This is a genomic window from Clostridium intestinale, from assembly GCF_035905475.1.
Classification (GTDB): domain Bacteria; phylum Bacillota; class Clostridia; order Clostridiales; family Clostridiaceae; genus Clostridium_T; species Clostridium_T intestinale.
Genome location: NZ_CP121166.1, coordinates 2,938,297 through 2,995,967 on the forward strand (window position 1 = coordinate 2,938,297; position 57,671 = coordinate 2,995,967).

Annotated in this window: 52 protein-coding genes, 6 tRNA genes and 1 other annotated feature (2 of these 59 only partly in view); of the genes, 9 read left to right on the top strand and 49 right to left on the bottom strand. The window is 30.0% G+C overall.

What is annotated here, in order from left to right; all coding sequences use genetic code 11:
• From P8F83_RS15105 to P8F83_RS15180, 16 genes are all read right to left on the bottom strand, one after another.
• Positions 1–624: the 5' portion of a neutral/alkaline non-lysosomal ceramidase N-terminal domain-containing protein gene (locus P8F83_RS15105; protein WP_326511774.1), read on the bottom strand. The gene continues 657 nt to the left of window position 1, outside the view; 624 of the gene's 1,281 nt are visible here — the first part of the coding sequence; the start codon lies at positions 622–624; the stop codon falls past the left edge of the window.
• A gap of 79 nt (positions 625–703) precedes the next feature.
• Positions 704–1,993, bottom strand: a complete 1,290-nt coding sequence (locus tag P8F83_RS15110) for a PTS sugar transporter subunit IIC (RefSeq protein ID WP_326511775.1) — start codon at positions 1,991–1,993, stop codon at positions 704–706.
• 41 nt (positions 1,994–2,034) lie between these two features.
• Positions 2,035–2,358, bottom strand: a complete 324-nt coding sequence (locus P8F83_RS15115) for a PTS lactose/cellobiose transporter subunit IIA (protein ID WP_326514851.1) — start codon at positions 2,356–2,358, stop codon at positions 2,035–2,037.
• A gap of 47 nt (positions 2,359–2,405) precedes the next feature.
• Positions 2,406–2,711, bottom strand: a complete 306-nt coding sequence (locus P8F83_RS15120) for a PTS sugar transporter subunit IIB (protein ID WP_021800331.1) — start codon at positions 2,709–2,711, stop codon at positions 2,406–2,408.
• A gap of 16 nt (positions 2,712–2,727) precedes the next feature.
• Positions 2,728–3,480 carry a carbohydrate deacetylase gene (locus tag P8F83_RS15125; protein WP_326511776.1) on the bottom strand — a complete coding sequence of 251 codons (753 nt, stop codon included), beginning with the start codon at positions 3,478–3,480 and terminating at the stop codon, positions 2,728–2,730.
• A 33-nt stretch (positions 3,481–3,513) separates the two neighbouring features.
• Positions 3,514–4,170: a 3-oxoacid CoA-transferase subunit B gene (locus P8F83_RS15130; protein ID WP_326511777.1), complete on the bottom strand. Its 657-nt coding sequence runs from the start codon at positions 4,168–4,170 to the stop codon at positions 3,514–3,516.
• Between the two features lies 1 nt (position 4,171).
• Positions 4,172–4,822 (bottom strand): 3-oxoacid CoA-transferase subunit A, encoded by a 651-nt coding sequence (locus tag P8F83_RS15135; protein ID WP_326511778.1) that lies wholly within the window; start codon positions 4,820–4,822, stop codon positions 4,172–4,174.
• Positions 4,823–4,844: 22 nt separating this feature from the next.
• Positions 4,845–5,144 carry an AtuA-related protein gene (locus tag P8F83_RS15140; protein ID WP_326511779.1) on the bottom strand — a complete coding sequence of 100 codons (300 nt, stop codon included), beginning with the start codon at positions 5,142–5,144 and terminating at the stop codon, positions 4,845–4,847.
• A 2-nt stretch (positions 5,145–5,146) separates the two neighbouring features.
• Complete coding sequence (locus P8F83_RS15145; RefSeq protein WP_326511780.1) at positions 5,147–6,502, bottom strand: acyclic terpene utilization AtuA family protein; 1,356 nt, start codon at positions 6,500–6,502, stop codon at positions 5,147–5,149.
• 260 nt (positions 6,503–6,762) lie between these two features.
• Positions 6,763–8,106: a sigma-54 interaction domain-containing protein gene (locus P8F83_RS15150; protein ID WP_326511781.1), complete on the bottom strand. Its 1,344-nt coding sequence runs from the start codon at positions 8,104–8,106 to the stop codon at positions 6,763–6,765.
• Positions 8,107–8,237: 131 nt separating this feature from the next.
• Entirely contained in the window at positions 8,238–9,086 is an 849-nt protein-coding gene (locus P8F83_RS15155; RefSeq protein WP_021800324.1) for a 3-hydroxybutyryl-CoA dehydrogenase, read from the bottom strand.
• 88 nt (positions 9,087–9,174) lie between these two features.
• Complete coding sequence (locus tag P8F83_RS15160; RefSeq protein WP_315113483.1) at positions 9,175–10,185, bottom strand: electron transfer flavoprotein subunit alpha/FixB family protein; 1,011 nt, start codon at positions 10,183–10,185, stop codon at positions 9,175–9,177.
• Between the two features lie 18 nt (positions 10,186–10,203).
• Entirely contained in the window at positions 10,204–10,983 is a 780-nt protein-coding gene (locus P8F83_RS15165) for an electron transfer flavoprotein subunit beta/FixA family protein (RefSeq protein WP_315113487.1), read from the bottom strand.
• A 19-nt stretch (positions 10,984–11,002) separates the two neighbouring features.
• Positions 11,003–12,142 (bottom strand): acyl-CoA dehydrogenase, encoded by a 1,140-nt coding sequence (locus tag P8F83_RS15170; RefSeq protein WP_326511782.1) that lies wholly within the window; start codon positions 12,140–12,142, stop codon positions 11,003–11,005.
• A gap of 28 nt (positions 12,143–12,170) precedes the next feature.
• Complete coding sequence (locus P8F83_RS15175; RefSeq protein ID WP_326511783.1) at positions 12,171–12,953, bottom strand: short-chain-enoyl-CoA hydratase; 783 nt, start codon at positions 12,951–12,953, stop codon at positions 12,171–12,173.
• 363 nt (positions 12,954–13,316) lie between these two features.
• The gene (locus P8F83_RS15180) at positions 13,317–13,949 is read right to left on the bottom strand and encodes a redox-sensing transcriptional repressor Rex (RefSeq protein ID WP_021800319.1); all 633 of its coding nucleotides are present in this window, start codon (positions 13,947–13,949) and stop codon (positions 13,317–13,319) included.
• Between the two features lie 349 nt (positions 13,950–14,298).
• Here P8F83_RS15180 and P8F83_RS15185 point away from each other — a divergent pair, with 349 nt between their 5' ends.
• Positions 14,299–14,811: a ferritin gene (locus tag P8F83_RS15185; RefSeq protein ID WP_286909712.1), complete on the top strand. Its 513-nt coding sequence runs from the start codon at positions 14,299–14,301 to the stop codon at positions 14,809–14,811.
• Positions 14,812–15,256: 445 nt separating this feature from the next.
• Here the strand turns inward: P8F83_RS15185 and P8F83_RS15190 are convergent, their stop codons facing one another.
• The 5 genes from P8F83_RS15190 to P8F83_RS15210 all read right to left on the bottom strand — a co-directional run bounded on the left by P8F83_RS15190 (position 15,257) and on the right by P8F83_RS15210 (position 20,068).
• Positions 15,257–16,969, bottom strand: coding sequence for an ABC transporter ATP-binding protein (locus tag P8F83_RS15190; protein WP_326511784.1), 1,713 nt, complete (start codon positions 16,967–16,969; stop codon positions 15,257–15,259).
• Positions 16,970–17,069: 100 nt separating this feature from the next.
• Positions 17,070–17,621: a DUF3867 domain-containing protein gene (locus tag P8F83_RS15195; RefSeq protein ID WP_238903331.1), complete on the bottom strand. Its 552-nt coding sequence runs from the start codon at positions 17,619–17,621 to the stop codon at positions 17,070–17,072.
• An 81-nt stretch (positions 17,622–17,702) separates the two neighbouring features.
• On the bottom strand, positions 17,703–18,245 hold the full coding sequence (locus P8F83_RS15200) for a restriction endonuclease (RefSeq protein WP_326511785.1): 543 nt from the start codon (positions 18,243–18,245) through the stop codon (positions 17,703–17,705).
• A 10-nt stretch (positions 18,246–18,255) separates the two neighbouring features.
• A complete protein-coding gene (locus tag P8F83_RS15205; RefSeq protein ID WP_326511786.1) occupies positions 18,256–18,759 on the bottom strand; it encodes a restriction endonuclease in 504 nt (167 codons plus the stop codon).
• Positions 18,752–20,068, bottom strand: a complete 1,317-nt coding sequence (locus P8F83_RS15210; protein ID WP_326511787.1) for a hemolysin family protein — start codon at positions 20,066–20,068, stop codon at positions 18,752–18,754. Before P8F83_RS15210 ends, P8F83_RS15205 begins: the two co-directional genes overlap by 8 nt.
• Before the next feature lie 120 nt (positions 20,069–20,188).
• Between P8F83_RS15210 and P8F83_RS15215 the strand changes: the two genes are divergently transcribed.
• The gene (locus P8F83_RS15215; RefSeq protein WP_326511788.1) at positions 20,189–20,869 is read left to right on the top strand and encodes a DUF554 domain-containing protein; all 681 of its coding nucleotides are present in this window, start codon (positions 20,189–20,191) and stop codon (positions 20,867–20,869) included.
• Between the two features lie 32 nt (positions 20,870–20,901).
• Here P8F83_RS15215 and P8F83_RS15220 read toward each other — a convergent pair whose 3' ends face one another.
• From P8F83_RS15220 to P8F83_RS15235, 4 genes are all read right to left on the bottom strand, one after another.
• Positions 20,902–21,198, bottom strand: coding sequence for a hypothetical protein (locus tag P8F83_RS15220; protein WP_073021549.1), 297 nt, complete (start codon positions 21,196–21,198; stop codon positions 20,902–20,904).
• Positions 21,199–21,299: 101 nt separating this feature from the next.
• Positions 21,300–21,725 carry a MarR family winged helix-turn-helix transcriptional regulator gene (locus P8F83_RS15225; protein WP_326511789.1) on the bottom strand — a complete coding sequence of 142 codons (426 nt, stop codon included), beginning with the start codon at positions 21,723–21,725 and terminating at the stop codon, positions 21,300–21,302.
• Positions 21,726–21,894: 169 nt separating this feature from the next.
• On the bottom strand, positions 21,895–29,355 hold the full coding sequence (locus P8F83_RS15230) for a glycoside hydrolase family 3 N-terminal domain-containing protein (protein ID WP_326511790.1): 7,461 nt from the start codon (positions 29,353–29,355) through the stop codon (positions 21,895–21,897).
• A gap of 33 nt (positions 29,356–29,388) precedes the next feature.
• On the bottom strand, positions 29,389–30,711 hold the full coding sequence (locus P8F83_RS15235; RefSeq protein WP_326511791.1) for an ABC transporter substrate-binding protein: 1,323 nt from the start codon (positions 30,709–30,711) through the stop codon (positions 29,389–29,391).
• Between the two features lie 207 nt (positions 30,712–30,918).
• Here P8F83_RS15235 and P8F83_RS15240 point away from each other — a divergent pair, with 207 nt between their 5' ends.
• Positions 30,919–32,754, top strand: coding sequence for a sensor histidine kinase (locus P8F83_RS15240; RefSeq protein ID WP_326511792.1), 1,836 nt, complete (start codon positions 30,919–30,921; stop codon positions 32,752–32,754).
• A 24-nt stretch (positions 32,755–32,778) separates the two neighbouring features.
• Positions 32,779–34,386 carry a response regulator gene (locus tag P8F83_RS15245; protein WP_326511793.1) on the top strand — a complete coding sequence of 536 codons (1,608 nt, stop codon included), beginning with the start codon at positions 32,779–32,781 and terminating at the stop codon, positions 34,384–34,386.
• A gap of 59 nt (positions 34,387–34,445) precedes the next feature.
• Here the strand turns inward: P8F83_RS15245 and P8F83_RS15250 are convergent, their stop codons facing one another.
• Complete coding sequence (locus tag P8F83_RS15250) at positions 34,446–34,733, bottom strand: putative quinol monooxygenase (protein ID WP_326511794.1); 288 nt, start codon at positions 34,731–34,733, stop codon at positions 34,446–34,448.
• Between the two features lie 231 nt (positions 34,734–34,964).
• Positions 34,965–36,035, bottom strand: a complete 1,071-nt coding sequence (locus P8F83_RS15255) for a mannose-1-phosphate guanylyltransferase (RefSeq protein ID WP_326511795.1) — start codon at positions 36,033–36,035, stop codon at positions 34,965–34,967.
• Positions 36,036–36,243: 208 nt separating this feature from the next.
• Here P8F83_RS15255 and P8F83_RS15260 point away from each other — a divergent pair, with 208 nt between their 5' ends.
• Both P8F83_RS15260 and hydE read left to right on the top strand, forming a co-directional pair.
• Entirely contained in the window at positions 36,244–36,864 is a 621-nt protein-coding gene (locus P8F83_RS15260; RefSeq protein ID WP_326511796.1) for a hypothetical protein, read from the top strand.
• Positions 36,865–36,954: 90 nt separating this feature from the next.
• Positions 36,955–38,037, top strand: coding sequence for a [FeFe] hydrogenase H-cluster radical SAM maturase HydE (gene hydE / locus P8F83_RS15265; RefSeq protein WP_326511797.1), 1,083 nt, complete (start codon positions 36,955–36,957; stop codon positions 38,035–38,037).
• A gap of 427 nt (positions 38,038–38,464) precedes the next feature.
• Here the strand turns inward: hydE and P8F83_RS15270 are convergent, their stop codons facing one another.
• The 6 genes from P8F83_RS15270 to P8F83_RS15295 all read right to left on the bottom strand — a co-directional run bounded on the left by P8F83_RS15270 (position 38,465) and on the right by P8F83_RS15295 (position 44,363).
• The gene (locus P8F83_RS15270; protein ID WP_326511798.1) at positions 38,465–39,613 is read right to left on the bottom strand and encodes an ABC transporter permease; all 1,149 of its coding nucleotides are present in this window, start codon (positions 39,611–39,613) and stop codon (positions 38,465–38,467) included.
• Positions 39,610–40,737 (bottom strand): ABC transporter permease, encoded by a 1,128-nt coding sequence (locus P8F83_RS15275; protein ID WP_326511799.1) that lies wholly within the window; start codon positions 40,735–40,737, stop codon positions 39,610–39,612. Before P8F83_RS15275 ends, P8F83_RS15270 begins: the two co-directional genes overlap by 4 nt.
• A gap of 13 nt (positions 40,738–40,750) precedes the next feature.
• On the bottom strand, positions 40,751–41,686 hold the full coding sequence (locus P8F83_RS15280) for an ABC transporter ATP-binding protein (protein WP_326511800.1): 936 nt from the start codon (positions 41,684–41,686) through the stop codon (positions 40,751–40,753).
• A gap of 98 nt (positions 41,687–41,784) precedes the next feature.
• A complete protein-coding gene (locus P8F83_RS15285; protein WP_326511801.1) occupies positions 41,785–42,405 on the bottom strand; it encodes a response regulator transcription factor in 621 nt (206 codons plus the stop codon).
• Positions 42,406–42,415: 10 nt separating this feature from the next.
• Positions 42,416–43,294, bottom strand: a complete 879-nt coding sequence (locus P8F83_RS15290; RefSeq protein WP_326511802.1) for a sensor histidine kinase — start codon at positions 43,292–43,294, stop codon at positions 42,416–42,418.
• A gap of 349 nt (positions 43,295–43,643) precedes the next feature.
• Positions 43,644–44,363, bottom strand: coding sequence for a DUF3298 and DUF4163 domain-containing protein (locus P8F83_RS15295; RefSeq protein WP_326511803.1), 720 nt, complete (start codon positions 44,361–44,363; stop codon positions 43,644–43,646).
• Between the two features lie 190 nt (positions 44,364–44,553).
• Here P8F83_RS15295 and P8F83_RS15300 point away from each other — a divergent pair, with 190 nt between their 5' ends.
• Positions 44,554–45,441: a polysaccharide deacetylase family protein gene (locus P8F83_RS15300; protein WP_326511804.1), complete on the top strand. Its 888-nt coding sequence runs from the start codon at positions 44,554–44,556 to the stop codon at positions 45,439–45,441.
• A 26-nt stretch (positions 45,442–45,467) separates the two neighbouring features.
• Here the strand turns inward: P8F83_RS15300 and P8F83_RS15305 are convergent, their stop codons facing one another.
• The 12 genes from P8F83_RS15305 to P8F83_RS15360 form a co-directional block, all read right to left on the bottom strand.
• Positions 45,468–45,839 (bottom strand): response regulator, encoded by a 372-nt coding sequence (locus P8F83_RS15305; protein WP_326511805.1) that lies wholly within the window; start codon positions 45,837–45,839, stop codon positions 45,468–45,470.
• Positions 45,836–46,774, bottom strand: coding sequence for a sensor histidine kinase (locus P8F83_RS15310; protein ID WP_326511806.1), 939 nt, complete (start codon positions 46,772–46,774; stop codon positions 45,836–45,838). Before P8F83_RS15310 ends, P8F83_RS15305 begins: the two co-directional genes overlap by 4 nt.
• A gap of 148 nt (positions 46,775–46,922) precedes the next feature.
• A complete protein-coding gene (locus tag P8F83_RS15315; RefSeq protein WP_021800293.1) occupies positions 46,923–47,240 on the bottom strand; it encodes a PTS sugar transporter subunit IIA in 318 nt (105 codons plus the stop codon).
• Between the two features lie 130 nt (positions 47,241–47,370).
• The gene (locus P8F83_RS15320; RefSeq protein ID WP_326511807.1) at positions 47,371–48,693 is read right to left on the bottom strand and encodes a PTS sugar transporter subunit IIC; all 1,323 of its coding nucleotides are present in this window, start codon (positions 48,691–48,693) and stop codon (positions 47,371–47,373) included.
• Positions 48,694–48,757: 64 nt separating this feature from the next.
• A complete protein-coding gene (locus tag P8F83_RS15325; protein ID WP_021800291.1) occupies positions 48,758–49,057 on the bottom strand; it encodes a PTS sugar transporter subunit IIB in 300 nt (99 codons plus the stop codon).
• 26 nt (positions 49,058–49,083) lie between these two features.
• Positions 49,084–50,526, bottom strand: coding sequence for a glycoside hydrolase family 1 protein (locus P8F83_RS15330; RefSeq protein WP_326511808.1), 1,443 nt, complete (start codon positions 50,524–50,526; stop codon positions 49,084–49,086).
• Between the two features lie 124 nt (positions 50,527–50,650).
• On the bottom strand, positions 50,651–51,397 hold the full coding sequence (locus P8F83_RS15335) for a MurR/RpiR family transcriptional regulator (protein WP_073021498.1): 747 nt from the start codon (positions 51,395–51,397) through the stop codon (positions 50,651–50,653).
• Positions 51,398–51,535: 138 nt separating this feature from the next.
• Positions 51,536–51,611, bottom strand: a tRNA-Lys gene (locus P8F83_RS15340).
• A 6-nt stretch (positions 51,612–51,617) separates the two neighbouring features.
• Positions 51,618–51,691, bottom strand: a tRNA-Gly gene (locus tag P8F83_RS15345).
• A 51-nt stretch (positions 51,692–51,742) separates the two neighbouring features.
• Positions 51,743–51,817, bottom strand: a tRNA-Gln gene (locus P8F83_RS15350).
• Between the two features lie 8 nt (positions 51,818–51,825).
• Positions 51,826–51,902 (bottom strand) — tRNA-Arg (locus P8F83_RS15355).
• 48 nt (positions 51,903–51,950) lie between these two features.
• Positions 51,951–52,619, bottom strand: a complete 669-nt coding sequence (locus P8F83_RS15360) for a hypothetical protein (RefSeq protein WP_315114831.1) — start codon at positions 52,617–52,619, stop codon at positions 51,951–51,953.
• A 211-nt stretch (positions 52,620–52,830) separates the two neighbouring features.
• Between P8F83_RS15360 and P8F83_RS15365 the strand changes: the two genes are divergently transcribed.
• A complete protein-coding gene (locus tag P8F83_RS15365; RefSeq protein ID WP_238903353.1) occupies positions 52,831–53,235 on the top strand; it encodes an HNH endonuclease in 405 nt (134 codons plus the stop codon).
• Between the two features lie 32 nt (positions 53,236–53,267).
• On the opposite strand, the gene P8F83_RS15370 is transcribed toward P8F83_RS15365, so the two are convergent.
• The 3 genes from P8F83_RS15370 to P8F83_RS15380 all read right to left on the bottom strand — a co-directional run bounded on the left by P8F83_RS15370 (position 53,268) and on the right by P8F83_RS15380 (position 54,513).
• Positions 53,268–53,342: transfer RNA gene (locus P8F83_RS15370), tRNA-Gly, on the bottom strand.
• 5 nt (positions 53,343–53,347) lie between these two features.
• Positions 53,348–53,431: transfer RNA gene (locus tag P8F83_RS15375), tRNA-Leu, on the bottom strand.
• A 305-nt stretch (positions 53,432–53,736) separates the two neighbouring features.
• On the bottom strand, positions 53,737–54,513 hold the full coding sequence (locus P8F83_RS15380; RefSeq protein ID WP_326511809.1) for a hypothetical protein: 777 nt from the start codon (positions 54,511–54,513) through the stop codon (positions 53,737–53,739).
• 121 nt (positions 54,514–54,634) lie between these two features.
• Positions 54,635–54,839: a binding site (T-box leader), on the top strand.
• 58 nt (positions 54,840–54,897) lie between these two features.
• Here P8F83_RS15380 and thrS point away from each other — a divergent pair.
• Positions 54,898–56,835 (top strand): threonine--tRNA ligase, encoded by a 1,938-nt coding sequence (thrS, locus tag P8F83_RS15385; protein ID WP_326511810.1) that lies wholly within the window; start codon positions 54,898–54,900, stop codon positions 56,833–56,835.
• Positions 56,836–56,861: 26 nt separating this feature from the next.
• Here thrS and P8F83_RS15390 read toward each other — a convergent pair whose 3' ends face one another.
• Positions 56,862–57,671, bottom strand: the 3' portion of a protein-coding gene (locus P8F83_RS15390) for a homoserine dehydrogenase (RefSeq protein WP_326511811.1). The gene runs 402 nt beyond the window's last position; the window shows 810 of its 1,212 coding nt (coding positions 403–1,212); the start codon falls outside the window, past its right edge; the stop codon is at positions 56,862–56,864.

Consider the following 57,671-nt stretch of genomic DNA (forward strand, 5'->3'; position numbering starts at 1 on the left):
AACTTTTGAGGTTTCTCCTACAAAATCAGCAGTTATATATTTGTTTGCACCTTCCATAACTGTAGGATGACAAGCGTAGTTATATATTACTGCTTTTCTTTTACTTTCAGTTTCTATGTTTATAGTCTGTAATAAATTATCTATATAATTTGAAGGATTGTTTCTATCTGTACATATTCCTTCTACTGTTTTTCTATTATAATATATTTTAAACTTCTCCATAGAGTTTTGAGATTTTTCTATAGAAGTTATTATTTTCTCTATGATACTATTAGCTAAATCTTCGTTAAATTTATCAAAGGTTCCTAAATATCTTTTATTTATATTTAAATCAGTATTAACAACTCCTGCAATACCTGAGTGAGTATGTGAACAGTTAATCATTATATTTTCTTTTTTTATAGCTAATTTTTCTTCTATATTTTTCTTTATTAAATCAGAAAAATAATAGTCTATAGCTAAAAGGTCTAATTGTATTAAGGGATAAAATTCTCCATCTTCTTTAAAAACTATTACTCTTGCTTTTAAGTCATCATTTACACCACAAGCTACTCTTCCACCATAGCCAGCTATTTTCATTCCTACCTTTAAATCAAATTTTTCCTGTGAAAATGAAATCTCCATATAATCACTCCTATCTTTCTTAATAAAGACGAGTTCCCCTCTTTTATTATTCTTAAAAGAAGGGACTGTCTACATATTTTTAAGCTTCTGCTTCTTCTTGTTCTTTTTTCAATAATTCTTTATCATAAATTTTAAAGAATGGATAAAATGTTATAAATGATATAGTTAAAAGTACAAGCCATAATATAATTGCTTTATAGTCAACAGTTGCAAGGAAGGCATATAGAGGTCCTGGAGTAGTAAATGGTGGCTCTATAATTGCTTTTCCAACTAATCCTGTACTTACTGCAAAGTATGCTAGTGATATGTTTATAACAGGTGTAACTAAAAAAGGTATTGCTAATATTGGATTTAGTACATAAGGTAATCCAAATACTAATGGTTCCCCTATATTAAATATTGCTGGTAATATAGCTACCTTACCTATAGCTTTTAAGTGAGCACTTTTACTTCTCATAGAAAGTACTGCTGGTGCTATATTATTAATAGCATAACAAGACATAAATACGCTTGTAAATATCTTAACTGGGCTTTCTCCACCAGCAGATAATGCTGCATTTGTCATAAGGTTTGCAGTCATTATTGGTGTAACTAAACCACTCATTATACTTGCTCCATGAATTCCTAAAAGCCAGAATAATTTCATCATTAATATAGCAAATAGTATAAATGGAAGTGAATCTGAAGCATTTAATGCTGGAGTTAATAGCTTATTGATAACTTGTGGTACTGATAATCCAAAGTTTGCTTGTAATATAACGCTTATTCCGTAGAATACAATTATTGATACTGCTAATGGTATAATTGAGTCAAATGATGCCGATACTGCTGGTGGTACTCCGTCTGGCATTTTAATAGTAATTTTCTTAACCTTTAAGAATCTTATTATTTCTACAACGCCTATTGCAATTATTATTCCTGTAAATAGTCCTTTAGCATCTAAATATGTAGCTGCTAACACTGACATTCCTTTTTCAGCTCCTGTTGGTATTATTGTTTGAGCTGGTGCACAAAGTAATAAAAATACAATTCCTGTTATTATACTAGAATTTAATTTGTTTAAATTATATTGTTCTGCCAAACTATAAGCTATAGCCATTGTTGCAAATATAGACATTATAGCCATTGTCATTGTATACGGTAATAAAAGCATTCCTTGAACCTTTGGGCTCCATGCAAATACATCTGCACTTACTGGCGGCGCTGCAACAACTAAAAATAATCCACCTATGATTGTAAGAGGAACTATTGCCATCATACCATCTCTTACTGCTTTTAAATGTTTTTGCCCACTGATTTTATCTCCTATAGGCATTAAATATTTTTCTAAGAATCCACTGAACTTTTCCATTAAACTTTGACCGTTCATTAATTTCCCTCCTGATAATTGTATTTTTTAACCGATTTCATTTAAGTTATTATTTTGCTTTCTAAATCCTTAATTTTTTCTTCCATCTCTATCATCTTTTCTATAAGGTCTCTAGCTAATATTGATGTCATTAGATGATCTTGAGCATGTACTAAAAGTAAGTTTACTTCTGTTTTATCTCCCCCTGCTTCCTTTTGTATCAAATTAGTTTGTATTTTATGAGAACTTAATAGTTCTTTTCTTGCTTCTTCCATTAATTCTTTAGACTTTTCAAAGTCACCTTCAGATGCTGCGCTCATTGCTTCAAAAACTGAACTTCTTGCAGCTCCTGAATATGTTATTAATTGAAAAATTATTTCTTCCATATCATTCATTTTCTATATCTCCTTATAAACTGCATATATTATTCTAATTATTTATTCCCTAATTTTCTTGCTTGTTCTAATACCTTATCGCCTCTGCACATACCATAATCAGTCATGTTTATTACATCTACTGGAATATTGTATTGTTTTGCAACATTTTCAAATTCTGCTTTTTTAAATCTTATTTGAGGTCCTAAAAGTACTACATCATATTCTTTAACTACATCGTTAAATTCTTCTGCTGCCTTTGCTTCAATCACCCAATCTTGTTCATTATCCTTTAGATTTTTCTGCATTTTTTGTACAACTAAGCTTGTAGACATTCCTGCTGCACAAACTAATAAAATTTTCATCCTTATCTCTCCTTTGTTATAATGATTTATAATTAACTAATTCAATATTGCTTTTATTTATAAGTTCTTTTATTTCACTACTTGTTAAAACTCTTAATTCTTCTTCACGGTGTTTATTGTAACTTGATATCTTCATTATCTCTTCATCTGCAAAACCTGGATGTGTCATCATCTCTACAGTTCCTTCAAAATCCTTATACTTAAGTAAGATCTCTTTAAGTTTTTCTATAGTAACATTATCACCATAAAATTCTTTAATGAAGTAATCAGGTCTTTTAACTTCTTTGTCAGCTAACGCTTTAAATTCCTCTGTATTTTTTCTCAAAGGTACCTTATATTCTTTTGCTAAATTCATTACTAAGGTAAATAATTTTTCTTCCATTGCATTAAATCCATGATGTACATCTAAATGATCTAAGGCTAGTCCTGTGTACAGAAATTTTTCTATCTGCGCTTTAAGTTCTTTTTCTATTTCCTGATAGCTATAACCCTTAGGTATTAATTTAGGATTTTTATAGAAACTACCTTGTGAATCTATTATTGTTTTTACATCCTGAGGCTTACTTATAGGCTTTAAAGCAGTTATATTTAAATGAACTCCCATAGATTTGATTCCAGCTGCTTTAGCTAAAGCCAAACTTTCTTCAAAATATGCTGAATTAACCATAGCTGACGTATCCGTTATTACTCCATTTTTTAATCCTTCGATTATACCTTTAGATATTCCTAAAGTTAATCCAAAGTCATCAGCATTAATAATTAGTCTCATTTTTTTCCTCCCTAAACATATAAATTTAAGAATTTATAAAGCAATTATTTTCAGATCTTTCGCTATATGAAACTTTGCATGAGTTAAGCTTTTTAACTCTTCTAAAGTTAGTCCTTCTGCTATTTCTCTAAGCACTAACCCCTCACCTTTAACCACGTCAATTACTGAAAGGTCAGTTATTATTTTATTTACTTGCTTTGCAGCTGTAAGTGGAAGTACACATTTTTCTAATATTTTAGGCTTTCCATCTCTATTTACGTGTTCCATTGCAATTATCGTTTTTTTAGCACCTACTACTAGATCCATAGCTCCACCCATGCCTGGAACTTTTTTGTTAGGTATCATCCAGTTTGACAGGTTTCCTTCTTCATCAACTTCAAGAGCTCCTAAAACTGTTATATCAACATGTCCACCTCTTATTAGAGAAAATGAGAATGAGCTATCAAAAAATGACCCGCCTTGAACTATAGTCTTTGGCTTTCCCCCAGCATCTACAATACTTTCATCTATTGTATCTTCACTGCTCTCTGGACCTAAACCTAATATTCCGTTTTCCGATTGAAGTACAACCTGAATATCTTTTGTTATGTAGTTTGCAGCTAAAGTTGGTATTCCTATGCCTAAGTTTACTACATTTCCATCTCTAAACTCTTGAGCTACTCTTCTTGCAATAAGTTCTCTTTTATCCATGTTACGCTTCACCTACCTTTACAATAGCATCTATAAGTATGCCTGGTACCACAACATGAGTTGGATCTATTTCATCAACATATTCCTCAACCTCTACTGCAACATAATCTGCTGCCATAGCCATTATTGCATTAAAGTTTCTAGTTGAACCTTTAAAACTAAGATTGCCATGTTTATCTGCTTTGTGTGCTCTAATAAGTGCAACATCAGCTTTTAAGGGTAGTTCTAGTAAATATTCTATTTCATTAACTTTAAGTTTCTGTTTTCCTTCTTCAACTATTGTTCCTACTCCCACTGGTGTTAGAAATCCTCCCAATCCAGCGCCCCCTGCTCTTATCTTTTCTGCAAGGGTTCCTTGAGGAAATAGTTGAACATCAGCTTCTCCACTCATTAATAGCTTGCCCGTCTCTGGATTAGCACCTATATAGGATGCTATTATTCTAGATGCCTGCCTATTTGCTATTACTTTATATAAGGCACATTCAGTTGTTCCTGTATCATTAGATATGATGGTTAAATTTTTTACTTCTGAATCAGATAAAGCATTAACTAATACTTCTGGATGTCCATTTTTTAAAAATCCTCCAACCATAATTGAATTGCCATCTTTAATCTTTTTTATAACTTCATTAACTGATGTTAGCTTATTCATTAAAAAATCTCCTATTTATAAATCAAATTTCCATCTCTAAAAGTGCAGAACTCAATGTTTTACCATGCATATCAATGGCTAAAGATTTAGTAACCCCACCACCTAAAGCTTTTTCAAGTACAAAGTTAAGTGCTCCAAGTTTTGGGAGTTCATATCTTTTTACTTCACCTTTTACAATTTCATGAAACCATGCTTTTACTTTTTCCTCTGTAACATAGGCTTTTATTTTTTCGTAGTCATCCATGTCATAAACAATTAATGAGATATTAGATATATTTCCTTTATCACCAGTTCTTGAATGGGCTATCTCCCTTAGTTTCATAATTATACCTCCCTATAAACAACTTCAGTTTTTATGGACTCTTCTGGTATTAATATTGAAGCTATAGAAATTATTTCTCTGACATATTTTCTAACTCCACCACCAGCTGCTGGTCCATTTGTATATAAGGCTTCGACTTCATTTCCTATTATTTTTGCATCTTCTTTTGTTTTAGTTCTAGCCGCTACTCTTAATCTAACCTCTGTATAATCACTTCTAAAATTACTTATGCTTTCACTAATTTTATCTTTAAATAGAGAATTAACTCCAATAAAATCTATTCTTAATTCTTCAATAGGAAGCTTTATATATTCTAGTCTTTTCTTTATTACATCTCCAGCTAACTTTGCTCTTTCATATGCTCCTGAGCCACCGTAGCTTATTTCACCTTCACCAATGTAACAATCTTTATACCCTACACTGCTTTTTAGTAAACCGGTCTTCTTTTTACCTTTGGCTCCTTTTATTGAAACTCTATCTTTTCCTATATCTTCAACACTTATTTCTGAAAAATCTGCTATAACGTCAGGTGTAAGGTAATTTTCAGGATCATGAATCTCATATATCAATTGTTCTTTACAAGTTTCTGTAGAAATTACTCCTCCAGACTTTTCAAGTTTTGATAGATTAATTTCTCCGTCTTCATAAATATCAGCTATAGGAAATCCTATATTCCATAAGTCTGGTACATCCTTATATCCTGGATCAGCATAATATCCTCCGCATACTTGAGCACCACATTCTAGTAAATGTCCTGCCACTATCCCTTTTGCAAGTTTATCATACTCATCTTCTTTCCACCCAAACTCATAAATTAATGGAGCTAATACTAATGCAGGATCTGCTACTCTTCCTGTAATTATGATGTCTGCATTATTTTCTAAAGCTTCTATTATTCCTTTAACTCCTATATAGGCATTAGCAGAAATTATCTTATCTTTAATGGATTCAATTTTTTCACCTGTTTCAATAATTTCATAATCCATATAACTCTTTATTTCACTAAATACATCGTCTCCAAGTACTGCAGCTATTTTTAGATTTTTAATATTCTTTTCTTCTGCTATTCTTTTTACAACTTCTGCTGCTGCTAATGGATTTGCAGCACCCATATTAGTAATTACTTTGACCTTTTTTTCTACACATAAAGGTATTATTTTTTCCATTCTATATTCTAATAGTTCGTTATACCCTTTATTTTTATCTTTTAATTTTTCTAGCTGTGCTAAAGATATAGTTCTTTCAGCTAAGCATTCAAAAATTATATAGTCTAGATTTCCATAAGTCATAATATCTACAGCTGGCTCTATTCTATCTCCACCATATCCTGCTCCAGATCCTACTCTAACTTTTTTCAAAACTAACCCTCCTTTACTGCAATCACATATATCTATATAAGCAAGTATTATGCCAAAGTTTTTAACTGCTAAACTGCACTGTTTCTCTGATTTTTATTTCTATATTGTTTATGAATTTCTAAAATTTTAGAAACTTATTATCATAACTTTGTGAAATCCTTTTACAAGCTCTGTAAATATATACAATAAACCTCTTTCTAAAATATTAGAAATCATTCCTTAAAGTTTCTAATATTCTAGAAAGAGGTTATACTCTCTCGTTATTTAATTTTATTGTATAAAGATGCTAAAGAAATTCCTAAAGCCTTTGCGGCTAATTTTTTCCCTTCAACAGTATCTCCATATAGTTTTATTGCTTTTTCAATTTCATTTTTTTCAGTTTCTTTTATTATATCCTCTAAAGTTTTAATAGGAATTAGATTATGTATAAACCCTTCCTCCTGAATCTTTTTGGGAAGATCACTGATTTTTATTTCATTATCCTCAGTCATCATTGCCGCAAATTCTATTGCATTTTTTAACTCTCTCACATTACCTGACCACTTAAAACTTTCTAGTAACTTCAACACTTCTTCATTTAGAGATAAATCTTTTCTGAATTTCTTTTCAATTCTTTTTAAAAAATTCTTTGATAGAGGTATTATATCTTTTCTTCTTTCTCTTAAAGGAAGCAAGTTTACTGTAAATATAGCTATTCTATAGTATAAATCTCTTCTAAATGCATTGTTTTCTATCATTGTTTCTAAGTTTCTGTTGGTTGCTGCTATTATTCTGACATCAATAGGAATTTCCGATACTCCTCCTATAGGTCTAATAATATTTTCTTGAAGAGTTCTTAATAGTTTTGCTTGAAGTTTATAATCCATCTCTGATAACTCATCTAAAAATAGAGTTCCACCACTGGCTTCTAAAAACAGTCCTCTTTTACCACCCTTTTTTGCTCCAGTGAATGCACCTTCAGAATATCCAAATAACTCACTCTCTAAAAAGTTACTTTCTAAAGTTGCACAGTTTATAGCTACAAAGGGCTTATTCCTTCTTTCACTTTCATTATGTATTGCCTGCGCAATAAGCTCTTTTCCAGTTCCGCTTTCTCCAGTTATTAAAACATTTAAATCTTTTTTTGCTATCTTAATCGCAAGTGCTTTTGTTTCAATTGTCTTAAGATCTTCTCCAACTATATCGTCAAAAACATATCTAGCTTGATTTCCTATATTTTTAACTTTATCTTTTAAATCCTTTATTATATCATTTGACTTTCTTAATTCCTCAACTAATTTATATATATCGTTAATTTCATTCAATATAGAAATGCCGCCGACTATATCATTATTCTCTATTATAGGAACTATATTAACTATATACTCTATACCTGAAACCTTTCTTTTAATCCCTATTAGTTTCTTTCCACTTGAAATTACCTCTGGTAGTTTACTTCCTAATCTAACTTCACTTATTTCTTTTCCTATTATATCCTCATAATTTACATTTGTAATTCTAGTATATGCTGGATTTATATATACAACCTTGAACTCTCTATCTGCTATAAGTACTCCATCATACAAAGAGTCAAATATATTCATTTGCCATTCATTAATTTTCATAGTTTTCTCCTGTTTTTATATTCTTAATATAAATTATACCCTAAAATTTATTTAGCTGTAATAAAAAATCCCCCTGCAATAAATTGCAAGGGGATTCTTTGGATTTATATAGTGGTAAAATGTAAGCTAAATTAAGCGTTGTAGTTGTGGAATCCTCTTCCACTCTTTCTTCCTAACCATCCAGCTCTAACATACTTTCTTAGAAGTGAGTGAGCTCTGTACTTAGTGTCACCTGTTTCAGTGTAAAGTACATCCATGATAGCTAGACAAACATCTAGACCTATAAGGTCTCCTAATGCTAAAGGTCCCATTGGGTGATTAGCACCAAGTTTCATAGCTGTATCTATGTCTTCTGCAGAAGCAATATCTTCTGCAAGTATTCCTACTGCTTCATTAATCATAGGGATAAGGATTCTGTTTACAACAAATCCTGGAGCTTCTGCTACTTCTACTGGTTCTTTACCAATAGCTACAGAAACTTCTTTAACTGCTTCAAAAGTTTCATTTGAAGTAGCCATTCCTCTGATTACTTCAACCAATTTCATTATAGGTGCTGGGTTGAAGAAATGCATTCCTATAACTTTATCTGGTCTTTTTGTAGCTGCTGCTACTTCTGTTATTGAAAGAGATGAAGTATTTGAAGCTAAAATAGTTTCTGGCTTACAAATCTCATCTAATTGAGCGAATATTTCTCTTTTAATCTTCATGTTTTCTACTGCTGCTTCAACAACTAAATCACAATCAGCTGCTAAATTTAAATCAGTAGTTCCTGAAATTCTTGAAAGGATTGCATCCTTATCTTCTTCAGTTATTTTTCCTTTTGCTGCTAACTTTTCAACATTCTTTTGAATTCCAGCAAGTCCTCTATCTACAAATTCATCTTTAATATCTCTTACTATTACTTCAAAACCTTTTTGTGCAAACGCTTGAACAATACCTGCTCCCATAGTACCTGCACCAAGAACAAAAATCTTTTCCATATTACTAACCTCCATTATTTTAAGGTATTTTCTAAGGGGGGGATTTCTCCCCCTATATTATTGTAACCTAAATTTAGGTAATTAACAATTATGCATTTTCTTTTAATGCTTTTACTTGAGCTGTTAATTCTGGAAGAACTTTTGTTAAATCTCCAACTATAGCATAGTCAGCTAACTTCATTATAGGTGCATTAGCATCTTTGTTTACTGCTATTATTAAATCGGAATCTTGCATACCAGCAACGTGTTGTATAGCTCCTGATATACCACATGCTATATATATAGTTGGTCTAACTGTTTTTCCTGTTTGACCTACTTGTAAATTTTTATCTAACCATTCTTTTTCTATAGCTGCTCTTGAACCACCAACAGTTCCACCTAAAGCTTCTGCTAATTCTTCTAATAGTTTGAAGTTTTCTTTAGATCCAACTCCTCTACCACCAGAAACTATGAAATTAGCTTCACTTATATCAACTATATCTTTTTTCTCTTTAACTATTTCTATAACTTTTGTTCTTACATCTTCTTGTGTAAGTTTAACGTCAACTTTTATTATTTCAGCATTGTTTCCAGCTTTTTCTGATTTTGAGAAAACACCAGGTCTTACTGTAGCCATTTGTGGTCTATGATCTTGACAAGCTATAGTAGCCATTAAGTTACCACCAAAAGCTGGTCTTGTAGCTAATAAGAACTTTCCATTTTCATCTATATCTAATGAAGTACAGTCTGCTGTTAATCCAGTTGTTAATCTAGCTGCTACTCTAGGACCTAAATCTCTTCCTACAAATGTAGCTCCTATAAATAATATTTCTGGTTTTCTATCATTTGCAAGGTCACAAATAACCTTTGTATATCCGTCAGTTGTATAATGAGTTAGTAATTCATGTTCAGCTACTAAAACTTCGTCTGCTCCATGAGTAGCTAATTCTTCTACTAAATTTGATACATTATTTCCAAGAAGTAAAGCCGTAAGTTTTACTCCTAATTTATCTGCAATTTTTCTACCTTCGCCTAATAATTCAAGAGAAACCTTTTGAAGTTCTCCTTCTCTTTGCTCAGCGAAAACCCAAACTCCTTTGTAATCTGCTATATTACTCATTACTCTTACCTCCTAATATTAGATGTAGTGTTTTTCTTTTAATTTTTCTAAAACGTAACTAGCTGCTTCTTTTGCTGGTTTTTCAACTAATTCTCCAGCTCCCTTAGTTTCCTTAGTCATAGATTTCTTAACCTTAGTTGGAGAACCTGGCAATCCAAGCTCAGCTTTATCTACATCAATATCATTCACTGACCAAACTTTTATTTCAGCATCTTTAGTATCAAATATACTTGCGATGTTCATATATCTTGGTTTATTTAATTCTTTTATTGCTGTTAATAATACTGGTGTTTTTACTTCAACTAATTCATATCCATCTTCTAATGCTCTGTTTATAGTTAATAAATCACCATTTACTTTTACTTCTTGAACGTAAGTTACTTGTGGAATATTTAAATGTTCAGCTATTTCTGGTCCAACTTGTGCAGTATCTCCATCAATCGCTTGTCTTCCAGCAAATATTATATCGTATTCTAATTTCTTTAAAACTCCTGCTAATGCTTTTGAAGTTGCAAGCGTATCTGATCCTGCAAATGCTCTATCAGTTATTAATATAGCTTCATCTGCTCCCATAGATAATGCTTCTCTTAAAGCATCCTTTGCTTGTGGAGGTCCCATACTTACTATTGTAACTGTTGCTCCGTAAGTTTCTTTAAGAACTAATGCTTCTTCTAATGCGTGTTTATCTTCTGGATTTATAATTGATGGAACTCCATCTCTTATAAGTGTTCCTGTTTTTGGATCTATTCTTACAGCTGTTGTATCTGGAACTTGCTTTAAACAAACTACTATTTTCATATTATTAAGCCTCCCTTAATTACTTTATAACATTTGCAGCGATAACCATTCTTTGAACTTCTGAAGTTCCTTCATAGATTTCAGTTATCTTAGCATCTCTCATTAATCTTTCTACTGGATATTCTTTAGTATATCCGTATCCACCAAATATTTGAACTGCTTTAGTTGTTACTTCCATAGCTACTTCTGACGCAAATAATTTTGCTCTTGCAGCATCTAATGAATATGGAATCCCTTGATCTTTAAGCCATGCAGCTTTATAAACAAGTTGTCTTGCAGCTTCTACTTTAACATCCATATCAGCTATCATCCATTGTAATCCTTGGAATGCTGAAAGTGGTCTACCAAATTGTTTTCTTTCTTGCATGTAAGCAATTGCTTCTTCTAAAGCTCCTGCAGCAAGTCCTAATGCTTGAGCAGCTATACCAATTCTTCCTCCATCAAGAGTTTTCATTGCTATACCAAAGCCTTTTCCTTCAGCTCCTAATAAGTTTTCTTTTGGAACTATACAGTTTTCCATGATAAGTTCTGTAGTTGAAGATGCTCTTATACCCATCTTGTTTTCTAATTTACCTATTGAGAATCCTGGGAAGCTTTTTTCTACTATGAAAGCAGATATTCCTTTTGTTCCTTTGCTTCTATCTGTCATAGCAAATATTATGAAAGTTTCTGCAACTCCACCATTTGTTATGAATATTTTTGATCCGTTTAATATATAATTATCTCCATCTAAAACAGCAGTAGTTTGTTGTCCTGATGCATCTGTACCAGCACCTGGTTCAGTTAATCCGAAAGCACCAAGTTTTTCACCTTTAGCTAATGCTGGAAGATATTTTTCTTTTTGTGCTGCATTACCAAATGCGTCAACTACACATGCACATAATGAAGTATGAGCTGAAACTATAACTCCGTGAGTTCCACATACCTTTGATAATTCTTCTACTGTCATTATATATGATAAGGTGTCTCCACCAGCTCCACCATATTCTTTTTTAAATGGAATACCTAACATTCCAAGTTTAGCCATCTTTTTAGTGTTTTCCATTGGAAACTCTTCTGTTTCATCAATTTCACCTGCTATAGGCTTTACTTCATTTAATGCAAATTCTCTAACCATTTGTCTTACTAATTGTTGTTCTTTTGTCAATGCGAAATTCATATTTTTACCTCCTTAATTCGTACCTTAATTATTTGTTTTGGAAGCTTTTAGCTCTTCTTTCGATAAAAGCATTCATTCCTTCTTTTTGATCTTCTGTTGAGAAACATTTTCCGAAATCTTGTGCTTCTATTGCTATTGCTTCATCTATATTAACTTGCATTCCTCTGTTTATTGCATCTTTGCATAGCTTAACTGCTATAGGTGCATTTTCTGCTATTTTATTAGCCATAGCAAAAGCTTCTTCCATAAGATTTTCTAGAGGAACAACTTTATTAACTAATCCAATTCTTAATGCTTCGTCAGCTTTAATAATGTCACATGTATAAATTAATTCTTTAGCTTTTCCTAATCCAACTAATCTTGGTAATCTTTGAGTTCCACCAAAACCTGGAGTTATTCCTAGACCAACTTCTGGTTGTGCGAATTTTGCTTTTTCAGATGCTATTCTTATATCACATGACATAGCAAGTTCACAACCTCCACCTAGAGCAAAACCTGATATAGCAGCTATTACTGGCTTGTCTAAATTCTCTAATCTTCTAAAAACTTTATTGCCTAAAACACCGAATTCTTCACCTTGTGCTTCGTTTAAATCTTTCATTTCTGAAATATCTGCGCCTGCAACAAATGACTTTTCACCAGCACCTGTTAAAATAACTACATAGCAGTCTTTATCATTTTCTAATTCGTTAATAACTACGTCTAAATCCTTTAATGTTTCTGAGTTTAAAGCATTTAAAGCCTTTGGTCTATTGATAGTCACTACCGCAACTCTTTCTTTCTTTTCAAGAGTAACATTTTTTAATTCCATGGTGGTAATCCTCCTTAAAATGTAAAGCTAAATTTTTAGTAGGTTTCATTATACAATTTCAGACAAATTATTGGTTTTTTGTTAAATTATATAACCGTTTTATTAACTCTTTGTTAATATTATAACAATTAATTTCAAAAAAAATGACCAACTCTTTGACTTCAATATGATTATAATATGTATAAAAGTTATTTGCAAGGCTTTTATGGCATTTTTCTCTATTAAATAAATTAATATCAAAGCTGTTTTATCTCTTACCAGGATAAAATTGTATTTAATATAAAATTCATCCTATCCATATTGATAATACTGTGTCAAATAAATTCACAGTTTTTTTAATAAAAAAAAGAGAGGTTTCCCTCTCTATTGATCTTTTTCATTCAATAAATATATTAATGTAAGCACACTTTCACTTAAGTGAACATTTTCTATTGTTATATCCTCTGGGGCATCTAAATCAATAGGAGCAAAATTCCATATACCTTTAACTCCTCCTTGAACTAATTTATCACATACCTTTTGAGCATTATTTTTAGGTACGCATATTACCCCTATATCAACTATATTATTTTTCAAATATTCAGGTACTCTATCTATGTCTTGTATCTCTATGTCTCTTATTTTTATTCCTACAAGTTTAGGATTTGCGTCAAAAATACCAATTATATTAAACCCAAATCTATCAAATCTATAGTTAGCAATTGCCTGACCTATATTACCAGCACCTATTATTATTGTATTATAATCTTTATTTAATCCTAAGATAGAACTGATTTGAGCATGAAGTTCTCTAACATTGTATCCGTAACCTTGCTGTCCAAAGTCTCCAAAACAATTCAAATCTTGACGTATTTGTGATGCTGTAAAACCTATCTTTTCACTTAATTCTTTTGAGCTTATTCTATCCACGTCATTTCTTAGAAGCTCTCCTAAGTATCTATGGTATTTAGGCAATCTTTTTATAACTGCCATTGATATATTTTTTTTCTTTTCCATATTCGCACCTCTTTCAATATTTCTCTATACACCAAATGTCAAATTCTAAATTGTGAAATTATTATATATTTTTACTCATATTTATATTCTTAAATAGAATTATCAGTATATTTATCATAAATACCCTATATTAATTCTTAACTATACTATTTTATCACAAATACTGCATATTATCTAGTATTGTAAATGTTTAATATAATTATTACTATACTAATTATTATATATCAATATCCATTTAATAACAAAACTTTTGTTTTAAACTTATAGTAATACTACTTTTCTCATAATTATTGAATAATAATTCTTCAAATAGTATAATTTAACTAAAGAATATTTTGGAGGTGTTTTAATGTTAAGTGATAAATTACAAGCCGCTTTAAATGAACAAGTAAACTATGAACTTTATTCTTCTTATAGCTATTTAGCTATGTCTGCTTATTGTGAAACTTTAGATTTACCTGGTTTCGCTAATTTTTTCAGAGTTCAGGCCCAAGAAGAACTTTCTCATGCTATGAAGTTCTATGATTACATATTTCAAAAAAATGGAGAAGTTAAACTTAAAACTATTGAACAACCACTTTTAGGTTTTGATAGTGTAATCCATGCTTTTGAAACTGCCTATGAACACGAACAAGGTGTTACAAAAAGAATTTACAATCTAACAGATTTAGCTACAGAAGAAAAAGAACATGCAACTATAAGTTTATTAAAATGGTTTATAGATGAACAAGTTGAAGAGGAAGATACTTTTAACAAGCTTATAAAGAAGTTAAAAAGATCAATAGAAAATCCTGCTGCACTTTATATGCTGGATGATGAGCTTGCTCAAAGAGTATACACTCCCCCAACTACTACTGTATAAAATCTAATTATTATATTAAAAAATGAGACTTATATATAGCTCAACCCTTGCTATATATAAGTCTCACAATTTTAATTAAGATTCAAACCTAATTGTTGATAATCTAAAACAGGAAATTCCTGTAGCTACTCCCTTATGCCTGAAAGTATTCTCAACCAAATAGATTATATTTAAAATATCATAGTTTGTCAATATAAATCGAATTATGACTTTTAATATTTATCAGCTCTTCTTAAACCCATAATAGTAAAAATAATTCCTAACATTATAATTATAATGCTCATATTAAATAACATAAAAACACCTCTATATTTAATTCATCTAAAGTATATTACTTACACTTATTTTCTTCAATAACTATATATTTAACTATTAAACTTTAAATCTTACTATAACTAGCTATTAAATCAAATATCTTCGTTTTTCTCAATATAGCAGTATTTTTCTATCTTTCTGAAAGACTATATAAAGAAGCATATATCCCATCATTTTTTATTAACTCTTTATGAGTTCCTTTTTCAGCTATTCCCTCTGGTGTTAATACAACAATCTCGTCTGCATTCTTTATCGTTGATAGTCTGTGAGCTACTATTAATGTTGTTCTACCTATTGTTAGTTCTTCTAATGATTTTTGTATTATCATCTCAGTTGTGTTATCAAGTGCAGATGTAGCTTCATCTAAAATAAGTATCTTAGGGTTCTTTAAAAACACTCTAGCTATTGATAATCTTTGTTTTTGTCCACCTGAGAGCTTTAATCCTTTTTCTCCAATATAAGTATTATATCCATCAGGTAAATTTATAATAAACTCATGTATATTAGCTCTTCTAGCAGCCTCAACTACTTCTTCTTCTGAAGCTTCTGGATTTCCATAAAGAATATTTTCTAATATAGTTCCAGTAAATAAGAATACATCTTGCTGAACTATTCCTATATTTTTTCTTAAAGATTCTCTATTAACAGCAGTTATATCTACTCCATCAATCTTTATTATACCTCCATCAAGTTCATAGAACCTAGGAACTAAGTGACAGAGAGTAGTTTTTCCTCCACCAGATGGACCAACTAATGCAACTGTTTGTCCAGATTTTATATTTAGATTCAAATCTTGTAATACATGTGTTTCTTCGTCATCATATTTAAAACTAACACCTTCAAATTCTATATTTCCGTCTACAGTTCCCATCTCAGTAGCTTTTTCAGAATCTTCCTCTTCTTGTTCAGCCATAAGTTCTTGGAATCTTTCAAATCCAGTCATTCCTGATTGTAACTGCTCAACAAAATTTATCAATCTCTTTATCGGATCCATAAAAAGTTTTATATATAATAAATATGCAACATAATCACCAATGGTTATATATCCTTTGAATGTAAAGAACCCGCCTATACTTAATACTATTAGACTAAGTATATCAACAATAAAGAACATTCCAGAATAAAATTCTGCCATAGCTTTATATGCATATTCTCTTGCTTTTCTAAATTTATTATTACCTACTTGAAATTTATCTATTTCGTATTTAGTATTAGTAAAAGCCCTTGATACTCTTATTCCTGCAATAGAGTTTTCTAATGACGCATTTACATCCCCTATTTCTATTCTAGTTTTCTTAAAAGCATCATTCATTTTAATTCTTTTCTTTATTGCATACCATATTAAAACAGGTATAAATGCAAAAGTTATAAGTGTCAGTGGTATATTTATAGTACATAAAACTATAAATGATCCTATAAGCATTATTAATGATATAAATAAATCCTCTGGACCATGGTGTGCTAATTCTGATATCTCCATTAAATCATTCATTATTCTAGACATTATAACACCAGTTTTATTATTATCAAAATAATTGAATGGAAGCTTTTGTAGATGTTTAAAAATCTTTTTTCTCATGTCAGCTTGCATTCTTACACCAACTACATGTCCCCAATATTGAATGAAATAGTTTAAGACTAATTTTAATGCATATATAAATATTAAGGTTATACTCCAAACAACAAGTAACCTTAAATTTTGATTTGGTACATAATCATTTATTATATTTCTGGTAATCATAGGATAAAATAAATCACATATTGATACTAAAAATGCACAGAACATATCAATAGCAAATAATTTTTTATGTGGCTTATAATATTTTACAAATTCTTTAATCAAAATATCCCTCCTTAGTTAGATAATTTCATCATTCTATTATAGCATTTTGAAAATTTATTGCAAATTTCAACAAAATAAAAAAATAGCTATAAAAGCTATTTTAATAAATGTAATTATTCACATTTTCACATAATGATATATTGAGCTTATCATCTTTTAATATCTTTTTATATGAGCATAAAAATTCGTTTAATTCATTATCTGTTAAATCTATTTTTCCTGAGCTATTAATCATAACTTCATTATTATCTAAATATATTGTGATATCATTTTTACTATTTTTTATAGAATAGTTCTGTATACTTTTAGTAGTAAGTCTATTTTTATACTTTTCCTGAAAACCTATTACTTTCCTAGCTTCTTCATAATTTGCTCCATTTAAATCTACTCCCATAGTCTTCATCTGCGCTTCTAGGTTTTCAGCATCAAAACCATATCTTTTCATAATTTCTTTTTGAATATTTACTAACTTTTCCTGAGATATGTTATTTTCAGCAGTATATTTATTAATTTCCTTCATCATATCTGCCATAGTTATTTTCCCTTGCGTTAAGTCATAATATAAGGAATAAATATATGTTTCAAATTTATCTATATCTTTATCTCTAGCTTTGTTCTTGAGGTCATTAAAGTCTATAATTCTATCATCCATAGCCATTCCTCCAATACTCTGTATACTAACTATTATAATAGATTTTTATGTATAATGGAACTAATTGAAATTTAATAACATTTAATTTAAGCCCTCTATTATATTATACTCCTTATTTGCTTCTGTTTTTAAAATTTCTTCAATATCTACAAAAACGATAGAAAACTTATTTTTATTGCCTTCACTTATCTTAATTGCCTTTGCTTCAACTTTCCCGCAATATACTATTACACCCTCGAATATATTATTTTTTATCATAGCTCCTATAAAATCCAATACAACTTCACTATCAACAGATTCCTTACTGCATCTTAATAATACTTTCTTATCTTCTTTTCTACATATAATCTCTTTTATTGTATTTTTATTATTAAGTATTCCAAAGTTCTCATATCCTAGTTCCTTAAAATAACCTTCGCAAAATAATATATACTCGTAATCAGTTAATCTATTTATTTCCTTGATATTTAGTAGTTTATTCTTAAGCGCTTCTAATCTCTCTTCTTTTCCCCTAATGACTTTTACAATGTTAATAAAGTTTTGTAGCAAAATTATTGACTTTAAAGATACTATAACTAATAGCGTTCCATATATAACTCCATAAAAACTATCTAAAATACTCATAACGCCCTCCTTAATACCACAATTGTCTTTTTTTATTACATATAGAATCTCCATCAATTAAACTTATATTAAATTTATCTGATATTGATTTAATATACGCTTTAGATTCTTCATCAAAGGCACTCGATGTTATAAATACTCCTTGAATCAGATTCTTCGATGCCATAAACCCAACCTCTTGTTGTAATGATTCTACCCCTATCTTACCAGAAGAACTATATATCATTTTCATCAATCCCAAAGAAGAGTTTTTTTCATAAATAAACTTAGTTTCACTTTTATTTTTATTTGCATATTCACGTATGAACTTGTATCCCATTTTATTTACAAGCTCTTTAATCCAATCATAGAATTCATACTCATCTAATTCTTTTAAATCCTCTGCAGATATGAATCCATATTCTAAAAAATCTCTATTAAACTGCTTTTCTTTGTATATGTTAAAATTATTAAGACTTTTCTCTAACAAATTAATTATAAATATAGCAATTAATAAAATAATTATTTTAGTCATTTATTTTCTCCTTTTTCTGAATAGCTAATTTTACTCTCTCTATCCTCTTATCACCTAAAGTATCTACGTTTATTAGTAGATTATCATATTCTATTAAAGTATTATCTGCTTCTTTAGGTATGTTTCCTAACTTCTCCAACATAAATCCACCAATAGTTTCTGCATATTGAGAAATTATCTCTGTATGTAGTTCTTCATTAATATCTTCTAGTGAACACTTGCCATCTATGCTATAGGTATTGGCATCAAGTTTAATAATAGAATTTTCCTCATCATCATATTCATCAGATATATCTCCCATAACCTCTTCTATTATATCTTCTATAGTTACTATTCCCGAAAACCCTCCATACTCATCTATTAAAATAGCCATATGATTTTTACTTGTTTTCAATTCTTTAAACAATTCGTCTATGTTTTTATTCTCTGGTACAAAATAGGCTGGTTTTATAACTTTTCTAATATCTGTACTTTCTATGTCCCCTTTTAACAAATTAGTTAGTATATCTTTTATATTAAGGACACCTATTATATTATCTATATCCTCTTCATATATAGGAATTCTTGAGAATTTTTCACTTATTAATTCATCAATAATTTCTCTAAAATTTTCTTCTGCATTAATCATATACACTTCTGTTCTAGGTGTCATTATTTCTCGTGCAACTTTATCATCAAATTCAAATATTCCATCTAACATATCTCTTTCAGTTTTATTTATGACTCCATGCTCTTCCCCTATATTAATAAGAGACTTTATCTCCTCTTCTGTTACTTTTTCCTCCAAGCCTTCTGTGCTTATACCTAATATTCTTATCAAGAGATTTGTAGATGCTGAAAGAAACTTAACAAATGGCTTAGCTATTTTAGATAAAAATACAATTATCTTAATTGAAAACATAGCAACAACTTCAGCCTTTTGCAAAGCTATTCTCTTAGGTAACAGTTCACCTAAAACCAAAGTCAAATATGATATTACTATGGTTGTTAGTATTAGTGCTATTTGCTGACTATAGGGAATATTATAATAACTTAGTTTGGTAGCAAAATTATTGGAAATACCAGTAGCTGCTGAAGCACTAGCAAAAAATCCAGCTAATGTAATTCCAACTTGTATAGTAGCTAAAAAATTACTTGGTTCATCTAGTAGTTTTATTAATGCTTCTGCTTTTTTATTTCCTTCAGCTGCTAACATGTTTATTTTATTTTTATTTAAAGAAACTATTGCCATTTCTGAGGCAGCAAAAAAGGCATTTATACACACTAATATCAAAATTATAATAATACTGCTTAACGAATTTTCTTCCATTAAAAACACTCCCTCATAATTGCATTTTACTATTTTAAGTATTGAACTATTTAGGCTTTGTTATTCAATATTATCGATTAATGTTATAATATTTATGTTAATAAGAAAGGGGCTTTAAAAATGTTAGGAACTATAGTTAATTTTTTTACTATTTTTGTTGGTGGAATAATTGGGGTGTTATTAAAAGGTGGACTACCTAAGAGATTTACCGATACTATTATGAGCGGTGTAGCTTTATGTGTAATATACATAGGTATTTCAGGCACTTTAAAAGGTGAGAATATGTTACTAATTGTAATTTCTATAGCTATTGGTTCATTACTTGGTGAATTAATAAATATTGATGAGAAATTAATTCTTTTAGGTAACTTCATAGAAAATAAAGCTAAGAGTTTTTCTAAAGATACGTCTATATCATTAGGTTTTGTCACTGCTAGTTTATTATTTTGCGTTGGAGCTATGGCAGTTGTGGGTTCGCTTGAAAGCGGAATTTTAGGCAAATATGATATTTTGTTTACAAAATCAATTTTAGATGGGGTTACAGCACTAATTCTTTCTTCTACCTTAGGTATAGGTGTTATATTATCTGCTTTTAGTGTATTAGTTTATCAAGGTCTTATCACTCTAGCAGCATCATTACTTCAAAATATTTTAACTACCCCTATTGTAAATGAAATGAGCGCTGTAGGTAGTCTTTTAATCATTGGGATAGGGCTAAACATGTTAGGAATTACAAAAATTAAGGTAGCTAATATGTTGCCTGCTATATTTATACCTATCATCTATGGGTTATTCTTTTAAAGTTAAAAGCGAGCTATATTAGCCCGCTTTTATTATAATCCTAAAAGTTTAAGTATATTATCTATTCTTCTTAATCCAAAATCTACTGGTTTTATGTCTAAATATTTTACGCCTCTTTTGCTTAAATCCTCTTTTACCTTAGCTTGTACTAATATCATTTCTGGTGACATCAAAACCACATCTACACCGTCTAGCACGTCAACATATTCATTTTCATCAGCGAATACCCATTCAAATGGCAGATTATTATTTTCTCTATAAGCTTCTGCATCCTTTTTAAAGGCCTTAGATTGTCCTGTTTTTTTGCACATTACTAATACTTTATTCATTTAAATCATCCCTTCTTGCTACTAAAATTATAAAAATATTTTACCCACTACTATTTTATCACTTATAATAACATTTACAAAGAGTTCCTGAATATTTTTTATTATTCTATTGAAATTATTAATTTCTTAACAATATCCTCAATAGATTGTCTTTCTTCTATAGTAATAATATTATTTTCAGCTTCACTTTCATTATATATTTTTACAAACAAAGCCTCGTTTTCTCTTCCTTTATTACTTAACATCATGTAGCACATTCTTTTATCTGATTCCGAATATTTTTTTTCAATTAAATCATATCTTATAAGCTTATTTACTAACTGAGTTACTGTCGACTTATCTTTATTTATAAAAGAAGCTATCTCTTTCATACAAAGTCGTTTTTCCTTAGAAAATATTATTCCAATTAATATAGCAAAATGTGATGCTCCTAATCCAATAAAATTTTCTTGTTTTAATTTGTTTTCTATAGAATTATTATATTTGTCCAAGAATTTACTAAATAAAACACTTATTTCTCTATACACTACGCAACCCTCATATCTATATGTATTTATTTTCCTATAATACTATTATCGTACATGTAGTAGAAACTTTAGCATAAAAATTAGCTATTACACCAACATTATATAGCCGGTGCAATAGCCTTAAATTATTTTATCAGCAATTAATTAAATATCTTAAGTTTTATTATTTTTAATAATTTTCTTTTCTCTTTCTCTTGATAACAAATATCCCAGCCAATGTTGCCATTATTCCCAAAGCTAATAATCCATTCATATCAAGAATACCACCTGTTTGAGGAAGTACTTCACCATTATTACTATTGCTAGCCTTTTCAGCTACTATGAATTTTGAGAAGTGTGAAGTTGTAAATATAACTTTATTTCCATCAATCCTAGTATCCATAACTTCAAACTTGTTTGTTTCTTCATTATAATAGAATACAGCTAACTTCGATTTATCTAATCCCTTTAATTCGTCATCTGTTAATGTTATTGTTATCTCTGCAATCCCATCTTTAAAGTTATGCACTTCCAAAATACTATCTCCATTAACTATGGATAGGCTGAAGTTAAATACTTTCTTTAGCCCTTTGATGTTTTTAGTTAGATCATTACTATCTTCTATAGAAGTTTTAAATATAACTTTTGATCCATCCGTAAGAAGGCTTCTATCTATTAAGGCAAATGGTAAACTTATATTTAGCGTATCACTCTTTATTTCCAAACTTCCTTTACCATTTCTTATTGCTTCCATATCAGTTATTTCTACTATAACATCTTTGTCTTCATTTTTAACTTCCACAACATTTTTACCATCTTTGTTGCTTATCTTAGAAATTTCAACAACCATATTTCCATTTTCATCTATTATGATTGTGACAGGTTGTTTTACTGGGTTTTCCGGATTTGTCGGGTTGCCTGGATCTGGATTCCCTGGCTCTTCTGGATCTGTTGGTTCTGCTAACTTTTCTACTTTAACAGATCTTTCAAGAGTTACTACATTACCATCTTTATCTACTATTTTATATACTACTTTATATTCTCCAGCTTTTGATGTATCTACATTATTTGATAAAATTTCTATAGTAGAAGTTAAATCTTCCCCGTCTATATCATAAGCCTTAACATCTTTAAGTGGATCGAAAATTTCTCCAACCTTTATTGTAATGTTTCCTGCTTCAATAAACCCTTTATCAAGAACTCTAACTATAAATATTCTTTCTGATTTATTTCCTGCATTATCCACAGTCTCAACTTTTACTCTAAACACACCATTTTTTGACGTATCTACAGCGTGAGTAACTACACCCTTTGAAGTAATATCTCCATCTTTATTATCAGTAACTTTTAATCCTAAATCGGCTATTGGATCAAATTTAGATCCTAAAGCTATTATAGCATTGTGTCCTTCGATAACTGGTGCTGTACCATCTTCTCTTATTGTAAGTTTAAATGTTTTTTCAGTTTTGTTACCAGATTCATCAGTAACTGATGCTGTAACCACATATTCTCCAACTGTATCATACTTAACTTTACTATCATCTATTATAACTTTAGAAGTTATATTTCCATCCATATCATCAATGGCTACAATTGATAATACTTTTAGTAAATCTACAGTCTTATCTTTTTCTATAGCTGCATCCTTACCTGTTAATTCTGGCGCTCCACTGTCCTTTACTGGTTCAAAAGTAACTGATCTATAATTATATCCATCACCATCTACATAAACCCTAATAGTTTGTACACCTTTTTCAAGAGATACATACATGGAAGTTGTTGTGTCAACAAATTTACCCCAGTCTCCTGTTGAGCTTAATGACAATCTTCCTAATTCTTTACCTTCGCCAGTTTGTATAACAGCTACTGCTCCACCAACGTTTGTTGCATAATTAAGGTTTACCTTATACTTTCCTGCTTCAGCTACATTTACTGAATAGTCAAGATAAGTTCCTGCTACAGTACATCCAATATTCTTTATATTATTCTTAGTTTCAATAGCATATCCCTTATCCTTAGATGCACTATAGAAACTATCAGCTAAAATAGTAGATTTTTCTCCTAGAGTTCCACTAATAACTTGAGGTTGTGCTTTTTTCTCAATTTTAATTGAGCTTAATGTGAATCCTGGGTTTACAGCTTCAAATCTCAAAGTTTGAAGTCCAGACTCTAGAGTTATAGTATCCTTAAATTCATTTGTTCCTCCCCAGAAATTACCCATGCTATAAGTTACTAGATTACCTGCAATATTAGTTCCCATTCCTTGACTCACTTTTATCGCATTAGTTACTCCGCCATTATTATTAGCTGTGTAAGTTAATGTATAAGCCCCAGCATCTTTTACATCTAGATAATAATCTACTCTATTTCCTGCAACTACATTTGCTGCTAAAGAACCTTTTGTCCTATATGCATTAGTTTCAGTTAAAGTCACTGCAGTATTTTCTATTACATTTGCTGTAGGTAATTGAGTTCCCTTTTCACATGTAATATCTGTAGTTAATGCATTATTGCCTGTAGAATCTGTATAAGCCTCAACTGGTACATTTACTATTAAAATTAAATCTTCATAATAAGTTTTCCAGTCTTTTAATATAACTTTTACATGAGTTGGATCCACATATTGAACTGAATCTAATTTAACATATCCGCTAGAGATTATATCTCCTGATAAAGTAATAGTATTTACTTTATCCTGTACAAAAGTTCCACCACTTAAAGTAATCATTAATTCTTTTGCGTTAAGTTCTATCTTATTAATCGATGATAAAGATTCACCATCATTATTAGCAACTATAACAAAATCATCAGTTACGCTATAAGTTTTAGATTCTCCACCTACTAATTCTTTAGCTGACATTGAAACTGTAACAGTTTTATCTAAATCAAAATCAACAGTTCTTTCACCTAAAAGAGTTATTTTTGCATGAGTTGCATCTATCCTCTCTACGTCAAAATCTACTCCTGATGGAAGATTAGATATATTCCAATTGCTCTTATCTAAACTAGCTACAAAACTTGCATCTGTAAGATTAACTTTTATTTCTTTTCCATTTAAAGAATTTTCAGTAATTGTGTTTTCTTCTAATTCAATTACTGGTCCTATCGAAAACCAATTAAGATCAAACCCTACTTTATTTACTAATTTAATTATCTGTTCCCCTTCTGTAAGACTTATATTTACAGTTTGAGTTTGCCAGTTATTCCAACCACCAGTAGTATTCAATTCAATATCATTACCAATCTTATTGCCATTTGAATATACTTCAAATGTAGGTTTTTCATTACCTGATGTAATATTTAAATTAAAACTATATTCTCCAGCTTCTTGAACATTAACTTTGTATTCCACAAAATCATTAGGATCAAAATATCCTACATGTCCATTTTCTATTACAACACCTTGTGAATTTACAACATTCTCAGCTTCAATCTTTCCTGGTAAAGATTGTACTTCCTTAATTTTTTCAAATTTAATATTTTTAATATTAAATTCTCCATCTATTTTAAGTCTTATTTTCTGAATTCCTGTTTTCTCAAATTTAATTAAATTTTGAGCTACAGAATAAACATTCCAATCATTATTCCATGATGTTTGAGCTATCTTTACAGTTGATAAAGTTTTTGTTCCATCTTCTGAAGAAACTACAATACTCTTATCTCCACCATATGGATTTGCCACCTCGAAAGAAACATTATACGATCCAGCTTCTTTGACATCAAGTAAATAATCTATAAAAGTATTTTCTTTAAGGTACCCAATATGATCTCCTTCTATTTTTACATTATCAGTTGCCTTAATAAAGTTTGTTGAACTAAATTTTCCTGAAACAGAATTAATTTTTGAAACATCTACTGGATTCCATATATAGGTTGCAACATTTTTAGCTGGTATTACATCACCTATTTGAACTCCTTCACTTAACACTTTAAACTTTTGAGCTTTATCAGTTTGATTAATAACAACCATAGCAATTGATCCATCTGGATTCTTAAATGCTACATTTGTAACAGTATCTGCTGATCCATAGTTAGTATCAATTCTTACAGCACCCGGTCTTATAAACTTAGAGAATTGACCTGAAATATAATATTCTGGAGTTGCCCAATAATTTTCTCTATCATTAGCATCTTGTACCCACATAGTTGGATCTGGAGTTCCTGTCCATTGTTCAGGAGCTATATTACTATCTAACATGGTAACCCATGAAGTATAAGTTTCAGCATAGTTTCTAAAATATTGAGCTATTCTATCAGCACCTTTAGTTCCCCATACCGATCTTTCTGTTAAATTCATTGATTTACTTGGGAATAGGTTGTGAACTTGAGTCATTGCTGTTGGCTCTCCACCATAATCATGGAATGCAACACCATCAACAGCAGCAAACCCTTGTAAATCATTTAATATAGGAGATACATAACTTACTGCACTACTAAAGTTATGGTCAAATGCCCAAACCTTAGGATCTATATTTTTTGCTTTTAGAACGCTACTCTTTGCAACTTCAGCTTTAATAGCTATAGCTAACTTTCTTTCTTGTTCTGAAGTCATTTTGCAGCTTGGATAGTTAATTTCTAATTCTGGTTCATTTTGAAGAGTCATAGCATACATAGGTATTCCTAACTTCGCATACTCTTCCATAAATCTTATATAATATTTAGCAAGATCATCTATATAATCATCATTTAATGCACCACCTTTTAAAAGTTTTGCATTATTTTCATAGCTTTTACTGCTTGATGTTTGAACCTTCATCCATCCTGGAGGTGTCCAAGAAGAAGCAAATATTTTAACATCTGGGTTTATAGCTAAAGCTTCTTTTATTGTTTCTACTATCTTATAATCTATATCTTTTTGAATTGAGAATCCTTTACCAGTTGTATTATACCAATCTGGATTACTTGGATCTTGAATATTGTCATAATAAGTGTAAAATTCTTGTCCAGTGAAGTCAGCTGTTCCTATAGTAACTCTTAGTAAACTCATTCCTGCTCCATCTTCTGGATCTAAAAGTTTAGTTAAGAATTCGGTTCTTTTTTCTTTAGACATTTTAGCTAAGTTATTAACTGTAGATTCTTCCATAGATGTTCCCATACCTACAAATGTTTGATATTCTTTTGAAGTATCAACAGTTATAGTTGTAGCTTCTTGACCATCAGGTGAAGTAATATCTAAATTATCTTTTTGACTAAGTGTATTTGATATTTCCTTTGGAGAATCATACCAACTCATACTACCTGATTGCTCAGATGAACTCATATATACTTCAACAGCACCATCTTCAATAACTTGTCCTTGAGGATTATAAATTACATCGTCATCATCTGGAACTTCTGGCGCCTCATAGTCACCTATTTTAGTAAAGCTCATCCAATTGAAATTAAAGTTACCACTTCCAGCTCTAAATCTTAATGTCTGCTTTCCTGCTTTAAGGTTAGCTACGCCTTTTACAGTTTGCCAATTCTGCCATCCCGTTGTATCAGGCACGCTAGTCTTTGTTAATAATGTTGATCCTAGTAATAATTCAATACCGCCTGTTGATCCACCAGGACTTGCAACTCTAAATTCAACTTCATATTTAGCATCTTCAGCAACATTTACATAATAATCTAACCAATCTCCAGCATCAGTATAACCTGCATTTTGTCCACCGCCAGTATCACTAGTAGTTTCAAACTGGAAACCACTTTGGCTTGAATAAGCTTCCGTTTCTACTTTTCCTGGTAGCGGAATAGAAGGTTTATCTTGTTTCTCTGGTTTTGCTGGTAATTCTTTATTTTCACCTTTTTTAAGTCCAAAACCATAATTGAATAATGCTTTTCCATCTTCATGTTTTGTTGTTATATCTTCTGCATACCATGGCCATGTCATAGTAAGCTTTCCTGTAAAATCATAGTTACCAAATAACACATCAGCTACTCCTTGACCTTCAGTCCCTGGTAGCCATGCTTCAACTAAACCATCAAAATCTTCTACTTGATCAGCTATAGTAATAGGTCTCCCTGTTACTAATACTGCAACCACTGGTAAATCAGGATTGGTTTCTTTTATATTTTTTAGTGTTAATAAGTCATCTGCATCTAATGTTAGCTTATCTGAAGTTCTATCTCCATCTGTTTCTGCATAAGGTGTTTCTCCTATAACTACTATTGCTACATCATTTTCAGCCGATGCTCTTCCACGTTTGTTATAACTTACCTTAACATCTGAGCCTACAGATTCTTGTATTCCTTTAAGTATAGTTGTTCCTGGAGTAATGTCCCCTGTGCTTCCTTGCCAAGTTATAGTCCATCCACCACTTTGTATTCCTATATCATCTGCACTTTTTCCAGCTACAAGAATATTTTTCTTATTCTTCAACTGACCAACTATATCATTATCATTTTTAAGTAATACTAATGATTCCCTTACTGCTTGTCTAGCTATTTCTCTATTTTCAGCAGACCCTACTGTATCTAACAGATTTCTTTGAGCATATGGATCTTCGAAAAGTCCCATTTCAAATTTAACTGTTAAGATTCTAGTTACTGCATCATTTATCCTATCTTCAGTTACTTTTCCCTCTTTAACTAATGCAGTTAAATCAGTTATAAAGTTCTTCCATTCATTAGGTTCCATAGCCATATCAACACCTGCATTTATAGCTACAGCTATCTTATCTTTTTGAGTAGTAATTCCAGTTCCTGAAATTTGCTTTATTCCTTCATAGTCAGATACTACAATCCCTTTAAACTTAAGGTCTCCTTTTAGTACCTTTGTGATTAAATCCACATTTCCATGACATTTTACACCGCTTACACTATTGTAAGAAACCATTACAGATCTTACTCCTGAATTAACTGCTGCTTGATATGGAGGAAGTAATTCTTCTTTTAATACTTTTTGGAATTCTTCTTCACTCATTACAACATTACCTTGATTAGTTCCGTTTTCTGTTATCCCTTCACCAATGTAATGTTTAGCAGTAGCAATAACCTTATCATCCCTCTTAAGAGTTCTATCAGGATTTTCTCCTTGGAGACCCTTAATATAAGCTTCACCCATCTTAGCTACTAATTCTGTATTTTCTCCGAATGCCTCATAGGTTCTCCCCCATCTTTCATTATGAGGTATACCTAAAGTTGGAGCAAAAGTCCAGTTTACTCCAGTTGCTCTTACTTCTTCAGCAACTGCTTGACCTACTTTTTCTACTAATTTTTCATTTCCTGTTGCACCTAACCCTATGTTATGTGGAAATATTGTTGCCCCATAAACATTATTATGTCCGTGCACCGCATCTACTCCATACAAAATAGGAATTCTTAGTTCAGTAGATACTGCTGCCCTTTGATAATCATCAATCATGTCAGCCCATCCTTCAGCAGTATTATTAGATGGTAATGATCCTCCTCCACTTAACACTGAACCTAATTGATACTTCTTTAAATCCTCTGCTGTAGTAGTTTTTCTTTCCGATTGCACCATCTGAGCTACCTTTTGCTCTAGTGTCATTCTTCCAAGCAAATCTTTAACCCTATCTTCTACTGATGCTCCTGAATTAAGGTAAGTTGGCACATTTCCCTCAGCGGCACCTGCTGGAAAAACATTTCCTAAAAGCATTGTAGTTGTAAAAGTTGTGGTTACGAATCTGGATAACCATTTCTTTAACATTATATAGATTTCCCCCTTCAATTAATTTATTTTTCATGACTCACTTTTTTCTTTAGCTATTTCTTTATCAACTTCCAAAAGAAAATCCTCTATGTTTTTTCCACCTAAGGCTAATTGGTAGCTTAAATCTTCAATGGAAGCCTTAAAATTTGGAGTTAAGCTATCATACCAAGGAGTTCCACTTTGAGATTCAGCATTATTAAGAATATTAACTATTTGTTTTTGTAATACACTTTCATTCTTATATCTGTTATCTTCATTTTTTTGTGCTGGAACTATAAGTCCATTTTCCCAACCCATTTTGGACCAGTTTTCTGGTTTCATCATATACTCCAATAACTTAATTGCCTCATCCTTCACTTCAGATTTTGATGAAACAGCATATCCACCTCCATTCCAAGCTACTAAACCTCCCCCATTACTTAATGGTAGATTTGTAACTCTAATATTTTGTTTGAATCTATCTGAAAGGGTAGGATTATTTTCCATTCCTACTTCCCAGGATCCCATATAGTACATTGCTGCCTTTTCTTGAGTAAATAAATTCATTGAAGCATTAAAATCTTCCTGAGATATCATTTCTTCTTTTCCATTAACTTCAATAAGCTTTTTTAAATCTTCAGCCGCCTTTTTTAAAACAGCATTTTCAGAAAATTTTATTTCTCCTTTTATCGCATTATATATCAGATTTTGGTCTCCTCCCTCCATTAAAACTAAATTTTGATATAAAAGTGCTAAAGGCCATTTATCTTTAGCATTTATAGAAATAGGTATTATTCCTACTTTGTTAAGCTTATTACATACTTCTATTAACTCTCCAAAAGTATTAGGTACATCAATAGCATACTTTTCAAATAGCCCTTTATTATAATATAAAACCATATAATCACTGCTTTTTGGCACTCCATAAAGCTTTCTATTCAAAGTAAAACCCTTCAAAGACTCTTCCATGAAACCAGTCTCTTTAAAACTATCCTTATTAAGTTCTGCTGCATAGCCCCCTTTCATAATTGGGCTAAAAAAAGATGGTTGTCCCCAAGTAAAAAATATATCTGGCAAATCGTTACTTATGGCATAAGCTTTAAATCTTTGTTTATAAGGTTCATCTTGATAAGCTTCCACCTCAATAGTTACATTTTTATTCTCTTCCATGTACTTATCAATAAGTAGCTGCTCTAGCTTCCCTTGACCTGACCATCTCTCTGGCAAATTTGACAAAAATTTTATCGTTATGTTTTCTTTACCCGAATTTTGCTCTTCAATACTGTAACTTGATCCCATGGTACACCCCCATAGATAAATAGGTATTAAGAACATAAAAAACACTTTAATTAGATACGATTTTGTTTTTTTCATTATTCTATCTCCAGTTAAAATATAACTTATTGCTTTGTCATAATCTTCTATAAATAGATTATATAAACCTTTACAAAATTTTCATAGTATACAAATTTAATAAATAGGGTCATTTTTTCAGATGTTTTTAATAGTAGCTTTAAGCAAATTGAAATAATATTTCTTTTAATGTAGAATAAAGATATCCTACTATGTGGAGGTAGACTTATGCAAAATTACTCGCCTTTATACCATAAACTTAATGTGAAGTATATGAATTTAAGCATAAAAAATAAAATCTTGATTTTCTTTATTGCAATAATCATATTTATATCTACAATACTTGGTCTATACTCATATATGATTTCTTCAAAGTCGCTTAAAGATGAAGTTACCTCCATAAATGTTAAAGACATTAAGCAAATCAGTAGTAGCATCAATTTTTTGCAACAAGATGTAATCGATTTATCAACTTTTATCTGCTTAAACCCATTGGTTCAATCTTTTACTAACTCCAAAGATTCATCCATAGAATATCAGAACTTTACTAAATACGGTCTTGAACCACTAAATATCCTATTAGCATCTAAAGATTATATAAGTTTTATGTCTATATATGGAAATGAAGGATCTAAATATTATCTAAGTAAAGATGGTAGCAATGGTGCTTACTCTTATGAAAAAATAAAAGAAAGTGCAATATATTCAAAGATAAAAGAACTTAAAGGTTCTCCATTATGGATTAATTTAGATGATGAGAATAATGTTTTTATAGCTGATAATAAAAATCCTAAAATAGCTATGGTTCGTTCAATTATAGATACTAACACCTTAGAAGAATCTGGGCTTATGTTGATTTGTATAAACACTTCATTTATACAAAATCTTTACTCCACTGATTTTAATACAAAAAATAGTGGTATTTTTTTGCTTGATAATTATAATAAAATAATTACTCAAAGTGACGCAGAGAATATACTTCATAATGGTGAAAATATACAATCAATACTTCCTTATATACACGATAAAAAAAGCTACAACACAATCTGGATAAATGGAGAAAAATATTTAACAACATTTAGTAAAGTCTCTAAAAGTGATTGGACTATTGTATCTATGACAAGAGAAAGTACCTTGTTTCATAACTTACGATCTATAATGTTTATAACTTTAGCTGTAATTATTAGCTGCTTCGTAATGTCATTTTTAATATCAATTTTCCTTTCTTCAAAAGTTACACAACCCATTAATCAGCTGCTTTCCTCTATGAAAAAAGCTAAAGAAGGTAACTTTAGAGAAAAAGTAAACTTTAAATATACTGATGAGCTTGGAATGTTGGTATACGAATATAATGACATGATAGACAATATAAAAACTCTTATAGATAAAGTGTACACACTTCAATTAAAAGAAAAAGAGGCCGAGCTTAAAGCTCTCCAGGCACAAATAAATCCACATTTTCTTTATAACACCTTAGATATGATTTTTTGGAAGGCAGAAAAAAGTAACCAGCAAGAAATAAGTGACATGATTTATGCTCTTTCTCATCTTTTTAGAATTACTCTAAGTAAAGGAAATGAATTTATACCTGTAAAATCTGAAAAAGATTTTATAGAACACTATTTACTACTTCAAAGTAAAAGATACAGAGATAAATTAATCTATGATATAGATATAAGTGATGAAATATCAAACTACCTTATACCAAAGTTAATTATTCAGCCATTTGTAGAAAATTCTATAATTCATGGTACCGAAGCTGATAATGATCTCAGTATAATTAAGATAACTGGATGCTTATCAAATAGCTACTTAGATTTTACAATTGAGGACAACGGCAAAGGAATAGATGAAGATACTATGAATAGCTTACTGCACTCCTCTATAAATCAAGAAAGAAAGAATACTAATTTTCAAAAAGGGTATGCAATAGGTAACGTAAACCAACGCCTGTCACTTTATTATAGCGACGATTATAAATTAAATATAATAAGTCGTATAAACGAGGGTACAAAGGTAGAATTATCCATTCCAATATCCCCTCATAAAATTGATACTAAATAATAGCTTATGGAGGTATTCATTCACATGTATAAATTATTTTTAGTGGACGATGAAATTGATTTAGTTGAAGGTATTCGAACATCAATCGATTGGACTTCTTATGATATAGAAATCTGTGGTGAAGCAGATAACGGAATTACTGCTTTAGAAAAAATACTTTTACTTAATCCAGATATAATAATAATGGATATAAGAATGCCTAAAATGAATGGCCTTGAGCTTCTCCAAAATATAACTTCACATAAATTAAAGGCTAAATGTATAATACTAAGTGGTTACGATGATTTTTCTTATGCTAAGAAAGCCATAGAATTAAACGCTTCCAATTATTTATTAAAACCCTGTAGACCTAAAGACATATTAGAGTCTGTTTTAGATATCACAAAGGTTATAGAAAAGGAAAATATAAAAGAAGATCTACTAAAAAAATATCAAATAGAATTTAATGAAAATTTACCTACTATTAAAGAAAACTTTTTAAAAACAATACTTAAAAACCCTATTGGAGATAGCTACGATATATTAAATAAATTTGAATCTTTTAATATAAATCTTAGAAATAGTAATCTAGTTGTAAATATAATAACACTAGATTACTCTACAGTCCTCCATGAACTTTATAGCGATGTTGATATTTATAATATAAAACTCTCAATAAAAAACTTTATAAAGATCTGTATGAATGAGTTAAATTTTTATGAGGTATTAGAAGATGAAGATGCTATAATACTTGTGATTTCATTGGATAAAAAAGAGGATTTTAATAGCTACCTATTAGAGGTATTAAATAATATAAAAAATTCTATAAAATTAAGCTTAGGATTTTCAGTTACAATTGCTATCGGTAGCTTAGTAGACTCACTTACTAATATTAATGAATCTTATAGCTCAGCAAATATTGCAATTGGATCTAAATTCTTTTTAGGAGATGATAGATTAATTACTCCAGATGATATTAATATCATTGATTATAAACCTAACTCCTATCCTGTAAATGAAGAATTAGAAATAATAAACTCACTAAGGATATTAGATGAAAGTTCACTTAAAGAAAGTATAGAGAGATTTTACACTTATCTATCCTCAAATGGAACTCCTTCTAAAAGTCATATGAAAAGCGCAACTCTTTCTTTATTAGGAAGTGTTTATAAATTTTGTATAGAGAGTGATATTGATATAAATTCATCTTCTAATAGAGACCTTTCTGCCTTTGATAAAATACTCCAGTGTTCAACACTTTCAGAGATTAAAGATCAAATTAGACTTATATTAAATAGTATATTCTATAAAATTAATGATATAGAAAAACACAACTCTTTAGTTAAAATAGCTGTTAATTACATTACACAAAATTATAATAAAGATATATCTTTAGAGAGCATATCAAAACAGATATATATAACTCCAGGATATCTAAGCCAACTATTTAAGCAGGAAATAGGTATAAATTTCTTAGAGTTTGTTAACAAATATCGTATAGAAAAATCAAAAGAATTCTTAAAAGATAAGACATTAAAAAATTATGAAATTGCAAATCTTGTAGGATATAGCAACGAAAAACATTTTTCTAAGACCTTTAAAAAATACACTGGTTTAACTCCAACAAAATATAAAGATAGTATAAATAGTTAACTTTTTATAAAACAAGCTGTATAAACCTTAAATTAGTTTATACAGCTTAAATATTAAGATTATAATATCTGTTTATATATGTTGACTTCTCCCTCTCCTTCACGGAATTCTCCAAGCATAGGAACATATTTAACAAAATGTTTTGACTCCATATGTCTTTTTAATGCTTCTTCATCTTTCCATTCTTCTATAAAAGTCAACGTACTAGGGTCATTTATATCTTGAAATAAATCGTAGGATATGCAACCCTCTTCCTTTCTTGTTTCATCAATTAAAAACTTAACTAATTCCTTATATTTTTCTAATTCATTTGTTTTAACTTTACTTTTAGCAACTACCTTAATCATTTATAATCTCCTCTTCTATGTCATTTTCTTTATTTTAACATAAAAAAAGTGGCTAGCGCCACTTCGCTAGGGAACCCTATGGTTCCCTTCGACGACACTGCGTGTCTGAGCACCCTCCTTAACAGGCAGGGGAACGAAACTTCCCCTGCACTCCTTGCCTTTTTATTGTCTAGGAAAGAATGCACTTTCCTAGACAATAAAAAGTTGTGGATTTAAAAATCCACAACCAAATTATAAATAATCTTTCAAATTATCTTCTTTACCAATTGTATTTAATAGATGCTTTATCTCTTGATCCCTGTTTTTATCCATTACTAGCAGTACATCTCCAGCATCTACTACTACTAAATCCTTGATACCAAAACCTATTATAAGCTTATTTTCATTTCCAAAGACCGAGCAATTTTCACACTCTTCTAGAAATACACCATGACTTACAGCATTACCATCATTTTTATTTAAGAACCTGCTAAGTGCACCAAAACTGCCTATATCGTCCCAAAAAAAATCTCCCTTTATAACATAGGCTTTTCTAGTCTTTTGCATCACTCCAAAATCTATAGATATTCCGTCAATAAGCCTATATTGCTCGGTAATTACGTCTTCTTCATTTTCTTCACCTATATTTTTATAAATCTCCATTAACGACTTATACATTTTAGGTAAATATTTTTCTATTTCTCTCAATATAGTATCTGCTCTAAAGATAAACATACCAGAATTCCATAAATAAGTTCCTTTTAATAAAAAATCCTTGGCAACTTCAACATTTGGTTTTTCAGTAAATCTTGCAACTCTATAACTTGCAAAGTTTCCTATAATTCTTTCTCCCATTTCTATATACCCATAGCCAGTTTCTGGTCTTGTGGGAGATATTCCTAGAGTTATTATCCCTCTTCTTCTTTCTGCAATTTCAACAGCTTGTTTTAAAGTTTCTAAATAACTCTTCTCATCCCCTATATAATGGTCAGATGGAAGAACTATCATCACTGCATCTTTATCTTTTTTTAGGAGTTTAATTGCAGACAGCCCTATACATGTTGCAGTTTCCTTATTCTCTGGCTCTGTGAATATATTTTCTTCCTTGATATCATTTAATTCCTCTATAACTTTTTCTCTATACTCTTTATTTGTAACGATATAAATATTCTCTTTATCTACAATAGGTGATATTCTATCCACAGTATTTAACAAAAAGCTTTTATTATTAGTTAACTTTAAGAATTGTTTTGGATTACTCCCTCTTGAAAGTGGATAAAGCCTTGTTCCTTTTCCTCCGGCTAATATTAGTGAATATAACAATGCCTTCACTCCATAAATTGCTATATAATATTTTATGATATTTCCATATTTTATGTGCTTGCTATGATTTTTATATATTTTATAGAATTTATTTGAATTTTATTAAATTTATAATTAAATTCATTCTAGATATAATTAAGATTATATAAAACATTACGATAAATTTACCATAAAACAAAATTTATTGATTTAAAAAGGGGAATTTAGTATGTCTAAACTTATTTCTGTATTAGAAAAGCTCAATGTTGTAGAAAAAGTTCAGCAGGAAGTATCAAATAATGATTCTACTAACAAAAATATTATAAAAAAAGAATCTTCTCCAAAAGAAGATTCAAAAATCTCTGTTTCCACACAACAAGAAACTAAAGTATTTACCAGCCCCACTCCTCCTAAAAATAACTTTGAAAATAGTACAATAGATAAAAGTCTAGACATCTCAGAAATATATGCATTATTTGGAATAGACTCTAATAAAACAAATACTATATTTATGCTGGGACAATTTATAAATGCTATTCCTGAAAGTTTACCACATGATATAAGAAAAGAATCAGTAATGAATATATTAACTGCTGCTAAATCTAATTTTACTGATCTTATAAAAGACGGCGAAATTAGATTAAACACATTAAACGACTTTACAGAAAAATTCCATGATACTGTCAACAGCAAAATAGATGAGTATAATATGGAAATATCCAAACTTAAATCTTTAATTTCTGATTATGAAATTAAAATTGAAAACAAAAAGAACATGTTATCTAAACAAGATAGTACTGTAAAATATGAATTGCAGAAAATCAATAGCATAATTAATTTTTTTAAATAAAACTAATTATAATGTGTGTATATTTTTATCTAATATAGTATAATTTCTTTAGTTATTAATTTAACTAATATTTTTCCATTAGGAGGAATTATGCAAAATATTGATTTATCAAATGAACATATTTATAATTTAAAGCTTATAGAAAAAGCTAAAGAAACTCATGAGCTTACTAAAGATGAATTAATTTCTATCTTAAAAGATAGCTCAATAAATGAAGCCTTGTTTATTGCAGCTGATGAAACACGTCAAAAATATCTTGGTGATTTTGTTCACCTTAGAGGCCTTTTAGAATTTACGAACATATGCAAAAGAAATTGTCTATACTGCGGTCTTAGAAGGGACAATAAAAATATAAAAAGATATAGATTAAGTTATGAAGAAATAATGGATTTTGCTAAGAAGGCTGTAAGCTATGGTTATAAAACTATAGTTCTTCAAGGTGGCGAAGATGATTACTTCACTGTTGAAAGAATGACAAAAATAATTAAAGATATAAAAGCTTTAGGAGTTGCTATAACCTTAAGTATAGGCGAAAGAAGCTTTGATGAATATAAAGCCTTTAAGGAAGCTGGTGCTGATAGATATCTTATACGAATCGAAACAACTGATAAAAAACTTTATGAGGATATGGACCCTGGTATGAGTCATGAAGAAAGAAAAAGATGTCTTAAAGATTTAAGAGACCTAGGTTATGAAGTTGGATCTGGTGCTTTGCTTGGGCTGCCTGGACAAACTATAGAATCCTTAGCAGATGATATCCTATTTTTTAAAGATTCAGATGCCGATATGCTAGGAATAGGACCATTTATACCTAATGAGGACACGCCTTTAAAAGATGCCAATGGTGGTGACTTTGACTTAGCCTTAAAAATGATGGCTTTAGTAAGATTAGTTCTTCCTGATATAAATATTCCAGCAACTACTGCAATGGAAACACTTAATAAAAACGGAAGAGTTATTGCCCTTCAATGTGGAGCAAATGTTGTAATGCCTAATATCACCGAAGGAGAATATAGAGCTTTATATGCACTATATCCTGGTAAGATATGCATAAGTGATACCCCTGCTCATTGTAGAGGATGCATAACTGGAAAAGTCATTAAACTAGGTCGTAAAATTTCTGATGGTCCAGGCTTTAGAGCCAATGGTATATCTCCTAAAATAAGAGCTTAAACCTTTTAAATATTTTAAGGAAGGAATAATATTCCTTTCTTTTTTTGTTTACATCTGTCCCCTTATAAACATTCCCAAAAAGGGTCGAGTGAGACTTGCACACCTATTTGGTAGATATTTTATTAGCGTAAATCTAATCCTGTTTGTCTCTACAAAACATAAGTCCAACTCAATCATACCACTGTTACACTGTTATTATTCTGCACTGTTCCTATGCTCCACCTTTCTACTTTTCCTATTTTCCTATGCTCCTATGTTTCACTTTTTTACTGCTCCGCTGTTTCTATGCACTTTTGGCATTTTAAAGCCTTCCTAAACTTCATTAAATCTCTTTTACTGTTACTGATTCTTCACAACAATAGAAAAAACTCAGCTATACTGAGTTTTTACCTAAACTATTCACTCTTATCTATTGCCTTTTAACTTCTTAATCATTAAGTGCTGTCATTTCCTTATTCGAAAACTTCATTCTAAATGAAGCTATCAATAAAAGTGTCACCGCAAAGGCTATAAGAGTTATAATATTAATATATAATTTATCTATGGTTACACTTGAAGTTTGATATTTTCTAAAAATATCTAGTACCCAAGTTTGAGGAAATAGAAAGGATATCTTCCTAATATTTTCTGGAATAAATTCTATAGGGAAATAACATCCGCTGGCCATACAACTTATGTTTATAAATAAGTTACTTACTATAGATGCTGTAGAAAAATCCTTAGAACTTACCATTACCATTGTGCTAAACGCAACTGCTACAAAAGCTATCAAAACTAGGAAAAATAATAATATACCAAAAGGAATATCTGTTTCAAGTTTTAATATCCATTTCATAGAAAGCAAGGTTACTAACGCCTGCATAACCAATACTAAAAGATTAGCTACTACATTTGCACTGATAAACTTAAGTGGTGTAATTGGTGATGCAAATATTCTACTGTAACAATTACTTCGCTTTTCTTCTAACATAATATACGATGTAGAATTTGCTCTAAGCATCATAAAAAATATTAAAAGTCCTATAGATATCTGAGTAACTTGATATACTGAAGCTTTGTCATTTAACCTAGCTTCTTCAACTTTTATAGTTTTATTTTTTGTTTCTTCTATTATTTTTATATAATTGTCTTTATTATTTAAGGCTCCTGTAGAAATCTGCTCTAATGTAGTTACTGTATCATTTATATTAGCCTCTAGACTTTTTTTGAAATTATTGTTTGTTCCCATATAAATGTCTACATTTTTTATATTTCCACCTATTATACTTTCTTGAAAGCCTTCAGGAATTAAGAATCCCCCATTTATATCTCTGTTGGTTATATCCTTTATTAATGAGTCTTCATTGTCATAGTATTTTATTGTAGATCTATTCACTTCAAACTTACTTATTAAAAACTTTGAACTTACACTACTATCTTTATCCACTACCCCGTAGGTTAAATTACCTCCCATGCCTGTAAATAATTTTAGTATTAAAAGAGATACTGCAACAGGTGCTAGTAGTTGTATTATTGCAAACTTCGATTTGAATATTAATTTTATATTTTTTCTAACTAAATAATAAAACTCACTCATGCTACTCTCTCCTCCCCTTTTATTTTTATATATGAAATCAATATCAATAAAATTGTTAATGCTAAATTAATGGCTATAGATATTCCAACTTTCCCATAATCACCAGCATATATGACATTTATCATTGCTCTATTAGCCCATCTTAATGGAGATATTTTTGTAAATAAATCAAATATATAATTAATATCCTCGCCTAAATACACATAGCTTCCTCCAAGCAAACTTAAGGTTGGAACTACAGCAGCTTGCAATATTGTATCTCCTACATTTTCATCTTTAACTAAAAATCCTACCGCTACACCTATAGCTGATGAAAGTAAATTTAAAGTACCCATAATTGCAATGAATGTGAGATAATCAGTTCCATATTCTATTCCAACTATAAACTTCAAAATAATGAATGGTATAGTCATAATTATAAAATTAAATATAGCCATACTTAATGTTCTTGCTATTATATATTGGATTTTAGATACTCCTGCTATAAAAACTCGTCCTTCTGTACCATTTCTTCTCTGTGCATTTATTAAGTTGAATGAAAACATTGATATATATAATATCATCATTGTAAATTCTGCTACTCCATAATAATCATAAGATGTCATCTCTTTTTTTAACTCAATCTGTTTAAAATTAGCAAACTCTCTTTGAACTTCTTGAAAGTTAATTTTGCTCAATCCTTCTGGTGATACTTTCCCTATAGAATAAGCTACATTAAATTTATCTACTATAGTGTTTAAAACACCATAAACAACTTCACTAGAAATACTAGCCCCATCATTTTTATATATCTTTATATTATCTTTAAGTTCAATGAAAACCGTATCTGTATTTCTTTTCACTAGCTCTTTTGCTTCTTCCTGATTTTCCTCTTCACTAATGCTAATATCAAGTTCATCTTCTAAACTCTTGAAAACATCTATAATTTGTTTACTTTGCTCACTTTTATCACTTAAATAAACTATATTTACATGTTCCATATCAAAACTTGAACTGAATGCATTTTTTAATAAAAATCCCAATATTAAAGTGAATATAACAGGATAAATAATCATTTGAATAACATATTTACTGGATTTATTGGCTAGAATATCATATTTTATTATGGCTGCTATTTCTCTCATAAGTTTTATCCTCCTAATCCCTTAAAGTTCTTCCTGTAAGATTTAAAAATACTGTTTCTAAGTCTATTTCTTTGTATCCTATATTTTTTATATTAATATTTTTAGATGTAAGAAATTCTATTATGAGGTTGAGATTAGTAACCGCTCTTTGAGAGTTAATAGTAACTATATCTTCTTTTACAGTTATATTTTTTACACCTTTTATTGCTTTTAGCTCTTTTTCATTAATTAGAGAGATATCTCCAACTTGTACCTCTAGGCTTTGTATATCAGATATTAAAGATATCAGTTCTTCTTTAGTCCCTTCTGCAATTATTTTCCCTTTATCTATTATGGCAATTCTATCACATATATTTTCTACTTCCTCCATGTAATGAGAGGTATATATTATAGTACATCCATTTCTATTAAGCTCCTTAACTGACTCTAAAATATGATTTCTAGATTGGGGATCTATTCCTACTGTTGGTTCATCCATTATTACTAACTTAGGTTTATGAGCTATTCCGCAGGCAATATTTAATCTTCTCATCATTCCCCCAGAAAAATTCTTAGCCTTAGTTTTTCTATGCTCAATTAGTCCTGTAAACTCCAGTGCATATTCTACAGCCTTTTTTAGTTCCTCCCCTTTTACACCATATATAGATGCAAAAAACTTAATATTCTCTTCTGCTGACAATTCACTGTATATGGCAAGAGTTTGAGGTACTACCCCTATCTTCTTTTTTATCTCTTTTTCAAACTTCTTTAACGGTTTATTAAATATATTAACTTCTCCAGCACTACTTTTTATTAATCCACTTACAATATTTATGGTTGTACTTTTTCCAGCTCCATTAGGTCCTAAAAATCCAAATATCTCTCCTTCATTAACTTCTAAAGTAATATTATCTACTGCTGTAAAATCACCATATCTTTTTTCTAAATTATTTATTGATAATATTTTCATATGAATCTCTCCCTATTTAATACTTAAAATAATTATAAAAAAAATCCTCCTCCAATGTTAGTGGAGAAGGTCATAATTCTTTTATTACTTTAGTCATATTACATTCTGCCTTTTAGATAATAAATGGCTATTTGTGTTCTATGATTTAAAGAAGTCTTGCTTAAAATACTACTTATATAATTTTTTGTAGTTCCTTCAGATATAAATAACCTATTAGATATTTCCTTGTTAGATAAGCCCTCAGAAATAAGCTCCATTATCTGAAGTTCTCTTTCTGTAAATAAAGTTCTATCTATGGAAGTTTTATTTTCTAAAGATTCTTTGAGTTTATCTATTATTTCCCTTCCATAAACATTGTTCCCTCTATAAACCAAGTTTATAGCATCAACAATTTCTTCTGGTGGTGTATTCTTTAATAGATATCCTGAAGCACCGTTTCTTATTCCTTCTCTAACATATTCATCTTCATCAAATGTTGTAAGGATTATAACTTTTGTATTTTTAAACTTCACAAATTCCTTAGTAGCCTCTACACCATTTATAATAGGCATTCTAACATCTAACAAAACAATATCTATTGGTTGCTTTTTACACTCATCCATAGCTTTTAGTGCATTATCAAAAGTTCCAATTATATTTAAATTCTCATTCATAGACAAGATTATTTTTAAACTTTCCCTTATTAAAGCATCATCATCAACTATAACTATATTAATCATATATCCTCCATTAAACAGGTAGTAGCATTATAACAGAAAAACCATAATCTCCATTTATAACAAGCTTTCCACCTATATCTTCACATCTTTGTTCCATACCTTTTAGTCCCATACCTTTTACTACTTTCTCTTCTCCATTTCCATCATCTTTAAGCTCAACTCTTATCATCTTATTCATAACATTAATATTTACCCAAAAACCTCTGCAATTTGAATACTTTAAACTATTAGTTAAAGCTTCTCTAGTGTTTTCTATTATTGCTTTCCATTTTGTATAATTTATTTTTCCTAAATCCCCATTGATATTCACATATCCTTTTATGGATGTTTCTTTTAATGATTTTTCAACCTGAAACTTCAATCTATTTATTCCTAGTTCTTCTTCTATGGGCTTTAGTCCTCTTAAAGTTAACCTAATATCATCTACCCCACTTCTTAATACTGAAATAGAACTCTCAAGTAACGTTTTTGATTTTTCACTATCTGAATTTATAAGAAGTTTTGCAGCTTCAAGCTGCATAATACTACCTGCTATAACATGTCCAACTTTATCATGCATCTCTTGAGCTAGTTTATTTCTATCCTCTAAAAGAGATGTATATATTGCTTGTCTCTCAAATTCCTTAGAATTTTCTATTATTCTTCCATATTCATTTAATATTTTTTTATGACCTTGTATTTCTTGAAGAAGCTTTTTATTCTCTTCATAATAAAAAGAAATACTTCTTGAAGATAGATAGGTTATACTTAACAATAAATAATATATTGCTCCATACTCTACTCCCATAAAAAATCCAACTGTTACTAAAATAAGAGTTCCTACCTTATCTAATTTATCATCTATTTCATATAATTCCCCTGTTATCTGAGAAAGCAAAATAATAAACATATAATTTATATTAAGCGTAAGATATAAAATCAAGGCTATATCTAATAATAAACAACTTACTTTTATTAACTTATTGCTAGTTATATAAAAAACTAAATTAATAGACATGTAAAATAATAAATATAAAGTAATGTTTTTATTATAATCTTCTATAGATAAATTTATATAGATAATTAAAATAAAAACACCTATTAATACTTTAAAAATTAAATGACAATACTTAAAAAGCTTAATCTTAATCACCTCAAACTTGTCCTAACATTATAACATTATAATATTATAATATTAGGATATTCTAATATTATAATAACACAATGAATGCTTCTTAAACATCCATTGTGTTATAACTTTAAATCAATCCATCTTTTAAAAGACTTTTAGGAATATTGAAGGTTGGTATGCCTGTAACATATGGAGCAATTTCATATTGCTGAAAGTATATAGTAATTTCTTTATCATTAAAAGTAAATGCTTGATTATCACTTATCCCTTTAAAACCATTTTTATCTGTAAAATAGTTTTCTTTATTTTTTTGGATCTGATTACCTATTTCTTTATTTATTATATCTTTATAATCATATCCTTTTTTGAATAAATCTTTTAATGCTAGCTCCTTATTATCGTTTAAATTATAATTATAGGTTTTTCTTGTAGTGATGCCATGAGCACCTCCTGTGAATTGATAATAATCAATATAAAAACTTAAATATGGACATTTCTGATTTTGTATAGAATAAACACTATCAACCTCAAAAGGACGAAATGGAATGTTATCATCTTTTGATTCCTGTTCATACTTTTGAGCTAAATCTTCTAAATCCTTTACCCAACTATCATTCCAATCTTTTAATTTTTGATTTATATCTTTAGTAAAATTATTATTTGGAGCTGTAATTGTAGGTGTTTTTATTTCTCCTTTTATACTCTCCATATTTATGTCTTTCTTATTTTCCTCAATTACTATTTTTTCACATTGAAATGACATATCCACATTTTTTTCCACAGCCCTAGCAATATCGGAAGTACTCATCATTAGACATAATAGAGTTAAATTCAATATTTTTTTCATTTATTGCCCTCCTTATTAACATATTCATAGGTTAGTATTTGCAGAATTCTGTAGATTATTAACACTGTAATCAACAAGTTTTCCACAATTAATCCACAGATTTTGTGGATTATTATTCATATTATTTAATTTTTTCTTCATATTTTTATGTTATAATCTTTTTAGATACAAATTAGGAGGACATACTTTTATGAAAAAAAAGAATTTGCTCATAGTATACATAATAGCGTTATTAATATTAGCTATTCCTGTTACAATATATGGAGTTATTCACTTTAGCACTTATACAAGTTCATCAACTAATAAAAACGATAACAAAACTCCAATTGATTACTCTTCTACTTCTGATGAAACTACTAACAAACCAGCAGAAGAACCTAAGATAGTGGATAGATTTGAAGGAAAGACACTCATTAATCCTAAAGGAATTCCAGTATTATGTTATCATGCTATAGGAGATGATAAAACAAATACTTTATATGTGTCTCAAGAAAAGTTTAAAGAACAAATGGACTATCTAAAAAATAATGGATATTTTACACTTACTATGAAAGAATTCAATGATTATATTTTAAATAATAAGTCAGTCCCTGAAAAGTCTGTATTGATTACATTCGATGATGGGTACTCCAATAACTACACATTAGCCTATCCTATTTTGAAAAACTACTTACAAAATGCTACTATTGCATTAATCACTGATTTTTCTAATGATAGCTTTTATCTATCTAAAGATCAAATTTTAGAAATGCATAAGAACGGGATTGAGTTTGTATCTCATACTACAAAGCATCAGTCCTTAGATGAATTTAGTTATGAAGAGCAACTTAAAATATTGAAAGATTCTAAATTAGCTTTAGAGAATCTTTTAGGCGAACCTCAAACTGTATTTATATATCCTTATAGTAAATATAATCAATATAGTGAAAAGGCTGTTAAAGAGGCCGGTTATAACATGGCTTTTGACCTAGATGGAGGAATCGCTTCTCGAAATGATAGTCCCATTCATATAAAAAGACAATATGTAAATGGAAATTATAACTTAGAACAATTTAAAACTCTTCTTATTGTAAAATAATAAAGCAGGAGTTTTCCTGCTTTTTCTTATTGTAATAGCTCTAAAGTTTTTTCAACTATGAAATCTGGATCAAAGGGCTTAGTTATATATAAATAAATATTATATCTGTTACTCATCTTTATTTCTTCAGTACTTCCTTTTGCTGTTAAAAGTATTATTTTAATATCTTTTAATTCATCCTTATCTTTAATTTTATCCAAGACCTCATATCCAGTTAATCCAGGCATCATAACATCTAGAAATACTATATCTGGTTTTTCTTGTAATATTATTTTTAATCCCTCTTCGCCATCTTTCGCTCTATACAGTTCAAACTCTTCTTCTATCTCTTCTAGTGTTTGTTCTAATAACATTCTAATTGGTGCTTCATCATCAACTATCAATATTTTTATTTTCATAATTCTTCTCCTTTATATATTGGTAATGTAAAGAAAAAGCAGCAGCCTTTTGTCTCATTATTTCTTACACCTATTGTTCCCCCATGTTGTTCGACTAAATTTTTAGTTATATAGAGTCCCAATCCTGTTCCCTTAGGTTTATCTCCATCCTTGCTTTCAACCTGCTTAAACTTATTAAAAATTAAATTTTGATATTTTTCTGGAATCCCTATCCCAGAATCCTTTACTTCTATAATTATAAACTCTTCATCTTGCCTTTTAGCAGAAATTACAATCTCACCTTCGTTAGTAAATTTGAATGCATTACTTAATAAATTAATAAGTATTTGCATTATCTTGTGTTCGTCTCCATGCACGTAAGGTATATTAGCTTCAATTAAATCAAATACTTCTATATCTCTTTCTCCTATTAAGGAATACGTTGAAAGAATTACTTTATTTATAATAGTCTCTATACTTAATTTTTCACATTTTCCAAGTTCATTTCCAAAATCTATTTTAGTAGTATCTAATATATTCTCTATCATTAATGCTAGTCTTTCCGATTCTGATATTATTATTTCTAGATTTCCTTTAATAAGTTCCACTTGGTAACTTAACTTTTCATTTGATTCCATTAATTTTTTATCTTCAAGAGCTGGAATTACATGTCTTGAAAATTTCTTTCTTATTATTTTAGTAAATCCCATTATTGATGTTAATGGAGTTCTAAATTCATGGGAAACTAGCGATATAAACTCGTTATTATCATTGTTTAACTTTTTATATTCATTTTCGTCTAATATAATCTTATTTTCAAGTTTTTCAACTTTTAATCGCAACTCATTATTATCTTTTTCAAGTTTGATTGCCTTTGTTTTTAAATATATAAAAGTAATAGTAAAAATTAAAGCAATAATTAACTCCCTATAATTTAATTTAACAAAATTAAACATACAAACCCTCTTTCTAAACCTTATTATACCTTTTAAAATTAATGAATTAAAGAGCCTCTATATTTATATTATCGTATTATAATAAATAAACTAAAATAATACTAGATTAAAAGCTGTGCATTATAAATACACAGCTTTTAATCTAGTATTATTTATTTCCTTTTAAATCAACATACATTTCTATCATTTCTCTAACTAATTCTTTTATAGTTTCTGCACTAAGCATTTGATCTTCAGCATGCATCAAAATTAAAGAAAATTCAACCTTTTCTCCAGATGCTTCCTTTTGAATTAAATCAGCATGAGAATGGTGTGCTTCTACCATATAAGTATCAGCTTCTTTTAACTTTTCCTTTGCAACTTCATAGCTTCCGCCTCTTACTTCACGTAATGCTTCCATTGCTAAAGATTTAGACATTCCCACATTACTAATGATATTAAATGCAATTAACTCCATTTCTTCCATACAATATGTCCCCTTTATTTTTATTTTACTGCGTATTAACTAAAACTTATTGTCAATACTGGGTGTTAAATTATTATCTGTATTATAAAAACCAGGGACGCTAACGCAGTCCCTGATAGATTTTTTATAATTACATTGTAGCTTCTTCAGATCCAGCTACAGTTTTATTAGCAGCCATTATAAATGGTAAGTATACTACTGTTGCTGCAGCTAAACATAAGAAACCTACTAGTAATGCTCCAAAGTTTGCACCTGAGCCTAGGAATGCTATTAATGGTCCTGGAGTAGTCCATGGAACACCATAAGCTATTGGAGGAATAATCTTAAGTGATATAAATGTATATCCTATAAGTATATTAACAACTGGTGCTAATATAAATGGTATTATTAACATTGGATTTAATACAACTGGAAGACCAAATACTATTGGTTCGTTTATATTAAATAATCCTGGAGCAACTGAAAGTTTGATTATATCTTTATAGTCAGCTCTCTTAGAAACTAAGAATACAGCTATTATTAATCCTAAAGTACATCCTGAACCACCATAGTTAGCAAAAGCATCATTTAGTGCCCATGTAGCTGTGTAAGGTGCTCCCCATGCTGAACCGTGAGCATTAACATATGCTAAGTTAGCATTGTTAGCTTCTGCAAACATAGTATCTCTGATTGCAGCAATTGTGTTTGGACCATGTATACCTAATATCCATAAGAAGTTAGATACAACTGCAAGGATTATAACTGTTACAACACTGTTACTTAATCCAGTTAATGGTGCTTGTATAACTTTATAAACTAAAGCATGAAGACCATCAGCGTATACTAAAGTAATTAAGTAGTTGATTACAGCAAATAATACTGTTACCATGATTATTGGAATTAATATCTTAAATGATCTTGCAACTGCTGGTGGTACTTGATCTGGCATTTTGATTTGTAACTTGTCAGATCTACCTAATTTAGTTACAAGTTCACCAACAATAAGTCCTACTATTAATGCAACGAATAAACCTTGTGCATTAAAATATTGAGTTGAAATATAGTTTCCTGCTACACCTTCAAAAGATTTAGCTGGTTGATATACTATAAAGTAAACTGAGAATGAAGTTAGACCTGCTAACAAATCATCTCCCTTAAGAGCTAAAGCAACATTTCTTCCTACTAGGAAAACAATCATAAGAGCTAATATATCATTAGATCCTCTTAAAACTGGTGAGAATATTGCTTGTGCTGAGCTTAAGTTAGGGAATATATCACCTAAATGTAGTAAGCTAGCTATAAATCCATCTGGTGACAAAACAACGAAGTTTAATAATACTATTATTGCTCCCGCCATAGTAATCGGGAAAGTTAATATGAACGCATCACGTACGGCACATACATGTCTTTGCGCATTAAGTTTAGTAGCTATTGGAACTAGTAATCTTTCCATTACAGCTTCAAGTTTATTCAATTTGATCCCCTCCATCATTCTAATCTTTAAGATTAGTTTAAATAATTTACCCAATTATAAGTTCTTAGATTTTTGATAATGCATTTTCTAAAACAGCTTTTCCATTCATAGTTCCATAAAGTCTCATGTCGATAACTTCAACAGGAATTCTTCCCTTAACTAAAGCATCAACTTGTGGCTTTTGAAAGCGAACTTGTGGTCCTAAAAGCACTATGTCCACTTCATCAGTAAGCTTATCTGCTTCTGATACTGGCAGAGCTGTTATTTCTACTTCCACCCCCTTTTCTTTTGCAGCATTGTTCATTTTATTAACTAAAAGACTTGTTGACATGCCTGCTGCGCATACTAATAAGATTTTTTTCATAATAAAAACCCCTTTCGATATATAAATTATAATTGCTGACCATTTGTTTTTATTACATTCTTGTACCAATGAAAGCTCTTTTTCTTTATTCTTCTTAGGTCTTTTTCATCATTTTCATCTCTATCTACATACACGAATCCATAACGCTTTTGGTACCCATTTAACCAACTCAATAAGTCTGTGAAAGACCATGTGCAGTATCCTATTAATTCAACTCCATCAGTTATAGCTTCTTGACATGCTTCTATATGTTTTTTTATATACTCTATTCTGTAGTCATCGTTTACATTGTCATTTTCAAGAGTATCGAATTCACCTAAACCGTTCTCAGTTATAAGTATAGGCAATTTGTATCTATTTGTCAATCTCCTCACTCCAATTCTTAGCCCTTGTGGATCGATTTCCCAATCCCAATTCGTAGCTTCTAGATAAGGATTGTTTTTACTTTTAAATACTCCAGGAACGCCACTTTCAGCAGTAGTACCTTTTTTCCCAGTAGTATTCATCTTTGCAACAGCTTCTTCAACTCCACCTTCTAAAGGATTCATTTCAACTGTTCCACTTCTATAATAATTAACTCCCATAAAATCTGGTTTTCCTGCTTTTAATAACTCTATATCCCCATCTTCTATAGTTGGTGCTAGTCCTAATTTATTTAAATATTTCCATGCTATTTTAGGGTATTCTCCCCAACAATACACATCGAGCCACCAATAATTACTTATTTCCTCAACATTTTCTAATGCTAGTACATCTTCTGGTTTTGAGCTAAACGCATATATTGGTGAAAATGCAAAGCTTGGTCCAATCTTTCCATTTGGCACATATTTTCTAAAAGATTGAATAGCTTTAGCATTCGCTAAACTTGCAATATGGTTTGCTTCATACATTCTTTTTTTATCAGTAACTTTCGGTGGGTGTACAGCTTTCTCATATCCATGAGTTATAAAAACATTTTGTTCATTTAATGTTACCCAATACTTAACTCTATCCCCATATCTCTTATATAGAGCTATACAATATTCATTAAAATCATCAATTATTTTTCTTGACTCCCATCCTCCGTATTGATCTTGCAAACCTTGTGGTAAATCCCAATGGTAAATAGTTATGATAGGTTCTATATTATATTGTATTAATTCATTTATCAAATTATCATAAAATTTTAAACCTTCTTCATTTACCTCGCCATTACCTTGAGGAAATATACGACTCCAAGCTATCGAAAATCTATAAGCCTTTAATCCCATGTCAGCCATAAGCTTAACATCCTCTTTATATCTATGGTAATGATCTACTGCTACATCTCCATTGGTATCTTTATATGTAGTACCGGGAATTCTAACATACTCATCCCATACGGATGGTCCTTTACCATCTTCGTTCCATGCTCCTTCTACTTGATATGCTGCTGACGCAGATCCCCATAAGAAATCGGGACTAAATTCATCAAGCTTTCTATATATCATTCTGATCTCCCCCTCTCACCACTATAGTATTCGTTTCCAAAACATTTGTAAATGGTTTTAAGGGTTAAAAAAACTAGTTTTTTACCTAAAAATAAGTTACCTTAAAAAAACAAGTTGTTTTTTATTATAGTTGCTTATTTTTATCCTTTTGAGTTAAATTAAATACACGCTTTGCTAATGTTTCTAATATATACATTACAGGTAATTGAGTTGTTATATCAAAGTACTTATAAGTTTCATACTGCACATAATAGGATATGTTTATATCAGACATCTGAGCTAAAGTACAACTTTTACTATTTGTTATACTTATAATAGTACTATTTTTTTTCTTTAATCTTGTTACATGATTTATTATAGTAGGAGTTTCCCCTGATACTGATAAAGCAATTGTTACCCCATTATCTAAGTATTCTCCGCTTACAGGATAAAATGGATCATCTATATATACTGCAAATTTATTTAAAGATGCAAAATAACGAGAACCATAAGTAGCAATAGCTCCTGAATTCCCTATTCCTATAATTAATAAATTACTTGACTTGTATATTGCATCACAAGCCATTTTCATTGAATCCTCAAAATCCTTTGTTGCTGCTCTATTCATAAATTCTATAAAAGTGCTTTTATCATCATTTAAAAGTTTGCCTTCTTCTTCCTCAATAAACATCTTTAGTTTAACTTTAAACTCTGCAAATCCATTACAATTCATTTTTTTGCAAAATCTCAATATTGTTGTTGTTGATACATGAACTTCATCAGCTAAATCTCTTATTCTCATATATATAACTTTATCTTTATTTTTACTTATGTAGTTATATAGTAGGAACTCTAATTCATTTAAAGATTGTATTTCCTCTGGACTAAACATTATATCACTCCTATTTAAGTTCATTTTGGAATTGCATTACGTATATTTTAACATATTAGTATCATTGAAACAATTATTGGATGAAATAGATATAATTTAAGACAACAAAAAAAGAACTATGTTAACATAGTTCTTTTCTGGTGCACCATCACGGGTTCGAACCGGGGACACCCTGATTAAGAGTCAGGTGCTCTACCAACTGAGCTAATGGTGCATAAAATGGAGCGGGTGATGGGAATCGAACCCACGTAACTAGCTTGGAAGGCTAGGGCTCTACCATTGAGCTACACCCGCAATAACACAAGAATTATTATACATATTATGCATAATCTTGTCAAGTTTTTTTGGCTGGGATGGCAGGATTTGAACCTACGAATACCGCAGTCAAAGTGCGGTGCCTTACCGCTTGGCGACATCCCAAAAAAAACTGGTGCGTCTTAAGGGATTCGAACCCCTGGCCCACGCCTTAGAAGGGCGTTGCTCTATCCAGCTGAGCTAAAGACGCAACTCACATTGTTTATTATATTTACTCATAAAATAAATGTCAAGTTTTTTATAATATTTCAGTAAGCTTTTTAGCTAGGATGTCCTTAAGCTCTTCTCCACTCTTTTTAATAGAAGATGCTGTTTTACAGACTCTTATGAAATTGTTTTCATCCATGCCTATTTTATCCTCAATTTTATTATCAGTATTTAATAATTTCCCAGTTTCTAATACAAAAGATCCCAAGTCCTCAGCTTTAGAAAAAGTCTTTAAATATATGAACTCAGTATTGTCCCCTAGCCACGTCTTATTAAAATCTATGGAGAATTTTCTAAGTTCTAAAAGAATTCTATCTTCACTTAAATCCCAGCATTTTTTTATCATATTTAAATGCCTTCTCATATTATTTTCTTCTTTACTTGTTATTTTTTTATCTCTAGCAGCTTTACTAATCACTTCTTCGGTTGTATTGTATGGAATAAAGTTGATCTTTTCTTCCCTGCTGTATATCCACTTATAAAAGGCTTCCTGCAAAAAAGAATATTGTATATATCCTAATAATGCTTTAGCATTTGGAAATGGTGCCCATACATTCTCTATACCAGTATTTTTACAAAAAATAAGGCTATGGAGATATACAGTTTTCTTATTTATAGGTTCATCTACAAATACATGACCTCTTATAGTTCTGCTTTTGTTTATCTGTTCTTTCCAGTAGTCAAATGAATTAAATTGCATCCTCAAATTCATCACCCTCATTTTTAATATATCTATAACTTTAGTATATAGTATTATTTACCCTATTTCAAGCTCTCCAATTACTTTTAGTTCATCCTATCCAATCTTTAATGTTCATATTTTCATATTCACTTCTATAGATTGAACTTTTACTCCCAATATCATATAATATTAGTAAATAAAATATTTTGAATAGGAAGGTGTTAGTTGATTGTATTATTGTGAGATTTGTGGAAAAAAAGCTGATATTCATCACATTGTTCACAGAAGTGAAGGTGGATTAGACTTCCCTCTAAATTATAAATATCTATGTCAAGAGCATCATCGAGGTAAAAATGGTCCACATAGATGTGAGGAAACAGACCTTAAGTATAAGTTAGAGTTACAGAATAAGCTTTTAAATATATTACCAAAAGAATATTATACGGTCTATGAGTTATCAAATATTCTTAACATCTCCAATAACTCCTTTAAAAAACTAACTAAAAGTTTAAAGTTATATAAAGAAGGTTACCTAAAAGAGGATATTGTATTCTATCTTATGGGCAATTACTTTTACACCTACGAAATGTTAGAAGATTTGAAATTAGCTCAATTAGCATTAAAATTATCGTAAAAAAAAGAAACAGCTTTAGCTGTTTCTTTTTTTGGAGCGGAAGACGGGATTCGAACCCGCAACTTTCACCTTGGCAAGGTGACACTCTACCATTGAGTCACTTCCGCATATTTGGTGCAGATGAAGGGAGTCGAACCCCCACGCCGTAGGCGCTAGATCCTAAGTCTAGTGCGTCTGCCAATTCCGCCACATCTGCAACTTCTACATTTAATATTATACATGTATTTAACAAGAAATCAATAAAAAATTTACTAATTTAATGGAAAAATTATAAATCGGTGATTATCTTATATAATAACCACCGATCTTGATCCTTCATTAGTTTTTTTATTAAATTTAATATAGTATTTTATACACGTATTCTTTAGTATTTATTAATTATCTTTTGTATAGTTAAATTATATATTTTTCACCATAATTCGTCAATATATTTGAAACAACTTTCTATCAATTATTTTTCGACATTGATTTTAATACCATCTATATATAATATTAAAATATTTATTTCAATTCTATAGCTTTCACTTCACTTTTATCCTCTATACTCTTCATTAATTTATAATTTTCTTCCGATTTAGAACTTGTTAGTATTCCTGAACTATTCCATATGGATCCATCCTTAAACACTAGAGTAAACTTATGCTCCTTCCAGCTATATTCTTCAACTATAATTCCTATATCATCATAACTATACTTTTTTTCTAATATTGAAAGGTAATTATTAATAATGATACCTTGATCATTTATATTTGAATAATAAAGCATACCTAAAAAGATATACACTGACAATACAATAAGTATAACTTTAGAATAAATCCTATATATCTTAGAGCTAAAATATATTCTTATTATCATTTCCTTTAAAGTAAAACATCTTTGTTTACAGAACATAAAAATTATAAATTCTTCATAAGATTCTTCTAGTATTGCTTTAAAAAGTCTTTTAACTATTATGTTTGAGAGATGTAGAGAAAAGATTAACGCTGGAAATATCCAATATTCTTTCCTTACAACCATGGTGTTCATCATATCAAACCCTGCATTTAATCCAATCAAATCAAAAAAATTAACTATTATCAAAAATAACACTAGATATATTAACCACGCCATTAAATAATATACAATTAAATAGCTGCTATACTTTTCTTCTAAATCTTCATATATATACTTTTTAGTGAAGTTTGGTATATATAATATTACTAACTCTCTATACTTAGATAGTAAAAAATTAAGTATTATTGTAAATACACCAGCTACTAGCCCTCTTAAAAGAATCAATATTTCTTCCTCCAGTAATTATATGATTTATTATATGAGACAATCTATAAAAGATTGCTTTTAATTTTTCTAATCTATTGACATACAAAATTTTTAAAACTATAATTATCTAAAACAATATTGAAATTCTATGATGAGAAGAGTAAGCTTTTTTATATTTTCAGAGAGAAGATACATTGGTGTGAGTATCTTTAAATATGTTCAGCTGAAAACCACCTCTGAGTGACCCTAATAAAGTCCGTTATAATCACGTTACGATTTTCTTAAGTGGCTATTAGTTAGCAATTTAGGGTGGAACCGCGGGAATTAATACTCTCGTCCCTTTATTTTTATTGGGACGGGAGTTTTTTTGTTATTTAAATTTGAAAGGAGATATAAAATAAAATGGTTAAAATTACTTTAAAAGATGGATCTATAAAAGAACTTGAATCTGGTTTGTCAGTCTATGAAATAGCTAAAAGTATCAGTGAAGGTTTAGCTAGAGCTGCATGTTGTGGTCTTGTTAATGGAAATGTGGTTGATTTACGTTATGTAGTTAATGAGGATGTTGAACTAAGTATATGCACATTTGACTCCGAAGAAGGGAAAGCTGCTTTTAGACACACTGCTTCTCATATGTTAGCTCAAGCAGTTAAAAGATTGTATCCAGACACAAAACTGGCTATAGGACCTTCTATAGAAAATGGTTTCTATTATGATTTCGATAAAGATGGAAACTTTTCTCAAGATGAGTTAGACAAAATAGAAAAAGAAATAGCTAAAATAGCTAAAGAAGATTTAAAAATAGAAAAGTTTGAACTTCCAAGAACAGAAGCTTTAAAACTAATGGAAGAAAAAAATGAACCTTATAAAATAGAACTTATAAACGATCTTCCTGAAGATGAGGTTATATCTTTCTATAAGCAAGGAGAATTTGTAGACCTTTGTGCTGGTCCTCATCTTTTATCCACTAAGACAGTTAAAGCAGTTAAATTAATCAGATCTGCTGGAGCTTACTGGAGAGGAAACGAAAAAAACAAGATGTTATCTAGAGTTTATGCTACTGCCTTCCCTAAAAAATCTGAGTTAGATGCTCACTTAGAGGCTTTGGAAGAAGCTAAAAGAAGAGATCATAACAAACTTGGTAGGGAGCTTGGAATATTCACTACTAATGAAAATGTAGGTCAAGGGCTTCCACTATTAATGCCTAAAGGAGCTAAAATAATTCAAGTTCTTCAAAGATGGATTGAAGATGAAGAAGAAAAAAGAGGTTATTTGTTAACTAAAACACCTTTAATGGCAAAAAGTGATCTTTACAAAATATCTGGTCACTGGGATCATTATAAAGATGGTATGTTTGTTTTAGGTGATGAAGAAAATGATGTTGAGGTTTTTGGTTTAAGACCTATGACTTGTCCGTTCCAATATACAATCTACAATGCTGAACAACACAGCTATAGAGATCTACCTAAAAGATATGCAGAAACTTCTACTTTATTTAGAAATGAAGCTTCTGGTGAAATGCATGGACTTATAAGAGTTAGACAATTTACTTTAGCTGATGGTCACTTAATAGTTACACCTGAACAATTAGAAGATGAATTTAAAGGAGTTGTAGATTTAATAAAATATGTAATGACAACTTTAGGAATTCAAGATGATATAACTTATAGATTCTCTAAATGGGATCCAAAAAATAAAGAAAAATATATAGATGACCCTGAAGCTTGGGAAAAAACTCAAAACTTAATGAGAGATATTTTAAATCATCTAAATATTGATTTTTATGAAGCTGATGATGAAGCTGCTTTCTATGGTCCTAAGCTAGATATTCAATTTAAGAATGTTCATGGTAAAGAAGATACTATAATAACAGTTCAAATTGACTTTGCTATTGCTGAAAGATTCCAGATGACTTATGTTGATAAAGATGGAGAAAAGAAAACTCCTTATATAATCCACAGAAGTTCTATAGGTTGTTATGAAAGAACTCTAGCTATGCTTATAGAAAAGTATGCTGGTGCTCTACCAACTTGGCTAGCTCCAGTTCAAGCTAAAATACTTCCTATATCTGATAAGTATAATGACTATGCTGAAGAAGTTAGCAAAACTTTATTAAACAAGGGTGTTAGAGTTGAAGTTGACTATAGAGCAGAAAAAATAGGTTATAAGATAAGAGAAGCAAGATTAGAAAGATCTCCTTATATAATAGTAGTTGGAGAAAAAGAAGCTGAAAATAAAGAAGTTTCTGTTAGAAGCAGAAAAAATGGAGACGAAGGTGCTCTATCTTTAGAATCCTTTGTTAACAGAATAACTCAAGAAATAGCTAGTAAAGAGAACTAAAAAAGAGGCCTAGGCCTCTTTTTTATTTAAACTGCTCTAAGTAACTTTTTAAAAGAAGTTATATTCCCATCAAGTTTTAGTCGCTCTAAAGCCTCCTGTATTTTGCTTTCACCTAAAGTATTTATATATAATGCCAGCTCATCTCTCTTTTCCCCTACTAATTGTAGATCCGGGAATTCTAATCTTAACTTTTTAATAACACTTTTCTTTTCCTCTGTTTTTATCCTTATTAAAACGCCTACCTCACTATCTATATATCTATTTACTAATATTTCATTAAGATAATTCTCAGAAGTTTCTTTTCTTCCTCTAATTATATCTAAAACATCCCCAAAAACAGCTGAGCCTGTTGGAAGCATTCCAGCTCCTTTTCCAGTAAAGCTAACCTCTCCCACTGCATCTCCATGGAACACAACTCCATTAACTTCATTATTAATAGTAGAAAGTATACTTCCTTCTTTAACTAAGGCTGGTCTTACAGAGGCATACACCTGATCTCCCTCCATTATACTTTCAGCTATTAACTTTATTCTATACCCAAGCTCCTTTGCATATATAAAATCCTGTCTTTCTAAATTATTTATACCCTCTATGTTTATATTTTTCCATGATATTCTATTCTTATAGGCTATAGTGGATAATATAGCAAGCTTTCTTGCAGCATCATATCCTAAGACATCTGAATCAGGATTAGCCTCAGCAAACCCTAAAGCCTGAGCTTCTTTTAAAGCCTCTTCATAATCAATATTTTCATTGTACATTTTAGTTAAAATATAGTTAGTAGTACCATTTAATATTCCTCTTATACTCTTTATACTATTTCCTTCTAAAGATTC

Bases quoted from the DNA above. Each gene is read 5' to 3' on its own strand.
- P8F83_RS15360 (WP_315114831.1), bottom strand. From the start codon at position 52,619: ATGCAATTTAATTCATTTGACTACTGGAAAGAACAGATAAACAAAAGC.
- hydE (WP_326511797.1), top strand. From the start codon at position 36,955: ATGCAAAATATTGATTTATCAAATGAACATATTTATAATTTAAAGCTT.
- P8F83_RS15135 (WP_326511778.1), bottom strand. From the start codon at position 4,822: ATGAATAAGCTAACATCAGTTAATGAAGTTATAAAAAAGATTAAAGAT.
- P8F83_RS15110 (WP_326511775.1), bottom strand. From the start codon at position 1,993: ATGAACGGTCAAAGTTTAATGGAAAAGTTCAGTGGATTCTTAGAAAAA.
- P8F83_RS15275 (WP_326511799.1), bottom strand. From the start codon at position 40,737: ATGAGAGAAATAGCAGCCATAATAAAATATGATATTCTAGCCAATAAA.
- P8F83_RS15130 (WP_326511777.1), bottom strand. From the start codon at position 4,170: ATGGATAAAAGAGAACTTATTGCAAGAAGAGTAGCTCAAGAGTTTAGA.
- P8F83_RS15220 (WP_073021549.1), bottom strand. From the start codon at position 21,198: ATGAATAAAGTATTAGTAATGTGCAAAAAAACAGGACAATCTAAGGCC.
- P8F83_RS15235 (WP_326511791.1), bottom strand. From the start codon at position 30,711: ATGAAAAAAACAAAATCGTATCTAATTAAAGTGTTTTTTATGTTCTTA.
- P8F83_RS15155 (WP_021800324.1), bottom strand. From the start codon at position 9,086: ATGGAAAAGATTTTTGTTCTTGGTGCAGGTACTATGGGAGCAGGTATT.
- P8F83_RS15125 (WP_326511776.1), bottom strand. From the start codon at position 3,480: ATGAGACTAATTATTAATGCTGATGACTTTGGATTAACTTTAGGAATA.
- P8F83_RS15185 (WP_286909712.1), top strand. From the start codon at position 14,299: ATGTTAAGTGATAAATTACAAGCCGCTTTAAATGAACAAGTAAACTAT.
- P8F83_RS15140 (WP_326511779.1), bottom strand. From the start codon at position 5,144: ATGAAACTAAGGGAGATAGCCCATTCAAGAACTGGTGATAAAGGAAAT.
- P8F83_RS15295 (WP_326511803.1), bottom strand. From the start codon at position 44,363: ATGAAAAAAATATTGAATTTAACTCTATTATGTCTAATGATGAGTACT.
- P8F83_RS15120 (WP_021800331.1), bottom strand. From the start codon at position 2,711: ATGAAAATTTTATTAGTTTGTGCAGCAGGAATGTCTACAAGCTTAGTT.
- P8F83_RS15260 (WP_326511796.1), top strand. From the start codon at position 36,244: ATGTCTAAACTTATTTCTGTATTAGAAAAGCTCAATGTTGTAGAAAAA.
- P8F83_RS15245 (WP_326511793.1), top strand. From the start codon at position 32,779: ATGTATAAATTATTTTTAGTGGACGATGAAATTGATTTAGTTGAAGGT.
- P8F83_RS15160 (WP_315113483.1), bottom strand. From the start codon at position 10,185: ATGAGTAATATAGCAGATTACAAAGGAGTTTGGGTTTTCGCTGAGCAA.
- thrS (WP_326511810.1), top strand. From the start codon at position 54,898: ATGGTTAAAATTACTTTAAAAGATGGATCTATAAAAGAACTTGAATCT.
- P8F83_RS15290 (WP_326511802.1), bottom strand. From the start codon at position 43,294: ATGTTTATTATTTTGCTTTCTCAGATAACAGGGGAATTATATGAAATA.
- P8F83_RS15195 (WP_238903331.1), bottom strand. From the start codon at position 17,621: ATGGATGATAGAATTATAGACTTTAATGACCTCAAGAACAAAGCTAGA.
- P8F83_RS15335 (WP_073021498.1), bottom strand. From the start codon at position 51,397: ATGTTTAGTCCAGAGGAAATACAATCTTTAAATGAATTAGAGTTCCTA.
- P8F83_RS15200 (WP_326511785.1), bottom strand. From the start codon at position 18,245: ATGAGTATTTTAGATAGTTTTTATGGAGTTATATATGGAACGCTATTA.
- P8F83_RS15305 (WP_326511805.1), bottom strand. From the start codon at position 45,839: ATGAAAATAAAAATATTGATAGTTGATGATGAAGCACCAATTAGAATG.
- P8F83_RS15280 (WP_326511800.1), bottom strand. From the start codon at position 41,686: ATGAAAATATTATCAATAAATAATTTAGAAAAAAGATATGGTGATTTT.
- P8F83_RS15300 (WP_326511804.1), top strand. From the start codon at position 44,554: ATGAAAAAAAAGAATTTGCTCATAGTATACATAATAGCGTTATTAATA.
- P8F83_RS15215 (WP_326511788.1), top strand. From the start codon at position 20,189: ATGTTAGGAACTATAGTTAATTTTTTTACTATTTTTGTTGGTGGAATA.
- P8F83_RS15310 (WP_326511806.1), bottom strand. From the start codon at position 46,774: ATGTTTAATTTTGTTAAATTAAATTATAGGGAGTTAATTATTGCTTTA.
- P8F83_RS15175 (WP_326511783.1), bottom strand. From the start codon at position 12,953: ATGGAATTAAAAAATGTTACTCTTGAAAAGAAAGAAAGAGTTGCGGTA.
- P8F83_RS15150 (WP_326511781.1), bottom strand. From the start codon at position 8,106: ATGAAAATTAATGAATGGCAAATGAATATATTTGACTCTTTGTATGAT.
- P8F83_RS15170 (WP_326511782.1), bottom strand. From the start codon at position 12,142: ATGAATTTCGCATTGACAAAAGAACAACAATTAGTAAGACAAATGGTT.
- P8F83_RS15205 (WP_326511786.1), bottom strand. From the start codon at position 18,759: ATGACTAAAATAATTATTTTATTAATTGCTATATTTATAATTAATTTG.
- P8F83_RS15285 (WP_326511801.1), bottom strand. From the start codon at position 42,405: ATGATTAATATAGTTATAGTTGATGATGATGCTTTAATAAGGGAAAGT.
- P8F83_RS15165 (WP_315113487.1), bottom strand. From the start codon at position 10,983: ATGAAAATAGTAGTTTGTTTAAAGCAAGTTCCAGATACAACAGCTGTA.
- P8F83_RS15210 (WP_326511787.1), bottom strand. From the start codon at position 20,068: ATGGAAGAAAATTCGTTAAGCAGTATTATTATAATTTTGATATTAGTG.
- P8F83_RS15330 (WP_326511808.1), bottom strand. From the start codon at position 50,526: ATGATATATAGAAAGCTTGATGAATTTAGTCCCGATTTCTTATGGGGA.
- P8F83_RS15240 (WP_326511792.1), top strand. From the start codon at position 30,919: ATGCAAAATTACTCGCCTTTATACCATAAACTTAATGTGAAGTATATG.
- P8F83_RS15180 (WP_021800319.1), bottom strand. From the start codon at position 13,949: ATGGAAAAGAAAAAAAATATATCAATGGCAGTTATAAAAAGATTGCCT.
- P8F83_RS15325 (WP_021800291.1), bottom strand. From the start codon at position 49,057: ATGAAAAAAATCTTATTAGTATGCGCAGCAGGCATGTCAACAAGTCTT.
- P8F83_RS15115 (WP_326514851.1), bottom strand. From the start codon at position 2,358: ATGGAAGAAATAATTTTTCAATTAATAACATATTCAGGAGCTGCAAGA.
- P8F83_RS15230 (WP_326511790.1), bottom strand. From the start codon at position 29,355: ATGTTAAAGAAATGGTTATCCAGATTCGTAACCACAACTTTTACAACT.
- P8F83_RS15270 (WP_326511798.1), bottom strand. From the start codon at position 39,613: ATGAGTGAGTTTTATTATTTAGTTAGAAAAAATATAAAATTAATATTC.
- P8F83_RS15250 (WP_326511794.1), bottom strand. From the start codon at position 34,733: ATGATTAAGGTAGTTGCTAAAAGTAAAGTTAAAACAAATGAATTAGAA.
- P8F83_RS15315 (WP_021800293.1), bottom strand. From the start codon at position 47,240: ATGGAAGAAATGGAGTTAATTGCATTTAATATCATTAGTAATGTGGGA.